47 protein-coding genes, 1 tRNA gene, 1 pseudogene and 1 riboswitch (1 of these 50 running past the window's edge) are annotated in these 57,671 nt (G+C 49.0%); of the genes and pseudogenes, 36 read left to right on the forward strand and 13 right to left on the reverse strand.

Annotated features, from left to right (window positions below; genetic code table 11):
* The first annotated feature begins 267 nt into the window (after positions 1-267).
* Complete coding sequence (locus tag DMN77_RS20435) at positions 268-885, forward strand: HD-GYP domain-containing protein (RefSeq protein WP_068779531.1); 618 nt, start codon at positions 268-270, stop codon at positions 883-885.
* Between the two features lie 41 nt (positions 886-926).
* The gene (locus DMN77_RS20440; RefSeq protein ID WP_148466544.1) at positions 927-1,277 is read left to right on the forward strand and encodes a hypothetical protein; all 351 of its coding nucleotides are present in this window, start codon (positions 927-929) and stop codon (positions 1,275-1,277) included.
* Positions 1,278-1,305: 28 nt separating this feature from the next.
* Here DMN77_RS20440 and DMN77_RS20445 read toward each other — a convergent pair whose 3' ends face one another.
* The 5 genes from DMN77_RS20445 to DMN77_RS20465 all read right to left on the reverse strand — a co-directional run bounded on the left by DMN77_RS20445 (position 1,306) and on the right by DMN77_RS20465 (position 5,646).
* Positions 1,306-2,121: an ABC transporter ATP-binding protein gene (locus DMN77_RS20445; RefSeq protein WP_229520933.1), complete on the reverse strand. Its 816-nt coding sequence runs from the start codon at positions 2,119-2,121 to the stop codon at positions 1,306-1,308.
* A 15-nt stretch (positions 2,122-2,136) separates the two neighbouring features.
* Positions 2,137-2,907, reverse strand: coding sequence for an ABC transporter permease (locus DMN77_RS20450; RefSeq protein WP_068779533.1), 771 nt, complete (start codon positions 2,905-2,907; stop codon positions 2,137-2,139).
* Positions 2,904-3,197 carry a thiamine-binding protein gene (locus tag DMN77_RS20455; RefSeq protein ID WP_068779534.1) on the reverse strand — a complete coding sequence of 98 codons (294 nt, stop codon included), beginning with the start codon at positions 3,195-3,197 and terminating at the stop codon, positions 2,904-2,906. Before DMN77_RS20455 ends, DMN77_RS20450 begins: the two co-directional genes overlap by 4 nt.
* Before the next feature lie 114 nt (positions 3,198-3,311).
* On the reverse strand, positions 3,312-4,346 hold the full coding sequence (locus tag DMN77_RS20460; RefSeq protein ID WP_179016168.1) for an ABC transporter substrate-binding protein: 1,035 nt from the start codon (positions 4,344-4,346) through the stop codon (positions 3,312-3,314).
* Positions 4,347-4,838: 492 nt separating this feature from the next.
* Positions 4,839-4,950, reverse strand: a riboswitch (TPP riboswitch).
* Positions 4,951-5,133: 183 nt separating this feature from the next.
* Positions 5,134-5,646 (reverse strand): CcdC family protein, encoded by a 513-nt coding sequence (locus DMN77_RS20465; RefSeq protein WP_068779536.1) that lies wholly within the window; start codon positions 5,644-5,646, stop codon positions 5,134-5,136.
* A gap of 204 nt (positions 5,647-5,850) precedes the next feature.
* Between DMN77_RS20465 and DMN77_RS20470 the strand changes: the two genes are divergently transcribed.
* The 5 genes from DMN77_RS20470 (at position 5,851) to DMN77_RS20490 (ending at position 10,708) form a co-directional block, all read left to right on the forward strand.
* On the forward strand, positions 5,851-6,906 hold the full coding sequence (locus DMN77_RS20470; protein WP_179016169.1) for a lactonase family protein: 1,056 nt from the start codon (positions 5,851-5,853) through the stop codon (positions 6,904-6,906).
* A gap of 534 nt (positions 6,907-7,440) precedes the next feature.
* On the forward strand, positions 7,441-8,508 hold the full coding sequence (locus DMN77_RS20475) for a sulfate ABC transporter substrate-binding protein (protein WP_068779538.1): 1,068 nt from the start codon (positions 7,441-7,443) through the stop codon (positions 8,506-8,508).
* A 118-nt stretch (positions 8,509-8,626) separates the two neighbouring features.
* Positions 8,627-9,469 (forward strand): sulfate ABC transporter permease subunit CysT, encoded by an 843-nt coding sequence (gene cysT, locus DMN77_RS20480; RefSeq protein WP_372776310.1) that lies wholly within the window; start codon positions 8,627-8,629, stop codon positions 9,467-9,469.
* 48 nt (positions 9,470-9,517) lie between these two features.
* Positions 9,518-10,381, forward strand: coding sequence for a sulfate ABC transporter permease subunit CysW (gene cysW, locus DMN77_RS20485; RefSeq protein ID WP_068779540.1), 864 nt, complete (start codon positions 9,518-9,520; stop codon positions 10,379-10,381).
* Between the two features lie 102 nt (positions 10,382-10,483).
* Positions 10,484-10,708 carry a YezD family protein gene (locus tag DMN77_RS20490; protein WP_068779541.1) on the forward strand — a complete coding sequence of 75 codons (225 nt, stop codon included), beginning with the start codon at positions 10,484-10,486 and terminating at the stop codon, positions 10,706-10,708.
* A 57-nt stretch (positions 10,709-10,765) separates the two neighbouring features.
* Here DMN77_RS20490 and DMN77_RS20495 read toward each other — a convergent pair whose 3' ends face one another.
* The gene (locus tag DMN77_RS20495) at positions 10,766-11,710 is read right to left on the reverse strand and encodes a hypothetical protein (protein ID WP_179016170.1); all 945 of its coding nucleotides are present in this window, start codon (positions 11,708-11,710) and stop codon (positions 10,766-10,768) included.
* Positions 11,711-13,523: 1,813 nt separating this feature from the next.
* On the opposite strand from DMN77_RS20495, the pseudogene DMN77_RS20500 reads away from it, so the two are divergent.
* Both DMN77_RS20500 and ssuE read left to right on the forward strand, forming a co-directional pair.
* Positions 13,524-15,076, forward strand: a pseudogene (locus DMN77_RS20500) (NAD(P)H-hydrate dehydratase).
* Between the two features lie 584 nt (positions 15,077-15,660).
* On the forward strand, positions 15,661-16,209 hold the full coding sequence (ssuE, locus tag DMN77_RS20505) for an NADPH-dependent FMN reductase (RefSeq protein WP_068779544.1): 549 nt from the start codon (positions 15,661-15,663) through the stop codon (positions 16,207-16,209).
* A gap of 126 nt (positions 16,210-16,335) precedes the next feature.
* Here ssuE and DMN77_RS20510 read toward each other — a convergent pair whose 3' ends face one another.
* Positions 16,336-18,165 (reverse strand): hypothetical protein, encoded by a 1,830-nt coding sequence (locus DMN77_RS20510; protein ID WP_179016171.1) that lies wholly within the window; start codon positions 18,163-18,165, stop codon positions 16,336-16,338.
* Positions 18,162-19,109, reverse strand: coding sequence for a hypothetical protein (locus DMN77_RS20515; RefSeq protein WP_069188317.1), 948 nt, complete (start codon positions 19,107-19,109; stop codon positions 18,162-18,164). Before DMN77_RS20515 ends, DMN77_RS20510 begins: the two co-directional genes overlap by 4 nt.
* Positions 19,110-19,611: 502 nt before the next feature.
* Between DMN77_RS20515 and DMN77_RS20520 the strand changes: the two genes are divergently transcribed.
* From DMN77_RS20520 to DMN77_RS20570, 11 genes are all read left to right on the forward strand, one after another.
* Positions 19,612-21,426, forward strand: coding sequence for a VWA domain-containing protein (locus DMN77_RS20520; protein WP_179016172.1), 1,815 nt, complete (start codon positions 19,612-19,614; stop codon positions 21,424-21,426).
* A 120-nt stretch (positions 21,427-21,546) separates the two neighbouring features.
* The gene (locus DMN77_RS20525) at positions 21,547-24,936 is read left to right on the forward strand and encodes a tubulin-like doman-containing protein (RefSeq protein ID WP_068779547.1); all 3,390 of its coding nucleotides are present in this window, start codon (positions 21,547-21,549) and stop codon (positions 24,934-24,936) included.
* Positions 24,936-27,308 (forward strand): transcription initiation factor TFIID, encoded by a 2,373-nt coding sequence (locus DMN77_RS20530; RefSeq protein ID WP_179016173.1) that lies wholly within the window; start codon positions 24,936-24,938, stop codon positions 27,306-27,308. Before DMN77_RS20525 ends, DMN77_RS20530 begins: the two co-directional genes overlap by 1 nt.
* Positions 27,309-27,466: 158 nt before the next feature.
* Positions 27,467-28,759 (forward strand): vWA domain-containing protein, encoded by a 1,293-nt coding sequence (locus DMN77_RS20535; protein WP_068779549.1) that lies wholly within the window; start codon positions 27,467-27,469, stop codon positions 28,757-28,759.
* Between the two features lie 20 nt (positions 28,760-28,779).
* Positions 28,780-29,433 carry a beta-mannanase gene (locus tag DMN77_RS20540; protein ID WP_179016174.1) on the forward strand — a complete coding sequence of 218 codons (654 nt, stop codon included), beginning with the start codon at positions 28,780-28,782 and terminating at the stop codon, positions 29,431-29,433.
* Between the two features lie 29 nt (positions 29,434-29,462).
* The gene (locus DMN77_RS20545; protein ID WP_068779551.1) at positions 29,463-30,719 is read left to right on the forward strand and encodes a hypothetical protein; all 1,257 of its coding nucleotides are present in this window, start codon (positions 29,463-29,465) and stop codon (positions 30,717-30,719) included.
* 2 nt (positions 30,720-30,721) lie between these two features.
* Positions 30,722-34,144, forward strand: a complete 3,423-nt coding sequence (locus DMN77_RS20550) for a GAP1-N2 domain-containing protein (protein ID WP_179016175.1) — start codon at positions 30,722-30,724, stop codon at positions 34,142-34,144.
* Between the two features lie 985 nt (positions 34,145-35,129).
* Positions 35,130-35,723 (forward strand): P-loop nucleotide/nucleoside kinase family protein, encoded by a 594-nt coding sequence (locus DMN77_RS20555; RefSeq protein ID WP_068779553.1) that lies wholly within the window; start codon positions 35,130-35,132, stop codon positions 35,721-35,723.
* Positions 35,724-36,033: 310 nt separating this feature from the next.
* On the forward strand, positions 36,034-37,770 hold the full coding sequence (locus DMN77_RS20560; protein ID WP_179016176.1) for an ABC transporter ATP-binding protein: 1,737 nt from the start codon (positions 36,034-36,036) through the stop codon (positions 37,768-37,770).
* Complete coding sequence (locus DMN77_RS20565) at positions 37,751-39,598, forward strand: ABC transporter ATP-binding protein (protein WP_068779556.1); 1,848 nt, start codon at positions 37,751-37,753, stop codon at positions 39,596-39,598. The genes DMN77_RS20560 and DMN77_RS20565 overlap by 20 nt, the downstream gene beginning before the upstream one ends.
* Positions 39,599-39,605: 7 nt before the next feature.
* Complete coding sequence (locus DMN77_RS20570) at positions 39,606-40,367, forward strand: AAA family ATPase (RefSeq protein WP_179016177.1); 762 nt, start codon at positions 39,606-39,608, stop codon at positions 40,365-40,367.
* A gap of 3 nt (positions 40,368-40,370) precedes the next feature.
* Here the strand turns inward: DMN77_RS20570 and DMN77_RS20575 are convergent, their stop codons facing one another.
* The gene (locus tag DMN77_RS20575; RefSeq protein WP_179016178.1) at positions 40,371-41,279 is read right to left on the reverse strand and encodes a LysR family transcriptional regulator; all 909 of its coding nucleotides are present in this window, start codon (positions 41,277-41,279) and stop codon (positions 40,371-40,373) included.
* 206 nt (positions 41,280-41,485) lie between these two features.
* On the opposite strand from DMN77_RS20575, the gene DMN77_RS20580 reads away from it, so the two are divergent.
* Together DMN77_RS20580 and DMN77_RS20585 are read left to right on the forward strand one after the other, a co-directional pair.
* Positions 41,486-42,526, forward strand: a complete 1,041-nt coding sequence (locus DMN77_RS20580; protein ID WP_179016179.1) for a YeiH family protein — start codon at positions 41,486-41,488, stop codon at positions 42,524-42,526.
* A 1,900-nt stretch (positions 42,527-44,426) separates the two neighbouring features.
* Positions 44,427-45,149 (forward strand): Dph6-related ATP pyrophosphatase, encoded by a 723-nt coding sequence (locus tag DMN77_RS20585; RefSeq protein ID WP_179016180.1) that lies wholly within the window; start codon positions 44,427-44,429, stop codon positions 45,147-45,149.
* A 17-nt stretch (positions 45,150-45,166) separates the two neighbouring features.
* On the opposite strand, the gene DMN77_RS20590 is transcribed toward DMN77_RS20585, so the two are convergent.
* From DMN77_RS20590 to DMN77_RS20605, 4 genes are all read right to left on the reverse strand, one after another.
* A tRNA-Arg gene (locus tag DMN77_RS20590) sits at positions 45,167-45,238 on the reverse strand.
* Between the two features lie 16 nt (positions 45,239-45,254).
* A complete protein-coding gene (locus DMN77_RS20595; RefSeq protein WP_179016181.1) occupies positions 45,255-46,460 on the reverse strand; it encodes a tyrosine-type recombinase/integrase in 1,206 nt (401 codons plus the stop codon).
* Positions 46,461-46,531: 71 nt separating this feature from the next.
* Complete coding sequence (locus DMN77_RS20600) at positions 46,532-46,942, reverse strand: ImmA/IrrE family metallo-endopeptidase (RefSeq protein ID WP_179016182.1); 411 nt, start codon at positions 46,940-46,942, stop codon at positions 46,532-46,534.
* Positions 46,943-46,952: 10 nt separating this feature from the next.
* Positions 46,953-47,354 carry a helix-turn-helix domain-containing protein gene (locus DMN77_RS20605; RefSeq protein WP_372776319.1) on the reverse strand — a complete coding sequence of 134 codons (402 nt, stop codon included), beginning with the start codon at positions 47,352-47,354 and terminating at the stop codon, positions 46,953-46,955.
* Positions 47,355-47,558: 204 nt separating this feature from the next.
* Between DMN77_RS20605 and DMN77_RS20610 the strand changes: the two genes are divergently transcribed.
* From DMN77_RS20610 to DMN77_RS20675, 14 genes are all read left to right on the forward strand, one after another.
* Positions 47,559-47,756 (forward strand): helix-turn-helix domain-containing protein, encoded by a 198-nt coding sequence (locus DMN77_RS20610; RefSeq protein WP_179016183.1) that lies wholly within the window; start codon positions 47,559-47,561, stop codon positions 47,754-47,756.
* 46 nt (positions 47,757-47,802) lie between these two features.
* Positions 47,803-48,111 carry a helix-turn-helix domain-containing protein gene (locus tag DMN77_RS20615; RefSeq protein WP_179016184.1) on the forward strand — a complete coding sequence of 103 codons (309 nt, stop codon included), beginning with the start codon at positions 47,803-47,805 and terminating at the stop codon, positions 48,109-48,111.
* A gap of 180 nt (positions 48,112-48,291) precedes the next feature.
* Positions 48,292-48,501 carry a hypothetical protein gene (locus tag DMN77_RS20620; RefSeq protein WP_179016185.1) on the forward strand — a complete coding sequence of 70 codons (210 nt, stop codon included), beginning with the start codon at positions 48,292-48,294 and terminating at the stop codon, positions 48,499-48,501.
* Positions 48,488-48,667 (forward strand): hypothetical protein, encoded by a 180-nt coding sequence (locus tag DMN77_RS20625; RefSeq protein ID WP_179016186.1) that lies wholly within the window; start codon positions 48,488-48,490, stop codon positions 48,665-48,667. The genes DMN77_RS20620 and DMN77_RS20625 overlap by 14 nt, the downstream gene beginning before the upstream one ends.
* On the forward strand, positions 48,655-48,870 hold the full coding sequence (locus tag DMN77_RS20630) for a hypothetical protein (RefSeq protein WP_179016187.1): 216 nt from the start codon (positions 48,655-48,657) through the stop codon (positions 48,868-48,870). Before DMN77_RS20625 ends, DMN77_RS20630 begins: the two co-directional genes overlap by 13 nt.
* Positions 48,871-49,232: 362 nt before the next feature.
* Positions 49,233-50,129 (forward strand): hypothetical protein, encoded by an 897-nt coding sequence (locus DMN77_RS20635; protein ID WP_179016188.1) that lies wholly within the window; start codon positions 49,233-49,235, stop codon positions 50,127-50,129.
* A gap of 278 nt (positions 50,130-50,407) precedes the next feature.
* The gene (locus DMN77_RS20640) at positions 50,408-50,650 is read left to right on the forward strand and encodes a hypothetical protein (RefSeq protein ID WP_179016189.1); all 243 of its coding nucleotides are present in this window, start codon (positions 50,408-50,410) and stop codon (positions 50,648-50,650) included.
* On the forward strand, positions 50,647-51,831 hold the full coding sequence (locus tag DMN77_RS20645) for a DUF2800 domain-containing protein (RefSeq protein WP_179016190.1): 1,185 nt from the start codon (positions 50,647-50,649) through the stop codon (positions 51,829-51,831). Before DMN77_RS20640 ends, DMN77_RS20645 begins: the two co-directional genes overlap by 4 nt.
* Positions 51,832-51,859: 28 nt before the next feature.
* Positions 51,860-52,654, forward strand: coding sequence for a DUF2815 family protein (locus DMN77_RS20650; protein ID WP_179016191.1), 795 nt, complete (start codon positions 51,860-51,862; stop codon positions 52,652-52,654).
* Between the two features lie 57 nt (positions 52,655-52,711).
* Complete coding sequence (locus tag DMN77_RS20655) at positions 52,712-54,682, forward strand: DNA polymerase (protein WP_179016222.1); 1,971 nt, start codon at positions 52,712-52,714, stop codon at positions 54,680-54,682.
* A 5-nt stretch (positions 54,683-54,687) separates the two neighbouring features.
* A complete protein-coding gene (locus tag DMN77_RS20660) occupies positions 54,688-55,623 on the forward strand; it encodes an AAA family ATPase (RefSeq protein ID WP_179016192.1) in 936 nt (311 codons plus the stop codon).
* Positions 55,624-55,766: 143 nt separating this feature from the next.
* Entirely contained in the window at positions 55,767-56,288 is a 522-nt protein-coding gene (locus DMN77_RS20665) for a hypothetical protein (protein WP_179016193.1), read from the forward strand.
* A gap of 11 nt (positions 56,289-56,299) precedes the next feature.
* Positions 56,300-56,563 carry a hypothetical protein gene (locus tag DMN77_RS20670; RefSeq protein ID WP_179016194.1) on the forward strand — a complete coding sequence of 88 codons (264 nt, stop codon included), beginning with the start codon at positions 56,300-56,302 and terminating at the stop codon, positions 56,561-56,563.
* A gap of 26 nt (positions 56,564-56,589) precedes the next feature.
* Positions 56,590-57,671, forward strand: partial view of a virulence-associated E family protein gene (locus DMN77_RS20675; RefSeq protein WP_179016195.1) — the 5' portion only. 1,315 nt of this gene lie beyond the right edge of the window; 1,082 of the gene's 2,397 nt are visible here — the first part of the coding sequence; it begins with the start codon at positions 56,590-56,592; its stop codon lies beyond the right edge, outside the window.

Consider the following 57,671-nt stretch of genomic DNA (forward strand, 5'->3'; position numbering starts at 1 on the left):
TTCTTTTGTCCTATAATGTTAAATAGTTACAATAACAAACCTTACCAATACTCGTTCTTTTTGCATACTCTACGTCGCATAATTAATATTGTACGACATCATTCCCGTGGTGATCATATTTTATTCATATCGGCTAAATTCCGGTATATTTCTACTTTTATAGGTTGGTAGTTTTTTGAAAATTAAAGAAGGGGCGGACCATAGGACAGGCGGGATTAATGTGGTGTAACCAGAGCTTCAGGCAGACTAAGTTTTAGGGGGATAAACGTGGTCGTTTCAGCTGATCTTATAGAACAACTGTATATAGATAAGCATTCAGATATGGCATCATGGATCAAGTTATTGTTGTACAAGCATCCCGAGATCTATCATCACTCTGTAAGAGTGGCTATGCTAGCCGAAAAAATAGCAAAGCCGCTGGAGCTGAGCATGGAAGATAAGGGGCAGCTCGTTCGTGGCTGTTTTCTGCATGATATAGGCAAGTCGATGATTCCCCGCGAGGTTGTGCTCCGGAAGGAATCGTTGTCGGAGAATCAGCTTGAGATTATCAAGCTATACCCTATCATAGGGGCCGAGATGATTGAGAGTAATCCGGGCTTTGGCTCGGATATTATTCACATCGTTAAGTATCATCAGGAGAGATGGGATGGAAGCGGATATCCGGAGGGGTTAAATGGGGAGGAGATTCCTTATACGGCCAGGATTTGCGCAGTAATTGACACCTTTGACCTGATGATGTCAAGCCGAAAGGATAACAAGAAATATAAGGTGGGAGATGCCAAGCGTGAGTTATTGAAGCTACGGGGGACCGAGTTTGATCCTGAGATTGTGGACGCTTTGGCCAAATTGCCGGACCAGGTTCTGAATATTTTTTCACTAGACTAGATTTAAGCTTAAATATTGGGCTGGAAATGGAGGATACATCATTGATGCAAGCAGATCTGCAAATTCTCGAGTACCCGGATGTAAGTGACAAGAAACTGAAAGAAGCCATGATGGCTGGTATGAGAGTGATTAATTTGCAAGTAGTATTATCTTTGGATTGTGAGCAGCCTTTACTGCGCATTTGCATGATCGATGCTAAGCTTGGAGCCGTTCATCAGGTGTTCGACAGCAATCCGAAGGTACCGATGTGGTTAGGAAAGGAAGCGAGCAGAGAGGTCTATCAGACGTCCTGGCTTATCGCTGTAGATACAGAGCCGGAATATATCCGGCAGTGGTTGCTGCTGATGCAGGATGTCGATCAAGTAAAGATCACAGAGTATACTTGCCAATAAAAAAAACAGCCGAAAGTGACGACAGTAGTCAATTCACCGCGGCTGTTTTTTTGTGCATTTGTTCGCGCATTTGAGCGGCGATCTCACGCTTAAGCTCCAGGAAGCGAGGATCATCAAGCAGTTGCTCCGAGCGAGGACGGGCAAAAGGGACATCGATCTTGTGCAATATGGACGCCGGTCTGCTGGAAAATAAATAGATCGTATCCGACAGCATAAGCGCTTCTTCAATGCTATGTGTAATCATAAGCACAGTGCGCTGATTCTCTTCCCATATATCGAGCAGCCAGCGCTGCATATCGCTTCGGGTTAAGGCATCAAGCGCGCTGAAGGGTTCGTCCAGGCAGAGAACTTCCTGCGGAGCAAGCAGGCCACGTAAGAAGGAAGCGCGCTGCTGCATACCGCCTGACAGCTTGTGGGGGTAAGCCTGTTCGAATTCAGCCAATCCGGCCTTGGTCAGCCAGGCTCTTGCTTCTTCACGTGCCGCTTTCATCGGCATGCCCGCAATTTCTCTGGCCAGAATAACATTGTCGAGCGTGCTGCGCCAAGGAAAAAGCGCTGGCTTTTGCGGAACATAGCTGATGTGGCCACGCTGCCCTGTGATGTCTGCGCCATGCAGCAGCACCTTGCCCGCGTCCGGCTTGACCAGGCCGCCGATGACGTGGAATAAAGTGCTCTTTCCGCAGCCGGACGGACCGATTATGGACACAAACTTCCCGGTTGGAACGGATAATGAGACATTATTCAGCACAGGCAAACTTTGTTTTCTCTCGCGAAATGCCAGACGGGCCATCTGGACTTCCAGAGCGAGAGGGAGCGGCGTGTGCTCATTCATCTTTGTATTCATGGCGTAAGCCCCTTTCTATTTATCATCATTGGACGGATGGTAGCGAATAAGCCATTTCTCAATGAATGAGATAAGCAGGAACATCGCCAGGCTAATCGTTACGATGATCGCAATAGCGACGAATATTTTATCGGTGCGAAAGGATGATTTCTGCAGCATCATATAATAACCGATGCCTTTGTCCGCGCCGATCCATTCTGCGATGATCGCCCCCATAACGCTGTAGGTAGCGGCAATCTTTGCCCCGGACATGATCGCGGGTAATGCATACGGCACTTCCAGCTTGGTGAAAATATTCCACTTTGAAGCTCCGGCCATCCGCATATAGTCCAGCATAACTCGATCTGTACGGCTTAACCCGTCCATAGCCGCCACTGCAATGGGAAAGAAGCAGACCAGGGTAATGACGATGATTTTAGGTAGAATCCCAAATCCAAACCAGATCATAAGCAAGGGGGCCAAGGCGATGATCGGAACATTCTGGCTGAGAATGATCAGCGGATAGAGCGCTTTTCTAAGAAAAGGGATATAGTGCAGTACAAAAGCGACCAGAAGCCCAACGAGGGTACCGATCGAGAACCCTAGCAGCATCAGCTTAAGCGTAGCCTGTGTATGCTCCCACAATCCGGCCACACCAGCCTTCGCTTCTTGCGCGATATCGACAGGGCTCGGCAGCATCCACTTATCGATATTAAATAAAGATGTGGCCGTTTGCCATAGAATGAGGAACAAGATGACCGCCACAAGGGGCGGCCATACACTGCTCCAGATACGTCGGAGTCTCATGGACGGTATTTCTCCGTCAGTTTATCCATGCTGGCACCTTCCGGATTGTAGTAGATTTTAATCTGGGAGATTACATTTTTGCTACCGAATTCAATGACAGCTTCGTTCATTTCTTTGACAATGTCCAGCAGTCGGCTGAGCTCGCCCTCCATTGTTGTCTCCAGCGGGCTCACCTGATACTTCACACCAGAAGCCTGAATGACTTCAATTGCACGATCGACGTAAGGAATCGAATCTTCCCCGCCCGGTGTCTTCGGAATAATCTGAATACTTACTAATGCATTAGCCATATATGGACATCCTCTCTGATCACAGAATTGTAGAACCGTCTTGGTGCTGCTAACGGGCCCCTTGAGTACATACTTATAGAAATTGAGGTTTACATTTATAGTGCAGGCATCTTGTTATTTGTTCTCCGGCAGAAAATTATTGGTGAAAGCAGCATCTGTATCCAGCGGTTTCTCAATCAGCTTCTTCTCATACATCCAATCGGAGTAATTCTGCCATACGGATTGCTTCTGCTCCCCCCAACGGGCAGCATCATCCTGGTATTTCGGGCTAAGCCATTTCTGACTGGCCATAACCAGGTCTTTATCGAGATCAGGAACAGCACTCAGCAGAATATCAGCTGCTTCCTCCGGATGCTGGATCGCATATTGATATCCTTTGGAAGTGGCACGCAGGAAGGCCTTGATTAATTCAGGATCGTCCTTGATCAGCTTCTCATTGGTTGTAATAACCGGAGTATAGTAGTCGAGCTTATCCGAATAGTCTTTTACGTAGAGCATATCGAGCGGTTCGCCGCGCAGCTCGGCTTCGATCCCCGTCCAGGCATAAAAAATCCAGGCGAAATCGATATCTCTTTTCACGGCGGTGAAGAAGTCGGCTTCGCCCATATTGATCATTTTTACCTTGCTAACATCCCCGCCATCGATGTCCATGATCGATTTCATGACGGCCTCTTCGACAGGTGAGCCCCAGCCGCCGTAGCTTTTTCCTTCAAAATCCTTAGGTGTCTTGATGTTCCGGTCCACAGGCGCGGCAAAGCCGGATGTATTATGCTGAATAACGGCCGCGATTGAGACGAGGGGCACGCCTTGGGTGCGGCCTTGTGTCACGCTCTCCTGATAGCTGATTCCGAAAGGCACCTCACCGGATGCCACCATTGCGTCCGCACCGCCAGAGCCCGGCAGCAGGATGTCCAGCTTCAGGCCCTCCTTTTCATAGAAGCCTTTGGCCTGTGCGACATAGAGGCCAGTATGGTTCGTATTCGGACTCCAATCCAGTACGAATTTAACATCGTGCAGTTCCTTCGTCTGTTCTCCCGTTGCCGCATTTCCATTATCGGCCGGGGTGTTGGCGTTATTCGCTTGGCCACAACCTGCGATGATAACAAGCAGGCAGGACAGGGCAAGCAGAATCCATTTTGATCGATGCAATGATATTCCCTCCTTCAAAATGTCTAATCCGTATTCACTTCCAGAAGCAGTTCCAAAAAGGCCAATTTGGATCAGAAAACCTTCGAGGCCGATTCAAGGAGGAGCGATCGCGATGCGCAAGGTAGTCTTTCCCGCGATATAAAATCTGATCAGTGCAGCTGCTAACCTATCAGTTCTATATCTAACATAAAGTAACACCAAGCGCTTATTCGACATCGAATCCTGAATTCAGCCGGGCTTTAAGCAGATGCTTACAAAGTCGTTCTCTAACGAAAACGTGCAGCTTCGCTCCTCAGGCCCCGGCCCCAGCTTGTTCCAGCCTTTGCTTCGCTGAAAACTGAACTTTTTGAACACGCACTTCCAGAGGAACTTACACTTCTAGTGTCCCTGATCACTTCCGAATGAAGCCGATAGTTAATAGGCTTAAATATACAGGATGCAAAAAAAGCGCCCCGGATCGGGACGCATAGGTGCACTTGAATATGAGCATAGCTTCATACCTGCATTTCTTCCTACGCTGGCATTACCCAGATCAGGTTAAAGGGTCAGTATCTTCGCGGGATACAATCTCAGCCGGCCTATTCCAGCTCCCCTGAACTATTGAACTACGGATTACAATTGCCATTATAGTTCGCTGTTGCAGATATGTCCAGTTAGAAAATGCAATATCATCGCTTCGCATCTCCGAAGAGATGGAGCCATTAACCGCGGAGGGGAAGGAGTCGCTGCCCTGATCTGCAGCCACTTGTTCTGGCTGCCAATCTTGTTTAAGATAGGGTTAATCGCTTCATGCTTCGGGATTTACTGGGTTCATCTCGGTCTGATTCGTAACGGCGCGATACTTCTTGAGCATATAGAGCCGCCAGCGTACAATCATACCGAAGGCGAGAATAAAGAAGAGCGAGCCGGTCTGAAGAATGGAGACATATTGCTCGATCACTTCATGCAGAGCCAGTCGAATCACAAGCAGACCGATCAGAATGAAGGCGAATCCGCTGGATCTTTTGGCAAAGACTTGTCCGTCCTTCATTTCAAAATGAGTAGTGCGAATGAGCGGATAGGAGAACAAAAGCCAGCCTGCAGCAAAAGCAATGACTCCATACAGGACGGGAATCCGCATCTGCGGCTCCACGAACATGGCGAAACCGGTAGCCATACCAAGCGGAGGAATAATAATCTTCTTGATCGTCACCGGACGGTTGCTGGCCTTAAGTCTGACGATGATGACTGATACGGCCATCAGGATCATAACAGCCGTTGCAATGATCCGCATATAAAAAGGGCTAATGGCGTCCACAATAACACCCCTTCTTTAATGTATTTGGTGGGTCAGTTACGCTAAAAATCAACGTTTTGAATTACCTCTTAGGCGAAATCATTATATCATAAATCCTCACCATGATAATAATCACATATGGATGTATGCATCAACCGGACCCGGGCTATAGATGCGGGAACGGTCAAAATATATAAAAAACAAATTATAATCGAGAGGATGAAGGATATGACGCAATTTGGTCTGAAGGATGAAATTCCATTTTATGTAGGTACATACGCAAAACCGGAGGAGCCGGGCATCTACTTATGCGGCTTGAATCAACAGACAGGAGCTTTGCGTATCGTAAGCCAATGCTCCGGAATATTGAATCCATCCTTTGTCATTGTAAATGGGGAAGCTTCAAGATTGTACGCGGTGAGCGAACAGTCTGAAGGCCGTCTTGTCAGCTATGGGATCGATATTGGCAGCGGAGCGCTAACGGAGCTGGACTCCGTGCCAACAGAGGGGGCGGACCCATGTCATCTGGCTTCGCTGCCTAACGGGGATGTAATCGTATCGAACTATTCCAGTGGGACTGTGAATCGTTTTGCCCTGGGTGAGCAAGGAGAAGCAAGCCGTATGGCGGCGAAAGTTCAGCAGGTCGGCACAGGTCCGGTGGCCGATCGCCAGGAGAAAGCCCATGCTCATAGCGCGGTGACCGATCTGGAGGGGAAATATGCCTTTGCATCGGATCTGGGGGCGGACCGGATCTTTATTTATAGCATGCACGATGGCGGTATGGCGCACCATAGCGAAGTGGCGTTGCCTCCGGGAGCTGGCCCAAGGCATTTCGTTCTTCATCCAAATGATCAGTACGCCTATGGAATTAATGAGCTGAACAATACGATTACTATCTATAGCTATAATAAGGCGGAAGGCAGATTAGACATTATTGACCATGTCGTTACGATTCCTGAGGACTTTACAGGAGAGAGCTATCCGGCGGATATTCATCTGTCTGAGGACGGCTGTTATTTATACGGCTCCAATCGTGGTCACGACAGCATTGTACGCTTTGAGGTCGACGCGGTAACAGGCAGACTGGTTGATCCGGAATGGACATCGACCGGAGGAAGCTGGCCGCGCAACTTCGCTGTTCTGAACGACTATGTGCTGGTCGCGAATCAATTCAGCGGCAATATCGTCTCTTTCAAACGCGATGCCGCTAGCGGCAAGCTGACCGCGACGGGGCAGGAGCTGGCCATAAGTCAAGCAGTCTGTGTTGAACCCGTATTAGAGTAACGGAGGCCGTTCCAAAAGTCCCCCACTGTTCATGTGGGATAGGATATTTTAAACAGGAACTAATTATGCACTTCTATAAATTCGGTAGACAGGAGAGCCAGAAGCTCATCTGCTCTGCCGTTTTTTTTGATTAAACACAGCTAACGTTGAAACTTATCATTTTCCAGAGAAAAAAACGTTTGACAAGAAAACCCAGTACATATAAAATAACACCATAACATACTAAACAGGTAGGAATAATTAAAGATGTTCTCACCGTACGGACGGAGGAACGCTCTACTTGCCTAGGCAGACACGGGTAGCGGCTCGGTTTGACCGTTGGGAGCAGGGCGTTTCTCCGTTTTTTGTTATAGATACAGAGCGAATCAGCGGAGCTGATGAGTTCTGAATTCTATTGCGAAGAAGACCAAACCTTAGGGGAACGGGTGTACAGCTGGCTATGACAGCCCCGTAGAAGGTTTCCTTATACGGTCGGAAAAGGTTCCTGCTTGCTTGGTAGGCAAGATACTATGGGAGAAGATGGGAAGTGATACGATGAGTAAAGTGGTGAAGCAGAGTATTCTGGTCAGTTTGGTGCTGGCTATGTCGGTGGCCCTGGTCGCCTGCGGCGGAGACAAAGCGAATGACAAAGCGAGCGCGACTGCTGGCGCGGATGGAGACAAAGGGAAGAGCGTCCAGTTACTGAACGTATCTTACGACCCTACTCGGGAATTGTACGAGAGCTACAATAAAGCATTTGCGACCTACTGGGAGAAGGAAAAAGGACAGAAAGTAACGATACAGCAATCACATGGGGGTTCGGGGAAGCAGGCCCGGGCAGTTATTGATGGGCTAGAGGCGGACGTTGTTACACTGGCTCTGGGATATGATATAGACTCCGTCCAGGAGAGCGGATTGATAAATGAAGGCTGGCAGCAAAAATATGAGCATAACAGCTCGCCATATACTTCAACGATCGTCTTCCTGGTGCGGAAGGGAAATCCAAAAGGGATCAAGGATTGGGATGATCTCATTAAGGACGGGGTAGAGGTCATCACTCCAAATCCGCAAACCTCGGGCGGGGCGCGCTGGAATTATCTCGCAGCCTGGAGTTATGCCCTGCATCATAACCATAATGACGAGGCAAAAGCGCAGGAATTTGTTAAACAGTTGTTTGAACATGTTCCGGTTCTGGATAGCGGTGCGCGCGGTGCGACTACGACGTTTGTAGAGCGCGGACTAGGCGATGTGCTTCTTGCCTGGGAGAATGAAGCCTGGCTAGCCGTTAAGGAGCTGGGTCCGGACAAATTCGATATCATCTATCCGTCGGAAAGTATCCTGGCGGAGCCGCCTGTCGCGGTCGTCGATAAAATCGTCGACAAGAAGGGGACTCGCGAGGTAGCAGAAGCTTATTTAAAATATTTATACACAGAAGAAGGGCAGACGATCGCAGCGGAGAACTATTACCGCCCGACCCTGGACAGCGTGAAGGAGAAGTTTAAGGATCAATTCCCGGACATCCAGCTATACACAATTGATGAAGTGTTTGGGGGATGGTCAGTAGCGCAGCCGAAGCATTTCAATGATGGTGGAATATTCAGTCAGATCTATGTTCCGAAATAATACGACCGCAACCAGCGGAGGAGCAAACCTGTGTAAGTGGCGAATCAGACCATATCAGTGCGAACTTAGGCTTCATTTCATTAGATGATCTGATTCGCTATATGCAGGTAGAGAAAGGATGACTTTCATGCCAAGCAGGACGGACACCAGACGCGGAGTGCTGCCTGGATTCGGGCTAACGATGGGGTACAGCATTTTATATTTAAGCTTGATCGTATTAATCCCGTTATCCGCGCTGTTGTTGAATTCTACGGGACTAACCTGGGAGAAGTTCTGGTCGATTGCAACCGATCCGCGAGTATTAGCCTCTTATCGAGTGAGCTTTCTGACCGCAGCGGCGGCCGGATTGGTTGATGCAGTACTGGGATTGCTGCTTGCATGGGTTCTCGTTAGATATGAATTTCCAGGAAAAAAAATATTCGACGCGATGATCGACCTCCCGTTTGCGTTGCCAACCGCAGTTGCCGGGGTGTCGTTGACCGCGCTCTATTCATCCAAAGGCTGGCTAGGCTCTTTGCTCGAACCGTTAGGCATCAAGACGGCGTTCTCGCCGCTGGGTATTACGCTCGCCCTGATGTTTATCGGCATTCCGTTTGTGGTACGCACCGTACAACCCGTACTGCAGGATCTGGATGCGGAGGTCGAAGAAGCTGCTGCAACGCTCGGAGCGAGCCGTCTTCGGACTTTCCGCTCCGTTATTTTACCGGAGCTTCTCCCTCCGTTGCTTACGGGTTTTGCCCTCGCATTTTCCCGAGGAATTGGAGAATACGGTTCCGTCGTGTTCATCTCCGGCAATATGCCGATGAAGACCGAGATTGCCCCGCTGCTCATTATGTCTAAGCTGGAGCAATTCGATTATGCTGGTGCGACGGCGGTCGCGCTAATGCTGCTCCTGATCTCTTTCGCACTTCTGCTGCTGATCAATTCATTGCAGAGCCGGGTGCGCAAGACGGCGCGTTGAGGAAGACCGGGATTCATCAAATATATAAAGCCAAGGGAGGGGCGTCTTGTGGCAGGTTCAGTGCCGTTAGCGACAGCAAGTAGAACTAATCCAGTTAGAAATCGCAGTACGAAGGAATCGGGCATCGTCAAATGGACCTTAATCAGCCTTGCCGTACTTGTTATTATGTGGCTGATCGGTCTGCCGTTGATAGTTGTTCTAACAGAGGCCCTGAAGAAGGGCTGGAACGTCTATGTACAGGCCATTTCCGATCCCGATGCATTATCGGCATTAAGATTGACGCTGCTAGTCGCAGCGATTACCGTACCGCTAAATACAATATTTGGCGTCGCGGCCGCCTGGTCGATTACGAAGTTCAAATTTCGGGGAAGACAGCTTCTAATCACTCTGATCGATCTGCCATTTGCTGTATCTCCGGTGATCGGCGGCTTGATCTATGTGCTCGTCTATGGGGCACATGGCTGGTTTGGGCCCTGGCTGCAGGATCATGATGTGAAGATTATTTTTGCCTTGCCAGGCATTATTCTGGCCACGCTGTTCGTTACTTTTCCGTTTGTGGCCCGCGAGTTGATTCCACTGATGGAGGATCAGGGGCAGTTGGAGGAGGAAGCAGCGGTTACATTGGGCGCCAAAGGCTTCCGTATATTTTGGAAGGTGACGTTGCCAAATATTAAGTGGGGTCTGCTGTACGGAATTATACTTTGTAATGCGCGGGCAATGGGGGAATTCGGCGCTGTATCGGTGGTATCCGGACATATTCGCGGATCAACCAATACACTTCCGCTGCATATTGAAATTTTGTATAACGAGTATCAATTTTCAGCTTCATTTGCGGTTGCTTCCTTACTGTTGCTGCTGGCGCTGATCACCTTGCTGCTTAAGAGCTGGTTCACTCGCAAGAGCAGTCATTAATGGGGTTAACTGAATAGCGTAGAGTGATCTCGTAAGGGAGAACATCATCTGAGCAAGCTGAGGACAGCTTCTAAATATTATCGGGCAAGGGGGCTTCCACGAATGACCAAACCGCTAAAGGTAGACAATGTGTGGCTGGAGCGGATCGCGGAGATGTTGAATGAGATGGAATTCGGGTCGCTGAACATCGTGGTTCACGAGGGGCAGATCGTCCAGCTGGAACGTACGGAACGGAAACGTTATGAGGTTGGTGGAGGGGCGGCAAAGGCATCCGGCTCGTCCCGCAATGTGGTGAAACCGCTGCGCAAGTCGTCAGAATCTCGATAGACATAGGATGAAAAAGGAATTAGGATGAGAAAAGACCGTTACAGGGCAAAATGTCCTCTAACGGTCTTTGTCGTTGCCGATGTTGCTGTCTGTATTTTCGGCCGGGGATGTTGCGCTGCTCTCCTCTGTCATTGGCAAGGCGCTGATCGTAGGATCAGACGGAAGATTAGTCTGGTAGTGTCCAACAAAAGGACGTGCCTTGCGCGGCTTGCTTCTCGTAAATAGGAATCCACCCAGAAATAACAGAACTTGAGCTGCCGCAATATATGGCGCGATAACGGGACTGATGAAGTGGAGTAAATACATAGCAGCAATGAAGATGGCCCATAATCGCAGCAGTATAGATCCTTCTCCGGGCCGAAATCCGCCCATCAGTGCAGGGTACAAGAGCAGCAGAGCGAATAGAGCGGAGCCGAAGCGTGAATAGAAATAGACGGTGTCCAAGGAATTTGAGCCCAGGAAGCTGATTCCAGCACCGCTCCAGCGCAGCAGCAGTTGATATACTAATATGAACAAGGCCGCGGCGAACAAGAAAGGGAAGGCAGGCTGTAGCCCCAACCAGAAACGAATTCCCCAGCTCGGCTGTTCCAGCCATTTCAGCAGCTTGTCCCGCTCTTCAAGGAAGCGTTCGCCCTCCCGTTCCAGCGTTCTGAGCAGCAGCGGCAATCTCGCATGATCATGATCCTCTTTGTAAGCCCCGATCTGTCCGAGCAGATCCGGGCTGGCATAAGGGGCGGCTTGGCATGCGAGCAGACGATCAATCAGTTCATTCTCCTGCTCCGGCATCAACGTTCCGTATGTATTATTATTTAACAGCGGCGCAGAAGCGGCTGCATATAATTTCAGACTTTTCTCCAGATGCTCCAGCCGGGAGCGTAGTCCAGTTCGCGTCCTCCAGCTGGTTACCCCATAAAGGGCCAGAAATGTAACCAGGACAAGGACGGCGGTCAAGGATAGCGCAGCGTGCTGCTGCAGCCAGTTCATCCATTCCGATAGTGACATCGAAATCACCCTTTCGATATTCCTCTCTTCACTATTGCATATGCATTTATCGTTTTCAAGTTCTATGTAAACCAATCTTTGGTTAAGTTGTCTAATCTTAAACGACTTCATAGAGGTTGTCCTTGGAAAGCTTGTTCTATAAAAGCTTGCAATTCTAGTAACAGCAAGCAATTCTAGTGACCGCAAGGTGCACTTTATAGAATTGGCACACTCAGTAGTGTCTCCCGGTTATGTGCTACCCTGTAGTTTTTTTTAGGGACGGCAGTGGTACAGCCCGATAGGCCAACAAAGCTTTGTTATGTACGTGGAACCTTAGAATAACAGATCGCACTCGAAGCGCGCAAATGCGCAAAGAATCAGGACTAGAGGGGGGGAGGCAGTCGGTGCACATTACATCCCGCAACAGAATCTGACGGGTAACAGAACCCGATATCGATATTTGTGGCTAAAGCTCTGTAGATTCGTTACCGATAGGATGGGATCTGCTCTTGTTGACTGCCCTTTGGATGGGGCTCATCGAGGAGAAGCTTCTTGGGCAAATAACGATCTGTATCGTTGGGCTAGGGTGAGAGTTGAACGCTCTGCTGGCCACTCCTGTGATCACCCTTTGGATTGATCATTCAGGAGTCTCTTGGTGCAAATAGTGATCTGTAGTTTCGTTAGAGCTGAGGTATGAGGGTGACCACTCTTGAAGGCGCTCACCGGATGGGTCGATCATCCAGAGGGAGCTTCAAGAACGGTAATAAGTGAGGCTTGGTACGGGGCACGATGAAGGGGAGGTGCAGGTCAGATAGTATCTGGAAGTTGTAACGAAACAGGGTGACGTTAATTTGGGCAAAAGGGTGCTAAAAGCAAAAAGGGTGCTAAAAATTGTAATGAAACAGAGTATCGTTAGCTGGGCGAAAAGGGCCGCTAAAAATCTAACGAAACAAGATAACGTTATTTGAGCAAAAAGAAGGTGCAAAAAAATGTAACGAAACGGGATAACGTTATTTAGGCCATTTTTGGGGGTTAGAGTGAAATTTACCTCGAATAGCGATATGGTGTTTCGTTAGATTTTATTTGCAGCTGTTTTGGTGCAAATAGCGATCTGTAGTTTCGTTAGAGCTGAGGTGGGAGGGTGACCACTCTTGAAGGCGCTCACCGGATGGGTCGATCATCCAGAGGGAGCTTCAAGAACGGTAATAAGTGAGGCTTGGTACGGGGCTCGATGTAGGGGAAGGTGCAGGGCAGATAGTAAGTATCTGGAAGTTGTAACGAAACAGGATGATGTTAATTTGGGCAAAAGGGTGCTAAAAGCAAAAAGGGTGCTAAAAATTGTAATGAAACAGAGTATCGTTAGCTGGGCGAAAAGGGCCGCTAAAAATCTAACGAAACAAGGTAACGTTATTTGAGCAAAAAGAGGGTGCAAAAAAATGTAACGAAACGGGATAACGTTATTTAGGCCATTTTGGGGCTTTAGAGTGAAATTTACCTCGAATAGCGATATGGTGTTTCGTTAGATTTTATTTACTGCTGTTTTGGTGCAAATAACGATCTGTAGTTTCGTTAGAGCTGAGGTGGGAGGATGACCACTCTTGAAGGCGCTCACCGGATGGGTCGATCATCCAGAGGGAGCTTCAAGATCGGTAGTAAGTGAGGCTTAGTGCAGAGCTCCATGTGAAGGAGGATGCAGGGCAGCGAATAGCCGTAATAGTTCCGTCGAAGCTTGGTTTGCTGCTGAAGGTGGATTTGAGAATGGAGTAGAGATATGAAGCCGAAAGTGTATATTATGAAGGAGAGTATAGGCGGAATGTTCAAAGGAGGAAGCAGCATGGAGTTTGTAACGGCGGAGCAGATGCGAGAGGTTGACCGGTATACGATCAAGCAGATCGGCATTCCAGCTGTTGTGCTGATGGAGAACGCGGGGAGAGCAATTGCTGAAGAAGTGATCGGGCTGGTGATGCGGCGAAAAGATACGCTGGCAGACGAGCGCTGGCTTGTGCTCATAGGTAAAGGAAATAATGGCGGCGATGGGCTGGTCTGTGCCCGGCACCTGGCCGATGCCGGGATTCCGGTGACGCTGGTGTACGCGGTGGCGCCGGACCAGCTTGGCGGGGAGGCGGCGGTGCAGCAACGAATCGTTGAGGCGCTGGATTTGCCGCGAATCGTATATCGCGATGAAGCGGATGGGGTCCCGGATATGCGTAGCTATACGGGAATTGTGGATGCGCTCCTTGGGACAGGGACCAAGGGAGCGCCGCGCGGGGCGTACGCTTCGCTCATTGCGGAAGCGAACGCCAGCGGTCTGCCGATCGTGGCGGCAGACATTCCGAGCGGCCTGGACGCCGATACAGGCGCGATATACGACCCCTGCATCCAGGCGGAGCTCACGGTGTGCCTGGCCTTCCTGAAAGCCGGACTGACGCAATATCCGGGAGCGAAGGCGGCAGGGAAGGTGGTCGTGCGCTATATCGGCATTCCGCCGCGGCTCCCGGCTGGGCTGGCGGGAGCCGGGGTTGTTCTGACCGAGGAGTCGCTGCAGAACGAGCTCGGTCTTGATGCAGGGCGGCGCCGCGAACCGGACGGGCGTAAGGGCACGTACGGGCATATGCTGCTGGCGGCAGGCAGCTTGCCGATGAGCGGCGGCGGCCTGCTGGCCGCCAGGGCGGCCCTGCGCGCCGGGTGCGGCCTTGCGACGTGGGCGCTGCCGGCGTCGCTGCTGCCGCATATGCTCGGGGCTGTGCCCGAGCTAATGCTGGCGCCGGTCGCCGATGGCGGGACCGGCGCATGGGACAGTGCCGCAGCCGAAGAAGTGCTGCGGCTGCTCGCGGCGCGCGACGTGCTCGCCGTCGGCCCGGGGCTGGGTCGCTTCCCGGGCGAGGCGGAGTTCCTGCGCGCCTTGTGGGAGGGCACCCCGCGTCCCCTCGTCGTGGACGCGGATGCCCTGGGCATCCTGGCCGCGGCCGGAGGCCTGACGGCCTGGAAGCGCCGGGATGCCGCGACGATCCTGACGCCGCATCCCGGCGAGATGGCCCGGCTGGCCGATCTGACGACGGCCGGGGTGCAGCGGGACCGCATCGGCCTCGCGCGCCGCGTTGCCACCGGGCACGGCGTAACGCTCGTGCTCAAGGGGGCGCGCTCGGTCATCGCGGCCCCGGACGGCCGGGTCTACGTGAACGTGACCGGCCATCCCGGCATGGCGACCGGGGGCTCGGTGATGTACTCACCGGAATCATCGCCGCCATGCTCGCCCAAGGTCTGGACGCCGTGCAGGCAGCGGCGTTCGGCACCTACTTGCACGGCCTGGCCGGCGAACACGCCGCGGCCGCACGGAGCGGCAACCCGGCTTCGCTGCTAGCCGGGGATATCATCGAAGCGTTGTAAGCCTCGATCTGTGACTGGCTTGAATGTGAGGCCAGCGTTCATAAATGAGGATTTGATGTAGGTTTCCATTTTTGGCCTGACGTAAATTGACTTTCCATTTTATAATTGATAGCATCGAAGTGAATTATAGCAATTCAGTGGGGATTGGCTATAAGAGGTTGTTCAAAAGGTTCGTTTTTGATAAATAATCAATCGATGTCATTCAAGGGTGAGCGAGAAACGACGCCAAAACAGTTTCTTGCAATATAGAATTTCATCAGCCCTGCTGATCACTTATCAATTCTATATCCAACACCAATTAACACCGAGTGCACCGAGTACTTATTCGGCATCCGGCTTGAATTCAGCCGGGGTTATGTGCTATGTAGACCCTATAAAGCTGTTTTCTTCGAAAACGTGCAGCTCTGCTCCTCAGACTCTAGCTTTATCCAACTGAGGCGTTTCAAAGAAACGCGCATCGCGAGCATGAGATTTAGTGCTAAAAACCGACCTTTTTGAACATGTACTCTAAGTTCTTGTCCGAAAAGTCAGGTGATTTTTTGAACAAGCTTGTCCATTTATAGAGAATAAGGAGAGGATCCAGCATGGCTTTGGTAACCATAATTAACGGAACGCCTACACCAGGTTCCCGTCTGACCGCGATCATTGCATTAGCAGAGGAACTGCTGGCGAAGGAAGGCTTCGAAGTGAAGCATGTGAATGTCGGCGAGCTTCCGCCGGATGATCTGATTCATACGAAATTCGAGAGCGAGCATATTGTGAAAGCAAACGGGCTTGTGGCCGAAGCGGACGCGATTATTGTGGCTAGTCCGGTTTACAAGGCTTCCTATACAGGGGTGTTGAAGACGTTCCTTGATTTAATTCCGGAGAGAGGTCTGACCGGCAAGGTGATCTTGCCTTTGTTCATGGGCGGAACGATTGCCCATCTGCTTGCGATCGACTACGCTCTCAAACCGGTATTGTCGGTGCTTGGGGCGCGTCATATTCTGGCTGGCGTATTCGCCGCGGATGCGAATGTATCTCGTACCGAGCAAGGCGGCTTCACGATTAGCGACGAACTTATTGCAAGGCTGGAAGACAACATCAAGGAACTGGCGGCAGAGACCAGACGGCGGATTAAGTACCAAGCGTAAAAGCCTTTTTGAATAAAATAACCCGTTTAACATAATAAGCTCTGAGTCGTTCCGTAAGGATCGACTCAGAGCTTTATTTATTGAACGGATTATGGCCATGATGACATTCTTGGATCATGACACTTGCTATGATTGGATCGTATCAACCTCGACAACTGGAATGATGATTTGAATGAGGTCAGAAAGCCTTGAAATCAGCCCATTTATCGATCCTTCAGCTTGGTCTTTCAGTGCCTCCTCAACCAGTTCAATGAATTGCTGATCAATATTGAGCGCAGCGTTCTGCTTGAAGCGTCCGGTTATCGTTACCTTTGCTCCGGCGGGGAGAGAGAAATCGCCTTTTAGAAGTACTAAGCTGTTGTCGCCTGTGACAAGCGTCTCTCCTGAAACGGAATAAATCACGGTACTGGTGAAGCGGACAAGCGCATCAGGATACTGACTGACCATGTCGGCGGAAATATCCAGAATATCCTGCTTAATCCCTGCAAACTGGTACTGATCATCCGCACGAACGAAGACCGCGGTTTGTCCTTCGCCCTCACCCACCGGATTCACCGCATAAATGGTTTTGTCCGGTTGGATTGTCAGACTATCCGCTTTGATCGAGTATAGGAGAGCGATATGATCTTCACGCACCTCAAAAGCCTCATAACGTGCTTTTCTTGCCTCTGACGCGGCCTCAATAATAATTACAGGATTATTCCCCGCGCTAAGGAGCGGATCGACAGATAAAGTACGAATTTGATCCTGCGCGACCAGATCCTGATATGTTAAAATCTGAACACTTTCCTCCGCATTCATTCGACCCCAAAACAGCTGATTGTTCTGGTCGATTGCCACCACGTATGCCTTAGAGCCGAATCGATCCCGCCCATCTACAATATGAGTATAGCTGCTTCCATCCGTTAGAGCTGGAAGCAGTCTTACGGGTTCTGCGATGGTCCAGGCCAGCTCTGTAGCGTGGATTTCCGACTTTGTATCCTGATAATGGCCAATGGCCGTGTACAGATCGATCGCTTCCTGGTAATTGCCGCCTGCTGCACTTTTCTTGGCATTACGCATTAACTCCTCCATTTTATCCTTAGCATAGGTAAGCAATCCGGATTCCGACTGAACGGAGCTTGCAAAGGATACATACTGCCGCGAATGGATGGCGAACGCGGTGTAGTCGCTGCTGTCCCAGTCGCTTTTTAAGAGCGTCTCCATTAAGCTATCTACTTTGAACCTCACCCAGGGGGCATCAAGCATAATAGCCTTATACTCGGCAAGCATGGAGGAAGCATTATCAAGCATAGGCTCGATAAGACCTTGAGCAACCATCCGGCTCAGCTTGGTTTCGTCATATTTTTGGAAGGCAGCATTTAACTCATCAAGCCATTCCTGCTCTGTGCCGAATAGATGGGCCGGGATCCTAAGCAGGTTCCTTTTAAAGGATTCGTCAGTATAACTCGAACCGGTCAGGTTTTGCTCCATTTGCTCCAAGAACAACGTTCTGAAATTTTTGAAATAGCCGGTAAAGGTTTGTGAAATGTTGAAACGGCTGGACATCTGTCGGTAATAGTCATTGTAAGGCTGCTCTGGAGCCAAATAATGACTTTGCACCTGCTGAAGTTTTGCATAGGTATCCATAAGGAGATCGAAATCCTGTTCACGATCTGCCCTGGAAGCTTGGTCAGCAAGGTTCTCCAGATCTCTTTTCATGGCAGTGATGGGGGCCAGTTCCTCCAGTCGGGAGGCAATCAGCTCTTCTTTGTAACGAATCGTCCGATTGCTTTGAGCTTTTTGATACCAGTCTACGGCTTCTACGTAGAGCTTCTCATGGAATAAGCGTTCAGCCGTTTGCAAAGCGTTAAGTTTGTGGGATATTCCAACCCCCTTGTAGACTAACAGAGGAATCGTCATAATACATAAAAAAATGAGCAGATGATGCAGGGTTAACCATTTTTTTAACGTCATATTATAGTAGACCTCGGCTTAATTTGTTGGAAATCAGCGTCCCATTGATACTTTTCCTCGTAGATTCGGGCTGTCTCGGCCGAGAGATTTCCCCAGTCAAGATTGGGGGACTCAGCGAGCATTCGGTATAATCTGAGAAACCGATCCTTGGGAAGCTTGCGGGCATACCGGGCGATGAAGTCGGAATAGGCTAGAACGTAACGTTTCAACCTGACAGCGGCTCCAGCAACTCCCGCCAGTATTTCTTCCCCTCGATCCAAAGCGAGAAATTGCGGTTCATACCTTATAACATATTGGAAAGTTTTATCTTTAATGAGTTCTCTCTTGATTTTAGCGAGCTCGCCAATATACTCAGCAAGATCCGAGTCGAAGTCTTTTAGCAGAAGAGGCGCAAGCGCAAGCTCCATATCTTTCCGAAGTACGAAGGACTGTAAAAGTATAAGTTGCAGCTTACGGATATGATCGTTATGAATGAGGGTCGCAATGTCCCGCATCATTTCGTAGGAGCGGCCTTCTTCTCCATGGGAGGCGGCGGTCTCAAGATTCCGCACCAGCCCTGCAGTGATTTTGTCACGATCCACCTCGATCAGCTTGCTCATTTCAATCGAGATGCGGCTTTCAAGAGCAGTGTGTTGCACGAAATAGAGCAGTCCAAACAGGATAATGCCTGCTGCAAGAGAAATGGCCATCAGCTGAAAGGTCTGGCTGAACAGAATGGCTAACAGCGTGAGAAATGACACTAGCAATAGGTCATTATACCGAGCCCGCTTGGCGGCATGACGCGCTCTTTCGAGAATCGGACGTAGACCCGCTTTGCCGCAAACGGTGCAATTTTCCTCCTGAAGCGCGGTATAATTCTGGCAATATTTACAGCACCTTAACCTTTCAAAGGCATATTTCGTTTTTAATGGAGGGTGTAAAATAACTGTTTTTTTCTTGTTCATAACTCTCTCTCTTCATGGTTAATTAGTGTTAGCAGTTTACTGTCGAGCTCTGCCGGAGCAATGATTTGCTTTCTGCGAGAGTAATATATAAAGGACTTAATAACGACAAATAGAAACATTAGAATAAGACATGCGTATGTAACCATATGCAGCTTCCTTTCGTAATTAATGTTGAGTGTAAGGATTTTATTTTGGAAATACCCCGAAAATAGATGCGTATTTTGGTAGATAATGGCGGTGCAGTCTTGTTTTATCTTAACGTTTTCTTAAGTATTATCTATTATCATAGTATAGTATATATTTGGAACTACTTCTATTTTCATATGTTATCTATTGAAGCAGGTCACGAAGCGGATTCGACATCGAAGCTTGAATTCAGCAGGCCTTCCGGTGCTCACGCAGGTTTTGTCTATGCTCCGTTTCCCAGTTTCTGCTTCATCCAGCCATCTTGGTGCTGAAGACCTGACCTTGTATTCTATTTCAAATTAAAGGAGCAATATTTATGCAGCATTGTTATAGACAATCTATACGTATATTGACGGTTCTGATGGCCTTTTGGTTACTGATAGGCTCTGTTGGAACCCCTATTTATGGAGTCGCGGCGGCCGCGAAGGGGAGCCAGGCTCAGCAGACATCATTCATCGATGCTGTGCTCGTTGTCGATGTGAGCAACTCGATGAAGACAAGCGACGCGAATAAAGTCGGAAATGAAGCGATGAAGATGTTCATCGACATGCTGTCCGCTCAAGGCGACAAGGTAGGGATAGTCGCATATACGGACAAAGTACAGCGGGAGAAGGCGCTGCTGAAGATTCAGTCTCCAGCGGATAAGCAGGATTTAAAGGACTTCATCGATGGGCTGGATCGAGGGCCCTATACAGATATTGCGGTAGGCGTTCGCGAGGCGGTTAAGGTGCTGCAAAACGGATCCGACCCGGGGCATGAGCCGATGATCGTTCTGCTGGCTGACGGCAACAATGATTTCAACAAGAGCTCGGGACGAACGCAAAGCGAGTCTGACAAGGAGCTTGGCGAGGCCGTTGCTGAAGCCAAGGCCGCAGGGATTCCGATCTATACGATCGGTTTGAATGCAGACGGCAAGTTAAATAAGACTCCGCTTGAGGATCTGGCCAAGCAGACGGATGCTAAGTCGTTCTCAACCAGCTCGGCGAAAGACCTTCCGCAAATACTTAGTGAAATATTCGCCAGCCACCTGAAGCTGAAAATCGTACCTATACAAAGCATGACGGGCAACGGAAACTTTCAGGAGGTGACGGTTAACGTCCCGAATGCGAACGTGCTTGAAGCCAATATTTCGATTATGTCAGCTAATCCTGTCACGGCGGAGCTGGTTAACCCCTCCGGTGATAAAGTGGCTATACCTTCGGATAAGGTTATTTTGTCCAAATCGAAAAGCTATTCTCTGATTAAGCTGCTAACACCAGCCGAGGGGGACTGGAAGCTGAGGGTTAAAGGGGCAGCGAAGGACAAGATCGATATTAATCTTGTATTTAACTACGATCTTGAGCTGGAGATGGACCCCATTGCAGCGAAAAGCTATAAGCCCGGTGATGATGTGAAAATCGGAGCCTATCTTACAAGCAATGGGCAGAAGCTGCCAAATGATGAGCTGTATAAAAATATGAGCGCGGTTCTCATCGCTACGGATATCGACAGCGGTAAGACCGAGGAAATCAAGCTTAACAATACGGGGGACAAATTCGAAGGAACATTCAGTTTTTCCGAAGCCCATGAATATGAACTGAAGGTGCGGGCAGAGGAAAAAAGCTTCTACAGGGAATCCGCTCCTGTAACACTGAGCGCCAAAGGCAAAGCAGGGGCTACAGCACCAGCCCAGCCTACTCCAACAACAGTGGAAGAAGAGAAGCCGTTCCCTTGGCTCATCGTTGTTATATCGGCGATAGGGTTGGCTGTAGTTGCAGCAGCAGTATATTTTGTTGCATCGGCCCTAAAAAAAGCGAATCGCGGATTTGTAGGCCAGATTGTCATCGAGATTCGCGATGAGAATACGAACGAGAAATCCTTCCCGCAATATAAGAAGCTGACCTCGTTCAAAGGCAAATTCAATCTCCATCAATTGCTGCAGCTGGCACCCGAGCTGAAGGAAACGGAGAAAATCGTGTTCACTCCGGCTAAGGGAGATCGCATCATGCTGCGCAATGGTTCAGCTGCATCGATCGAGAAATCGGGTCGGGCTGTCGATGCCTCCGCAGGACTTGAACTGAAGAGCGGGGATCGGGTGACATTGCCATTACAACATATCGATAAGACTATTTTCATAGAGTACCTGGTGTGATTGCAGCCGTTTTTGACCTCAAAATGTATAAGGCAGTAACCCGGCATCGAAGCTTGAACGCAACCGGGATTTCCGGTGCTCACGTAACCGATTCTTTATCCAATGAATGGAGGAAATTAAATGAAGCCGATCGTTAGAGAACATATTCAGCAATTGGATGTATCGCTTGGCGGAGGTATCGTCAGCGACAAAATTCGGGTGGATACGATTGATAATCCCATCCTTATTATTGGTCTAGGCGGGACGGGAATCGACGCCTTGCTTCGTCTGAAATATCAAATTAACCGCAGGTTCAAGCTGCCTGAGGATCCATTGTCCAAGAAGAAACGCGATAAGCCGGACAATGTGGAATTCCTTGCTTTTGAGACCAATGAGCAGGATCGCAGCAAAAGATACAAAGGGATCGGGCTCGATCCGATTAATGAATTCGTGCTACTGTCCAACCCGGAGATTGGCGGTCTGCTGCAAAACCGCAGTATTCTGGAGCCGTACATTACGGACTGGTTATCGCCCGAACTGAGCATTACCGACGGGATGAACGGTGCAGCAGGTGTCCGGCAGGCAGGACGGCTGCTTCTATTCACAAAGATCAATCAAGTGGTGCAGGCCATCGATAAGAAAATCAAAACCTTGTCAGTAGGCACGAACAAAAAGCTGATGGTGTTCCTGCTTACCGGCTTGTCCGGGGGCACAGGCAGCGGCTGCTTCCTGGACATCGCCTACATCGTGCGCGGAATTATCGAACGTGATCACGGTTCAGCAGGCATTGATCGCGTGAATACGCTTGGCTATTTGTTCACCCCGGATATTAACCTGGCCAACAAAAGCTTAAGCGAGCATACGCGTGAGTACATTAAGAAAAATGGTTATGCCGCGCTGAAAGAGCTTGATTACTGGATGAATGTAGACAATCGCGGCGAGAGATTTAATCAGCAATACGGCAACATTTTGACAGTGAACTCTCCATTGCCTCCATTTAATCTATGCCATTTGATATCGGCAACGAATACGGAGGGCAAGCTGCTGGAGAACGCTTATGATTATTGCATGAACGTTACTGCGGAGAACATTACAAACTTCATGGCGAATGAAGAGAAGCAATCCGGCGAGGAATTTGCTATCCACGATTATATAAGCAACATCCGTACGAATATTGCTCAGATGAACAAGGCCTACCCGGCTAACTATGAATACAACATTATCGGGGCGTCATCCGCTGTGCTGCCGATCGAGGAAATGACAACCTACCTGGCTTATCGCCTGTTCGATAAAATGGAGAAAATGTTCCAGCAATCTCCGACTCAGGAGGAAGTGGAGAAGTTTGCCCGCAAGATGGGTGTCGATCTCGATAGCATTGTTAAGACGTTTGAAGCCCGTGTGCCTGACCCGCTTCCGGGCTACGAGAATAGCGAGCGGTTGAGCTACGCCAATGTAGTGAAGTCTCAGGTAGTGAATATGGATACCGAGCTGGAGCAAACCTTCCTCGCCCGGGCCAGAGAGGAATACATCAAAGCGAAGAAACAGCTCCCAGGCGAATTTCTGGAGAAGTTCAGCGACCAGATTCGCCGTCTGTTTTTGCATCCGGAGCAGGGGCCGTTTTATGTATCCCGACTGCTCTTTACAGAAAAGGGCTTCTGCTTGCTGAAGATGCTGCTCTCCTATATCGAGGCGCTGCGTGAGAACCTGCTGCGCATCCCGCGCGACATTGAGGCTGCTCAGGATCAGGCTGAGGAGAAGCTGGGCGACGCCAAGAGTGCATTTGTGTCCAAGGAGAAGAAGAAGAACGCCTATATCGAAGCGAAAATTAATGAATACTGGCTCCATGCAGATGTGGAGCGGACTGAGCAAATGATCGAATTTTATGAGGACTTATATGATTTGCTTAATCGGGAAAACAACCGCATTTATAGCGTGTTTACCGAAATCTTGAATGCACTTAGCTCGATCTTCTCCAAGAACGGCGACATTCTGACAAGCGGGGAAGAGCAGGTCGATCATAAGGGCAACAAAACTTACTACTGGAACATTGTTAGCGTGCCTGATATTTCCAAGGTCGTCAGCGGCATTATGGATCAGAAGGATGTCGATGACCTTATCCGCGATTTCGCTACGGAATTGCTGGATCACTCCGACCAATGGGTGAAAGAGCAGGAGATTGATATTGTGAGCTCCATTTCCAACTTCCTCTCGGATAAGTTTGGTGATCTCATTACGAAATCGATGGAAGATTTCTTAATTATTAAATATGGCCAAGATGAACCGATTGAGAAATTTGTTGAGCGTCATATCGCCAGCAAGCTGGATGAAGAGGCTGTTCCGGTATTCCATTTGTCGAACAGCACCGGCAATCTGCATTTCCCTTCCTGGGGCTTTGTATCTGTTCCGTTGCAGGCGCCAAGCATCCTGAAGGGGATTCGCAATTATCAGAACAATGCGGTTGGGAAGTCTCATTTTACGGTCAAAGAGAGCGAAGTCAGAAACCGTATTTTCTGGCTGAATACGCGCAATGGGGTGCCGTTGTTTGTATACACGCCGCTGAAGGTTTATGAGGAGAGCTACGAACGGACGATTCTGGATAAGGAAGGGATCGGTCGCCACCTCGTACAGACAGAGAAGAATAACTGGACCTATCTGCCTTCACCAATCCCAGAGAAATCCTGGGGGGAAACTTACGTCAACCCGCGGGTGCAAAGCTATAATGCTCGCGTGCGCGAGGAGTTTGCCAAAGCGCTTCTATTAAAGGTGATCGTGGAGAAGGATGCGGATCAGAATACGAGCAGCCGCTATTCCGTAAGGTTGACGAAGCCGTTCTCCTTGCAGGATAAGCTGGCCACGTACGATATGCGTCTACAGGCTCCTAAGCCGAATTTGGGCGAGGTAAAACGCTGTGTAGTCGAACTGAAGCAGCTGCTTAACGAGGGACTTGCGCAGGAAGGCGTTAAAGATATTTTCGGAAGCATTCATGAAGATCTGGCTAAAGAGAATTTGATTCGCTCGCCAAAACTGATTGCCCGTGTGCGGCAGGAGATTGCGAAGTATGAGGAAATCGCGGCGATGGCAGCGAAGCTGGATGCAGTGCTGGCGCAGCATCAGGATGAGGAGAAATGGCTTGATCAGTTCATCGAGGCGATGTATACGATGACGATTACGAAGAAGGGCGCGCTGTATGTTTACGATCGCGATCCGGAAGAAGAAGCCTGGGAGCCATTTGCCAACCTGATGAAGAGCCAAAATTATGTGGAGTACGAAGTATTTACCCATTTCAGAGGTCTGGATGAAAAGAGCCACAGCGTATTGATGCGCAAAGCATCACGAAGGGCCTCGGAGCTAACGGCCTCGGAGGATATCGAGCCGTTGCTGCAGACGATGGCTGAGCTGGCAGAACGATTCCGTGAGGGGCGGGACTCGCTGGAATACGAGAAGGTTGAATTGGCAAACGGTGAGGATATGTATCAGTTCTACAAGCAGATAGCAACTAAGCTGAACGATATCCGCAGAAGGTTGAAATAATGGTCAGACAGAAGCTGGAGCAATTCGCTGCAGAATACGACCGGTCGGAAGAACGCCTTACCGGCAGAGGCGATGACCAGAGCAGCATTCATTACCCCGCTGTGTTTCTGTTTATCGGTGACAAGAGCCGAGAGGCGATTGAACCGATCAGGCAAATGAATGAGAAGAGATGGGAGAATAGCGAAGGATTGATTTATCTCCACGCAGGCTCGAGGGAGGAGTCTGCTGCTGCTCGGGTGCTGGAGTACCGCATTCCGGTTACGGTGCAAGAGGGCTCGAGTTCGCCTACCTCCCGCCGTGATATGTATCGGCAGTTCTATGAAGAAGAGCATGGATTGCCGGAGCTTAACCGAATTCTGAGAAAGGCTAGCGGAGCTCTGGCGGAGTACGGGAGATTGTATCCGTCCTTTGACCGGGTGCGCCTCTCTATCATTACGCGGGTCGATGACCCGCTTAATGTGTTTGTTCCGGAGATATCGCTTCTGGCGGAAGCGATATTCCGTCAGTCGTTCAAGGCAGTGCAGATGGATTTGTATGCATTGATTAGCGAACGGGAGGGGGCGGAGGCTTTCGGTTACAATAGCTCGCTTGGCGTTGCGTTTTTGCGTGAGTTGAGCCTGATGCAGCAATCGGACTTTGCCTTCGGCGCCCCCCTTCATGTTACCGAGGATGGGCTTGCGATCCCGGTTACACATCCGCCTTCCCCGTTATTTGATCTTGTCTACATTATGTCCGATCGGGATGAGCGGGGATTCGCTTCACTGGGCGGCTTGCAAACCTGCTACGAGGCGATTTCTCATATTAGTTTGCTCAAGAACAGACAGCAGAAGGAACCGTTGTTCCATGCGAACAATGCGGCTTATAACAATACATCATTCAAAAATAATATTATGACGGAATCCGGACGACAAGGCTTTGTATCTGCCGGATTGTCCAAAGTTAAGCGTCCGAATCAGTCGATTGCGCTTGCTGTACTGTATCACTTCTACAGAGGCTTATTGACACGGATGAAACGGGAGCCTGATTTATCGGCTACAGAGAAGCTGGCCTTTTTTGGAGTGGATGGAACGGCTCTGGATCGGGCTGCAGGAGAGATCATTCCCAACGAGGAGCGTCTGGGTGAAATGCACGGCTTGATGACGAATGACATTAGCTATGCTGCCGTTCGCAAGCTGTCCTTAAAAGAAGCTGAGGAAGCTTTATTTGGCGGTGGGGGAGAGGCCTTTTTCCGCGGTAATTTCCAGGATGAGACGGCGCGTCTCCTTAAGGAGTTCAGGGCTGGCGAGTGGATCGATAGGGCGATCCAGCGCTCGCTAACCGATTATCCTGATGTTGAAATATATTGTCTGGCCAGCTGGACAGCGGATGAGGGGCTGAATGGCTCCGTGGGCGTTATGGCTCAGCTTCGCAACGCTCGCAGGGAAGCGGAAATGCGGCTGGCTTCGGCGAAGGCCGAGCTGGATCAATTTCGTCAGGGGCGAGTGGAAGAGCAGTCGTTCCCACGTATGCCGCTCTTGGATCGGCATAATTTACGAAGCTTGATCCGCTACCTGTTCGACGAGGTTTATTCGCGAAGAAGACAGATATTGCAGCTGGAGACGAGACTGAAGCTGGTTATGAAGTTTGAAGAAGCCATCCAGCAATTGAATGGCCGGTATCTCGCGGTGATCGATCAGCTTGAGACGATGGAGCGATTGCTGCATGATACGGCGCTGAGCAGTATCGAGACAGCAGATGATTATATCGGACAGAACATTATGGAGTATTATGAGCGCATTACCGCTGACATTATGGAGCAGTGGGAGAGTAAACGGGGACATCATGCGTTTTTTGCAGAGAGTACAATGGGGGATTCGAGATCTCTGCTGGAGAAAGGTGTAGAGGGGTTGACGGAGAAGCTCATCGAGGTTTCCCGCAAGACCATTTTAACGTCGCCGATGTTCTCCCGTACGTTCGAGGAAGAATTGCTGCAGCGGGCCAATGTAGTCGTTGAATACGGTAATAAAACCGTACTTACCAAGGAGGAGCTGTTCAAGAAGCTCTATCGTATTCTTGAGGATAATGCCGCGATCCAGCTTCGGCTGTACGATTACACCCAGGAGCATCGCTATGAGGAAAAGTATGTGTTTGGCGATTACACGAGCGAGTTCGTACAGCATATTTTCCGGGCGGACGAAACCTCAAGAATATATAAGCTGGGTTGTGTCCATGAGAAACGCAGCAGCGGTGTGGAAAAGCTGAATCTTATGGGCGGCTTCCATCCGGAAGACCTGATGTATTACGTAAACGGGAAAGTTTATTACGAAGCTTATCTACAAAACGGGTATGAATTCCATGGGATCGAGAAGTCAAGGCTGCCTGAGCTTAGTTGACGTTTAGAGACAGCTGGCTCAAAAAAGTTCGCTGTTAATAAGAAAACCGATCGAGTCCTGGCTTCATCCAGCCTTTCGGTGCTGAGAACTGAACTTTTTGAGCACGCAATTTTATGACCTGTAATGTACAAAAAAAGATGTAGGGAGGAAGTGCACGAATGCAGCGTAAAATAAACTGGCTTCTGGTGCTGTTCAGTCTTATTGGCGGAGCGGTTGGGGCTGTAATCGGAGAACTGCTGCTTAACCAGCTGGAAGGCAGGCTGCCCTGGATCGTTATCATTGGACTTTACTTCGGCATACTTGCCCTATCCGTAGGTTTATTCTGCTTAATCGCGGAAATGGTCTCCCCTAGGCTTAACGGGACGTCGTGGAGACAACGTTATGTCGGTACTTCATGGAAGCTGCTCGTACCGGCGACGCTAGTCATGCTTCTGCTTGCAGGTACCGCTTTGGAGTTTTTGTATGAGTTGAATGTAGGCCGGGCGAAATCGGTAGATGATATCGTCTTGATGATTGATAATTCAGGAAGCATGCTGGAGACCGATCCCGATGATCGTCGTTATGAAGCGGCCAAAGCGTTGATCGGGCAAATGGATAGCAATAAACAGGTTGCCGTCATTGTATTCAATAACGAATCTGAGCTTATTCAGCCTTTTGTCCAGGTCCGTGATCAGGATGTGAAGAATCAAGTATATGCCGCAATTGATGCGCTTGAGCCGACCAATGCAGGCACAGATATCGGCGATGCGCTGTCCTCATCAATGAAGCAGATTCAAGGGCAACCGAGTTCCAGAGGGGCTATGGCGATACTATTATCGGATGGGGTAAGCGAAGTCGATACGGCAAGAGTACTGGCTGACTACCGGGATCGAGGCGTATCCGTTAATACCATCGGCCTTGGCCTTAGCTCAGCTAACGGCAATATTGAGGGTGTGGAACTGCTTAAGGAAATCGCCGCAAAGACAGGCGGGAAGTATTATGATGTGGCGGATGCGTCCAATCTTTCTTTTGTTTTCCAGACCATATATGACAATAACCTGAATGAACGTACGCTGGTTACGGAACGTACCGGACCGATGAAAGACAGCGCTTATTATATGATTCTAAGAATCCTATTTGTACTTGGGCTAGGCGCGCTGCTTGGTTTGTCGCTCGGAATGATGTTTGATAATCGCCATTTGGCTAAAAGCTTTACGATCGGCGGTTCTGTATCCGGGCTGCTTGCTGGGTTGCTGTTGGAATTCGGCTTAAATGGAGGTGCATTCGCTGATGCGATGATCCGTCTGTTGGCTTGCCTTGTTCTGGCTTCGGTCATGACGATATTTACGCTTGCCGTTCCCATGCCGGCGAATGGTGCCAGAACGGTCATGCGTCGCAGAGGGGCAACGCTTCAGGACGGAAAGACAGGATTCCAAGAGCCCGTCAGAGATCGGCGCAATAGAGGATTTTAGAGGTGTAAGGGGGCATCGCAATGCGGTTTATTGAGGCAGAGGAAGGCTTGCCGCTCATCACACAGCTTAGTTACAAGATCGATGAGGATCGCTGCAAGCTATTGTGGCAATGGCCTGATGGAATACAAGCGGTGTACATCTATAAAGGGGCATCAGATAAGGAGCAGCAGGGGGAAGGTGGCTATGGCTCTCCTCCCTCTGTTGCAGGGCTAAAGCTTTATACTCGTGAAGAGTATAAAGCGGCCGGCGGTTATATCGACCGGATAGATACGATTGGTTTGGCAGCTTACACGGTTTATGCCTGCCTGATGGATGACGGGGACAAACGCTTGGTCTACCAGCCTGACGGGCAGAATACCGTCCAATTTAGTACGGGCCGGGCCAAAATCCGCTATTCTATCACTCATAAGAGCAATTTGCTCCGCAAATACAAGACAGTGCAGATCTCGGTGCTAGCCGAGGTAGAGATTCCGAAAGAAGCGCTATGTTATGTGAAGAAGCAAGGTAATTATCCGCTAAGTATAGATGACGGAACCGTATATCCTTTTCTGAGAGATTTCCCTTCAGGCCGGAGTGCGCTGCCCGCGATTGAGGTTGGAAAGAACGATTATGTCAGGCTGTTTTTTACGGATGGCCCTAAGTATGGCAGGTTGTACGAGTTAATTCCAGAGTAAACATACTGTGAAAAGAGGAGGAATGGGAGATGGGACTGTTCGATTTATTTAAAAGGAAACCCCAGGCCGAAGAGCGGCCTTTATTTTATGATATTGTATGCCCCTACTGCTTCAGTAAATTTGAACCGGACGAAGTGGTGTTCAGGGCGACGCACTATCGTGAGGATGATGAGGATTATGCCCTTGGCGAGGACGAGGTTCTGAACAAATACAGGGAGAGGTTTGGCCTCGATACGGTCTATGATATGGAAGCTATTTTGCGTCCCCTGGACGTTCCGGAAGAGCATCTGATTTATTCGGATCATGTTCTGATCGGATTGAATGACCGTTATGGGGAAGTGACAAGGCACAGATTGTGTCCATATTGTCATAATGAGCTGCCGGTAACGGCGGGGAAAGTGCCCAGCAATATCATTTCGATTATCGGGGCTTCCCAGGTGGGGAAATCCGTCTATATGACGTCCTTGATTCACACCTTGCAGAATACGACGGCGGATCATTTCGATGCGGCTTGCATGCCGCTTAACGCTGAAATCAGCCGTAAATTCCGGACTTTATACGAAGAACCGCTGTTTGAGCGTGGCGATTTGCTAGCTTCGACCCAGAAGGAAAAAATGCAGGAGCCGTTTATTTTCCAATTTGTATTTAAGGATGAATCGAAGCCGCCGCTAACACTTGTTTTCTTTGATGTTGCAGGCGAGGGCATGGTTGATCAGGACTATCTTGGATTACAGGGTCAGCATATTAAGAATTCCTCTGGACTGCTGTTCATGGTGGACCCCCTGCAAATTCGCTCGATCCGCGAGAAAATACGCATTAATGTTGGAGATACTCCAGGTGAATGGGTATCGCAATATGACGAGCCACGCGATGTGGTGCTGACGATGTTTGGCGACTTTATCGCATATGAGGATAAAGGGAAGACGGATATACCCACTGCGGTAGTGCTAACGAAAAGCGATATGCTTCATTCCTTGAAGGATGAAGAGGGCGAGTATATCAAGTCCAATAGCAATATTTTTAATAATGCAGTGCATCGCAAACATTTTAATCTTACTGAATTCGAGAATATCGATGGTGAAATACGCCGTTTTATCGAAAAGGTGGATCGGCCGTTTAAAGGTACGATGGACGTCTATTTCAAGGATACAGGGTATTTTGCGGTTTCTGCGCTCGGCAGCAATCCTATTGATCAGAAGCTGCAAAATGTCGTGCAGCCCATTCGTGTGGATGAACCATTTATTTGGCTGCTCTATAAATTGAATTATATTGAGGGGAGAGAGTGACCGTGAGGCAAGCTTCCCCCAAAATGATTCAGCAGCAATTGTATACCAGAGAGCGGAGCGGTATATTTCGCGGAACGGAAGGTTTCGATACGGTGGCGGTATCGGATGGATTGGATGCCGTTTTCATTAAGAAGCAGCTCCATCCGTTTTGTGGCTATGATGCTCCAGCAGAGCTGGCCTCCCGAGGAGAGAAGGAGGTAAGCAGTTATCCGCCGGCGATTCATCTGTTTCACACCGAGGGTGGAGAGACGGTGCTGGGGCGGAGTATCTATCAACCCGTAGATTTTACCGGTCTGCGCAGTGCGTTCCTGACGCATAACTACGTAATTCCATCAGTACGGCTGGATGAGGTCGTGACCCGTTACGGCCATTATCTTAATGCCGACTATGCAGAGAAATATTACACGGAAATCGGTCGTGAGCTCCCGGAACTGGATAATATACCGCAGAAATCGCAGAACCAGCAACATGGGCAGAACAGCCCGATCGGTCTGACAGCTGCGAAGCTTCTCCAGGAGATCAAGCTGGACGAGAGAAGCTTTAAACAGCTGTTATTCGCGGTCATGACCGCAGTTGGAGAAGGCAGAAAAAAGGTATATGTCGCGCTTGATGTTCCCGCAGAGCAGATTTCGCAATATTCTATAGCCTTGCTTCACGTGTTGTTCGCCTGTCTGCCGTTCGAACTGCGTCGCCGCTTCGGATTCATCACTTATGCCAAGGAGCCGCAAAGCCGAAAGTTTATTCATCTGCAATTTGTGGAACGCGGCAGTCTACGTTCCAATGACCGGGAAATTGAGAAGGAGTATGTATTCGATCTCGCTTCAGGCCGATTACCGCAAGATGAGGTAGATGAAGGCAAACAGCCTTATCTTGATTTTGTCTGGCATGCGCTCGGTGAGCTTGAGACTTTGGAGGATTTTCATCGCTTTGCGGATGAGATGCTGTCGGGGATGGAACCTCAGCGCCGGGCCTTATTATCCAGCTATCATGAGCTGTGTGTGTTCTATCAGATTGAATCGGAACGTTGGGATTTGTATGAAAAACATAAGATAACCGTGCTGCGGGGGTTGCTAGGTTATTTGGAACCCCACGGTGCCCTGGATTCCAAAATTCGGCTGAATGATATATTTCTAGCTGCGTTCGACCGGGAATTTGATAGCATCAAGCAAGGAAGTATTGTAGAACTGGCGATCGTGGAGTGCTTCAGGGATTATTATCGACTGGAAAGCCGAAGTTATGGCCCTAAGCTCGTTAATTATTTGATTCATGCAATTAATAATTCATTAGCTGAAGGCAGGACCGAGCTTGCCTACTCGTTGTACGCGGTGGTAGAGAGTCAGTCGGAGCTGAGCAAAGCCTTTTTTGGTACGGTCTTGAAGCTTGGCGAGCTGTCTAACCGGCTGTTCGATCCCTACATTCAGATCAAGCTTGCGGAGACGCAGGGTTCAAAGGAAGTCCTGAACGTGGTGCATAGCTGGGCGATCGCTCATCCGAGCTTGCTGCAGAGCGCTTCCTTCAGGGAAATAGCTGTTGCAGGTCTGACGGACAAGCTAAGCAGGGAACAGCGCTTGCTGTCTTCTGTTCATATGACGGTGGATAGCATTCGCAAATGGGCAAGAACGCCGTTTCCTGATGACGGAATGACTGTGGCGGATTCGGAACTGGCCGAGCTTCTCACACTTTCCGCCAAGCGTCTGCTGCTTGATGAACTGGAACTGGACAAGCTGACCCAGGATCAGGTAATTACCGCAGCGTTTTTGGGTGAAGCGGATGCTTTTGCTGGCTTGCAGCTTGATCGCAAGCAGCGCAGTCATGCTGAGATGCTGCGAACGTTATACGAATGGTTTGTGCAGCGTGAGCCAACAGAGGATATCTTCCGCCTGTTGTCTTCGGAGGAACGGGATCAGATCCAGAAGCTGGGGCGTAAATGGCTGCAATCCGGCATTGAAATAGACCAGTTTGGAAAGATCGTACTGGCCTTCTGCCAAGATGCGGCGGTTGGGGTTATTGATTACAGTCAGGTGATGGATTATTTACAGCGGTATGCCAAGGACAAGGAGAAAATTTATGAATTTATGCTCTGGTCGCAGGGCAGTTCTTACTTTGTTCATGCACGGGGGCTTGCTCCCGGGTATTCCGCAGCAATCCTGGCATACTTTAATAAGCATGATAAGGATGCGTTTAAGAGCAGGGACTATCGGACCCGTTACTTCGATAAGGCGGGAGCACCGCTTGCGAAGGTATTCGCCGATGCACGTCTCACGCTGTCTTCACCGCTCAAGCGATTTCTTGTTCAGAAAGGGAAGAAGGTAAGAATGACCACCCTTATTGTGGCTTTGGGTCTTGTTGTAGCGGTTGGCGTACTCTTCATCCTGCAGCAGCAGGGCGTGCTCGGCAGTAAGGCATCCGTTGAAGCCACTCCGCCACCGGCGCAGGGAGAGGATTCCGGGTTACTTGTATATGCCGAGAATGTGAAAGGCAGCGACGGAACCGAGACAACTTCGCTTGTTTTTCTGTTCAAGGATGAGGAGCAATGCAAGGTGTTTGACCCCTCCAACCTGATGATAGAGACGCAGGGACAGGCTGCTCAGCAGTTCAAAAATTTGAAATATGACTCTAATTGTCTGGCAGCGAACGCTGGAACGGAAGATTCGGAGACGGCAGATCCAAGCGGCGAAGCGGGTGGAACAAAGGATACAGAAGGTATTGATGGGGTAAAGGGGGCTGGTATAGGCGAAAATGGAGCGGCAAGTGGGACGGAAACAGGGACAGAAACAGGGACGGAAACAGGAAAAAAAGACAATCCGCAATCCGGTTCCCCAGATACGAAAACGAGTGGAGCCGATGGGACTGATGCTGCCAACTCGACAAATGGAACTGGCGGAAACAGCGCGACTAAGGGAAACAATAGGACCGATGGAACCGGCGGAGATAGCGGGACGAGTGGCACCAATGGAACCAAGGGAACTGGCGGAGATATTGGAACTAATGAGGCCAGTGGAACCAAAGGAACTAACGGTAACAGTGGCACTGGCAGAAACAGCGGGATTAGCTCGGGTGGCGATCATAACTCGACTAACGGAACCGATGCGACCAAGGGAACTAATGGAAAGGGGACATCCGGAACTAATGCCACTAACGAAACCATTGGAAGCAACTCGCCGAATGCGGGCAAGTCTAATGTAACTGATCCCACGGATACGTCTAATCCTAACGGACCTGACGATACATCTAAGCCCGGCGAGACTGCCGGTAAGGATGACGGCGGGACGAAGAATTCAGCTGCATATACATTTCGGATTGTAGTTTCATTGGGCATGAAGCTGGATATACCGGCAGGGAGCGTAATTAAGCTGGGGGAACAACAATATACGTTGATAACTCGCGAAGAGGCAGAATTGGGTAACCATTTAGTTACCCCTTAGGGATTATCCGAAACGATGTTGATCTTTGGCGCCGTCCCGCTCTAACGAAACTACAGATCGCTATTTGCCCGAAAATAGCAGTCAAAAAAATCTAACGAAACCCCATATCGTTATTCGGGGTAAATTCCACCCTGAAGCCACAAAAGGGCACAAATAACGCTACCCAGTTTCGTTACAATTTTAAGCGCCCCTTTTTGAGCCCAATAGCGATACCACGTTTCGTTAGAGTCTCAAAATCGATCTGCCTAGTATCTAGCTCAGTATTATTGGTTTTGGAGATGCTTACTTAGGATGATGAAGCCATTCGAAGAGTGGTCTTCAAGAGTGCCCAGCGCTCAACCTCAGCTCTAACGAAACTACAGATCGCTATTTGCTCGAAAATAGCAGTCAAAAAAATCTAACGGAACCCCATATCGTTATTCGGGGTAAATTCCGTCTTAAAACCGCAAAAAGGCACAAATAACGCTACCCAGTTTCGTTACAATTTTAAGCGCCCCTTTTTGAGCCCAATAGCGATACCACGTTTCGTTAGAGTCTCAAAATCGATCTGCCTAGTATCTAGCTCAGTATTATTGGTTTTGGAGATGCTTACTTAGGATGATGAAGCCATTCGAAGAGTGGTCTTCAAGAGTGCCCAGCGCTCAACCTCAGCTCTAACGAAACTGCAGATCGCTATTTGCCCGAAAATAGCAGTCAAAAAAATCTAACGAAACCCCATATCGTTATTCGGGGTAAATTCCGTCTTAAAACCGCAAAAAGGCACAAATAACGCTACCCAGTTTCGTTACAATTTTAAGCGCCTCTTTTTGAGCCCAATAGCGATACCACGTTTCGTTAGAGTTTGCTCTTGGTTTGCTAGGATCGCTTCCGCGCAACAATTAACCCGGAAAATAGGCGTCTGCCGCCCATCTCGCCCAGTATTTGATTGTGTTCCATCCTAGAGCAATGATACACTGATCCTAACTTACAAATAGGGGGATTTAGGGTGAAGCAGAAATTAGTGTTTTTTGTAGGGGTCGCCGGGACCGGCAAGACGACAGTCGCTAGAAAATTGGCGAAGCGTATTCAGGCTGCTTTTCTGGATCGCGATACGGTCGGCGGACGTTTTGTAGAAAAAATGCTAGAGATGAACGGTCTGGACGTGAACGACCGCGACTCTGAATTCTATAAGAAGCATCTTCGCGACTTGGAATATGACACAACGAAGGATATTTGCATTGAGAATCTCGCCGCCGGGCAGAACGTGTTTATGATCTCTCCTTTCACCGCGGAACTGAAAAATAAAGCCTGGATTGAAGAGGTTCTGGCCGCAGCCGGATTAAGCAAGCAAGAGGTAGACGTCAAAGTAATCGCCGTTACCTTGGGCGACATGGAGACGCAGAGAAAACGCATCGAGCAACGGCAAACCGAACGCGACAACTGGAAGCTGGAGCATTGGGACGATTTCAAACAACGTGTGCAATTTGTTCCTGAAGTAGATTGGGACATCCCTGCTTCATCGATCCTCGTCTTTGATAATAGCGGAGACCTAACTAATGAAAAGGTTGAGCGTGTATATCAATTTGTGATGAACGAATAGGCATATAGATGGAGAAGAAAGAAGGGCGTGAGGGCCCTTCTTTTTTGTGTATACGGATAGTTGATAAGCAGAAAGGTAAGATTATCGCGGCTGTTCCTCTGCTTTGCCACGTTAAAGGGCTTACCGTTCACTTTTATCTGTTCTATAATAAAAAAGCATGGTTCATCCGTTTTACAGGACAATTGGGGAGTTGTCCGATTCTTAGACAAGGGCCCGAAATCAGAAGCGAAAGAACTTTTCCCCAGGACAATGATGCAAATATCAATGAAAGACGGGTTGTCCCGGGCCCTGTGACGGGAGGCTCAGCGTAATGGTCTTTTCTTTTATGAAAAAGTATTGGATAGCTGCGACAGCGGCCTTCTGTATGATGCTGCTTGAGCTCTCGGTAGAGCTGGTGCAGCCGCTTATCATCTCCAAGATTATCGATGATGGCATTGCACAGCGGCAGCTATCGGTTGCCTGGACATGGGGCGCCGTTCTTGTGGGTAGCGCGTTTATGGCATTTGCGGGTGGGATTGCAAGCTCCTTTTTTGCATCGCATGCCAGTCAGGGCTTCGGCTATGACCTGCGGGATAAACTGTATGAGAAGGTAGAGGGCTTCTCCTACTCTGTATTCAACCGCTTCGCGACATCCTCACTGATCACGCGGTTGACCGGCGATATTACACAACTGCAGGATATGCTGTTCATGAGCCTGCGGTTTGCCAGCCGGGTGCCGCTCGTCGTATTTGGCAGCATGGTCATGGCGCTTATCGTTCATGCCCGATTAGGTCTCCTCCTGACGGTTCTGATCCCCGTTCTTATCGTATTTGTATACTGGATGATTAAGCGAATCTCGGTTCAATTCCGAGCGGTACAACAGCGGCTCGATGGATTAAACGGAGTTATTCAGGAGAATCTGCTGGGGATGCGCTTGATTCGCGTATTTGTACGCCGTAATCATGAGATCAACCGGTTTGACCAGCGCAGCAAAGAACTGATGGATGGAACGGTTCGCGCACTTCGATTGGCCGAGACGACAATGCCTTTTATTCTGTTCGTGATGAATCTGGGGATTCTTGCTGTACTGTGGTTCGGCAGAATCGATATAGCCGCGGGCAGCGCCTCTGTAGGGCAGGTTGTGGCTGTCGTCAATTATTCATTGCGGACGATTGGTGCGCTTTCTGCATTATCATGGATCATGACTTCATACTCGCGAGCGGCAGCGTCGGCACAGCGGGTAAATGAAGTGCTATTGACAGAGGATGATTCAGAGGAGCCGCATGCGGGTCAGGCGAGCAAGCCTAATTTGACGGGAAAAGTTGAATTTAGCTCAGTCAGCTTCCGCTATCCGGATAGCGAGATGAATGCACTGGAGAATATATCGTTCCAGATCGAACCGGGTCAGCGCGTCGCTATTATGGGGGCAACAGGTTCAGGGAAATCCTCGCTCGTTCAGTTAATTCCGCGTCTATATGAACCTTCCGAGGGGAGCATCAAGATCGATGGGATCGATATTGCCGATATCGACAGTTCACGCTTGCGTGGATCTATTGGTTATGTCCCTCAGGAGATCATGCTGTTCTCTGGATCGGTAAGGGAAAATATCGCTTGGGGGTGGGAGGACGCCTTATTGGAGGAGATTGAGGAAGCGGCGAAGCAAGCGCAAATTCACGATACGGTCGTGTCCCTGGCTCAGGGGTATGAAACCATGATCGGTCAGCGCGGGGTTAATCTGTCCGGTGGACAGAAGCAGCGATTATCGATTGCCCGGGCTCTCGTACGCAGACCGTCGATCCTTATTCTTGATGATAGCACCAGCGCTTTGGATATGCGGACGGAAGCCGCTTTGATGCAGGCGCTGAACAGCTTCTCCTGCACGATATTTTTGATTACGCAAAAGATCAGTTCGACCGTATCTGCAGACTTGATTCTGCTGTTAGATGAAGGCAGGCTGATCGCCAGTGGAACGCATGATCAACTGATGACCGAGTCGTCACTTTATCGAAGAATTGTGGAGTCCCAGCATAGAGAGGGGGAAGAAATGCATGTTCAAAGAACTCGTTGAGCCTTTTCGGCATCCGTACCCCAAATCGGTCATTCAGCAGCAGGGCGGCTCTGGCCGCAAAAAGAAAGCCAAAGCTAAGGATTGGTCCGGTACGCTTGGCCGACTCTGGAGCTACCTGGCACAGAGAAAAGCGAAGCTGACCTTGGTGCTGGTGATGGTCGTATTCAGCTCGGCACTTGCCTTATTGGGGCCGTATCTCCTTGGGACCGCAATCGATAATTACCTGCAGGGAAGTGGGGGCAAGCCATGGGCCTGGTTCCTGCTGGGGCTCGGACTCGTCTATGCCGGTTCTTCCTTAACCTCGTGGCTGCAGAACATCTGGATGATCGAGGTGGCGCAGGAGACCGTATATCGAATGAGGTCGGATTTGTTCACCAAGCTGCATGCACTGCCGATTTCTTTCTACAGCAAAAGACAGCAGGGCGAAATTATGAGCCGCGTGACGAATGATATCGAAAATGTAAGCTCCACTTTGAACAGTTCAGCGATTCAAATCTTCTCCAGCGTATTGACGCTGACCGGAACAATCGTAGTGATGCTGTATTTAAGTCCAATCCTGACTTTGCTGACTTTTATTGTTGTTCCTTTGATGCTGTTTGGTATGAGGTGGATCACCAGACGGACGGGACCGCTCTACAAGCAGCGCCAGAAGGATCTGGGTAATCTGAACGGATATATTGAGGAGACATTGTCCGGGCAGCGAATGATCAAGGCCTTCTCCCAAGAGGAGAGGGTGCTGCGGGATTTCCGGGAGCGCAATGCTGCGATCCGCAGATCCGGCTTCTGGGCTCAGACGATCTCCGGCTTCATCCCGAAGCTGATGAACTTTCTTAATAACTTCAGCTTCGCTCTAGTCGCTGGAATTGGCGGTGTATTGGCCATTTACGGACAGGTAACGGTGGGGGTCATTATCGTCTTTGTGGAGTATGCCAGACAATTTACACGTCCGCTTAACGATCTGGCCAACCAGTGGAACACGCTGCTGTCGGCGATCGCCGGGGCGGAGCGAGTGTTTGAAGTGATGGACGAAGATGAGGAAGCCTCGGATGAGAGTGGAGTCCAGCCAATTGATCAGATCACCGGCAAGGTTTCCTTCTCGCATGTCTATTTCTCATATGAAAGTAATGGAGATACCTTGGAGGATATCAGCTTCACAGCAGAACCCGGGGAGATGATCGCTCTAGTCGGGCCAACCGGGGCCGGGAAGACGACGCTGATCCAGCTTCTGTCCCGCTTTTATGAGCATGATCGGGGAACGATTACAATTGATGATCGGGATATTACAGCGATTCGGCGTGACAGCCTGCGTTCCTATATGGCGTTTGTCCTGCAGGATTCGTTCCTGTTCCAGGGCACGATCCGCGATAATATTGCATTCGGACGTCTTGATGCCGGCGATGCGGAGATTGAAGAGGCTGCGAGATTGGCTAATGCCCATTCATTTATTATGCGTCTGCCGCATGGTTATGATCAGATACTTGGTCTCGGCGGGGATGGGATCAGCCAGGGCCAGAAGCAGCTGCTTGCTATCGCGCGGGCGATGCTGGCAAATCCGGCGATACTCGTATTGGATGAAGCAACCAGCAGCATTGACACCGTAACTGAGTTGAAGATCCAAGAAGGTCTGCAGCGGTTAATGAAGGGGAGAACAAGCTTTGTGATCGCCCATCGCCTGAATACGATTCGTCAGGCCGATAAAATTCTCGTCCTGAAAGAAGGTCGCTTGATTGAGCAGGGGAATCATACGACTTTGCTGGAACAGGGCGGTTTTTACAGCGAACTGTATTATGGTCGCCTTCAAGAGCAGGATGAAGAGAGCGGAGGTTAAATGGCAAATGAGTATCTATGATAGAGGGGCCTATTTACGCAGTATGACACTGCTCCGGGAAGAGGTGCCGTCCTTTGGGCGGTACCCTTTTCACTTGCCTGCGGTGGCAGCTATGGATCGGCTCGATTTCCATCCGAAGGTAACCTACATCATTGGTGAGAACGGGATGGGAAAATCGACGCTGCTGGAGGCGGTGGCGGTAGCGCTTGGCTTCAATGCCGAGGGAGGCACGCTTAATTTCAACTTCTCGACAGCAGAGACGCACTCGGAGCTGTACCGATACTTGCGCCCCGTGCGCGGACCACAGCGGGCAAGGGACGGATTTTTCTTTCGGGCAGAGAGCTATTATAATCTGGCGACGCAGATCGATGCGCTTGATCGTGAGAAAAGCTTCGCCCCTCCAATTATTAATTCCTATGGAGGTAAATCGCTGCATATGATGTCGCATGGCGAGTCCTTTTTTGCCACATTTATGAACCGGTTTGGCGGCAGGGGACTTTATATTTTGGACGAGCCGGAGGCGGCGTTGTCCCCTTACCGACAGATGGCGATGCTGTCGCGAATCCATGAGCTGGTGAAGCAGCATTCCCAGTTCATTATTTCCACGCATTCTCCGATTCTGATGGCTTATCCGGACAGCAAAATTTATCAATTAACAGCTGAAGGCATGCGGGAGGTCGCGCTTGAAGCAACCGACCATTATGTCATCATGAAGGAGTTCCTGAACAACCGTGAACGGATGCTGGGTGAATTGTTCAGTCCGGAGTAGGGACTAGCCGAGACCATTTGCTTTTAATCGCTTGGCATCCTCCATAAGCTGCTGTACAAATCGCTCGATGGCCATTGAGGGGGCGTGATCCTTCGTCTGGATGACGGAGAAATCCCGTGCGAACTTGATCCCTTTCAAAGGGATGCTTCGCAGGGCTCCCGATTCAAGCTCCTTGCGGACAACCCAGCGCGACAGAATCGCGATGCCAAGTCCAGCAGCGACGGCCTCCTTAACGCCCTGACTGCTGTTAAATACATATGTACGCTGAACCTCGAGCTTATGCTCTTGCAGAAAAAGGTCGCTGAACGCCCTTGTGCCCGACCCGCTTTCACGTAAAATCCAGTTCATATGCTGGAGCTTGCCGACATCGGCCTGCCGCGTGGCGCAAAGCGGATTGTCAGGTGCAGCTACCAGCAGCATCTCATCCTTCATATAGGGGGTAATCACCAGATCCTCTCCAGTTACATTACCCTCGACCAATCCCAGATTAATCTCTTTCTTACGAACCTTTTGAACAATTTCCCAGGTGTTTCCGATCGTCACCTGCAGTTCAACCTGCGGGTATTGGGCGACGAATTCGGCAAGGAGACGTGGTAGAAGATACTCGCCGATCGTGAAGCTGGCACCGACATGAATCGCCCCGGTTACCGTATCCTGCAGCAGTTGAATATCCCGCCTTGCTTCATCGTACAGGTCCAGAATTTTTTTAGCCTTCTCGTATAAAATATATCCCGCCTCAGTCAGCTTCACCTGCTTTGGGGAACGGTGCATCAGCTTGGCGCCAAGCTCGTTCTCCAGATTGCGGATATGCAGACTAACGCCAGGTTGAGACAAATTCAAAAGCTCGGCGGCACGCGAGAAATTTTTCTGTTCAGACACAGTTACGAAAACCTTCAAATTCTCAACTATCATTCGTTAGTCTCTCCTTTGCTAGCTACTCTCATTGTACCCTGCTCCTGAATCGCTCAACAACCTGTTTTCCATCACAGGACGGACCAATCATAAGTATTTCTCATGATCAAGATAGCAGATCTTTATTTCCGCTTTGCCGCAGACCGCCGTATAGTTGTAACCGTAACTGCAGACAGATTTTTTTACAACGGTGGGGAAGTGAGAAGATGGGGCAAAATTATATTCATTTATGGAGACAAAATAAAAAATTCGGCTTTGCCGAAGGGATCATCATTACGCTAATGCTGGCCGTTCTCGCTAAGTTTATAGCGGGTTTTCCGTTTTTAAGCATTATGGGTCAGCTAGTCATCGCCATATTACTAGGCATAGCCTGGCGGGCGATATTGGGTGTGCCGTCAGAAGCGGCGCCCGGGATTAACTTCTCAAGCAAGAAGCTGCTGCGCTTTGGCATTATTCTGCTCGGGATGAGGCTTAATCTGCTTGATATTATTCACGCCGGACCGAAGGTGCTGGCTATTGCAGTGATTAATATTGTATTTGCCATATTCGTGGTATATGGACTGACCAAATTATTCAAGGTGGATCAACGGCTTGGCATTCTGACGGCTTGTGGCACCGCTATTTGCGGAGCGGCTGCTGTAGTGGCGATCGCCCCGCAAATCAAAGCGAGCGATGATGAGACGGCGGTGGGTGCTGCCACGATTGCTATTCTAGGTACTGTGTTCACCTTAGCGTATACGCTATTGTATCCTGTGCTAGGCTTGACAGCAGCCGGATACGGTATTTTCTCGGGAGCTACGCTCCATGAAATCGCCCACGTTATCGCTGCGGCAGCGCCAGGCGGCAAAGAAGCGGTTGATCTGGCCGTTATCATTAAGCTGACACGTGTGGCCTTGCTTGTACCTGTCGCGATTGTTATTGGTGTCTGGGTAGGTCGAGCTGAACGCAGAAATAACACGAATACGGCAAAAACAAGCTGGCGCGACATTCCGATTCCATGGTTTATTCTTGGCTTCCTGCTGATGAGCGGTGTCAATACGCTGGGCATCATTCCTGCGGTAGTGACGGACCAGCTGATCGTCGCAGCTTATTTGCTGATTGCCATGGCTATGGCAGCGCTAGGCTTGAACGTCGATATTGCCACCTTCCGCAGAATGGGGCTAAAATCTTTTGCCGCCGGATTTATCGGCTCGGTATTACTGTCGGGCCTCGGCTTCGGCCTGGTACATTGGTTCGGCCTGGCCTAAGAGGTTGGGAGTTACTCGGGGTTAGCAGAAAGAAAACCAGTAACCCCCGGTTGGTTCTAATGGGGATCTGGTAGAAGCTTGGTAGATGGCATTAGAACCGGTAAAAGCTCAGTAGAAGTTCAGTAGAGTATGGCAGAAACAATGGAAGCCCAGTAAAATCCCGTGGCACCCAGTGGAAGTCAGCAGTAACTCAGTGGAAGCCTAGCAGGAGTCGGCAAAGGCCGAGAACCTGGTAAAACTCAGCATAAGAACTCAGTAGAACTGAATAGTACTCTGTAGAAGGTTAGTAGAACTCAATGGTAGCTCAGTAGAAGTCAATAGAAGACTAGTAGTAACTCAATAGAACTGAATAGCGCTCAACAGTACCCTGTAGAAGTCAGTAGTGACCCAGTAGAACCCAGTAGTACTCAACAGGACTTTGTAGAAGTCAGTAGTAACTCAGTGGAACTGAATAGTACTCAGTAGAAGGCCAGCAGAATTCAATAGTAACTTTGTAGAACACAGTAGTAGTCAGTGGAAGGCAGTGGAACCCAGAAGAACTCAACAGAAGGCCTCTCAGTAGTAATCCAGCAGAGCTCAATAGAGCTCAATAGTGCTCAGCAAAGCTTAGTAGAACCCAGCAATAACTCAGTAGAATCCAATAGGCACTCTGTAGAAACCCAGTAAAACTCAAATAGCACCCCCCTGGACGCCCCCTTTGGAACTCTAACGAAACTACAGAACGTTATTTGCACGAAAACAGCAGCAAATAAAATCTAACGAAACTGTGAATCGTTATTGAAGGGAAAAATAGGCTGTAAGCGACAATTTTGATCGAATAGCGTTACCCAGTTTCGTTACGATTTCCGGCGGCTCTTTTTGAGCGAAATAACGATATCCAGTTTCGTTAGAGGGTCCTAGCAAAAATAAGCACCCCCCTGGACGCCCCCTTTGGAACTCTAACGAAACTACAGAACGTTATTTGCACGTAAACAGCAGCCAAAAAAATCTAACGAAACTGTGAATCGTTATTGAAGGGAAAAATAGGCTGTAAGCGACAATTTTGATCGAATAGCGTTACCCAGTTTCGTTACGATTTCCGGCGGCTCTTTTTGAGCGAAATAACGATATCCAGTTTCGTTAGAGGGTCCTAGCAAAAATAAGCACCCCCCTAGCACCCCCCTGGACGCCCCCTTTGGAACTCTAACGAAACTACAGAACGCTATTTGCACATAAACAGCAGCCAAAAAAATCTAACGAAACTGTGAATCGTTATTGAAGGGAAAAATAGGCTGTAAGCGACAATTTTGACCGAATAGCGTAACCCAGTTTCGTTACGATTTCCGGCGGCTCTTTTTGAGCGAAATAACGATATCCAGTTTCGTTAGAGGGTCCTAGCAAAAATAAGCACCCCCCTAGCACCCCCCTGGACGCCCCCTTTGGAACTCTAACGAAACTACAGAACGCTATTTGCACATAAACAGCAGCCAAAAAAATTTAACGAAACTGTGGATCGTTATTGAAGAAAAAATAGGCTGAAAGCGACAATTTTGGCCGAATAGCGTTACCCAGTTTCGTTACAATTTCCGGTGGCTCTTATTAGCTGGAATAACGATATCCAGTTTCGTTAGAGACTCGCGTGTGAGAATCCAAGTTTTCTGATAACCTGCAAATTTGCAGGCTTTTTTTATTTATAGAATCAAAATCGTTATTCAAGCACCACTGCATTCCAGCGGAACTCCCTAAAGGGGGGGACGATTCCGCTCAACAACCGGATACAGCGAACTCACCATTCGCGCGGCTATAAAACTTGACCATTTATCAAATGAAAACTTGTATAATATGTAGTAGCAGCTAGGTCGGGGTACGTTTGGAGATACACGAGACTTGCGAGTGGATTTAACGTAGGGGAGATGCAAGGATGAGTGAGGCAATCAACTGGAAGCATGGAGCCGTGGGACATAAATTTGTAGCCTCCTATAGCGGCGGCAAGGACAGCACCTTGGCTTTATATAAAGCGATGCAAGCGGGGGAAGCGGTGGGATTGATTATGATGCTGGAGGAGGAAGGTAAACGATCCAGATCTCACGGCATGCCTCCTGAAATAATTCAGGCGCAAGCCGAATCCATCGCTCTGCCGATCTTTACAGCGGCTACAAGCTGGGAAGACTACGAGCATAACTTCATGCGGCTATTGTCGGAAGCTAAGCATCAAGGAGCCGAGGTGTTGGTAACCGGAGATCTGGATGTGCCTGTCGAAGACTGCTGGCATGATCGCGTTACGAGAAATGCGGGATTAGGACTTGGCATGCCGTTATGGGAGATGGATCACCGCGACGCCGTCGAGGAGTTCATCAATCTGGGCTTTGTAACAATGCTGGTTACTGTAAACCTGGAGCTAGGCATGAGTGAAGATGACCTGGGGCGTATTCTGACACAGGAGTATGTGGACGAATTGGTGGCCAGGGGCATTGACCCCTGCGGCGAAGGCGGCGAGTTTCACACCACAGTCATAGACGGCCCGCTCTTCAAGCATCCGCTTCCCATTCGGAAATGTGGGATTTTGAGGGACGGCAAGTATGCCTTTTTGCCATTGGAGCTTGAACAAGGGCCTCAAGATAACAACAAAAAAACCTTGCGATAACAAGGTTTCAATGATAGTGGCGCGCCACGGCGGGATTCGAACCCGCGACGCACAGTTTAGGAAACTGACTTTATAAAAAATACACGTCCGAAAAGCTCTTTATTATCAAGGGTTTGTAACTTGTTCATGATCGGAATTATCATCATTGGGGACAAATTGGGGACGGCCAAATTTTTCAAGCTTCCCAACAGCCTCATCAGATAACCTTTTAGTAACATGCGAATAAATATTAACCGTTGTTCTGTAATCCGCATGACCATGCCTTTCTTGGATAACTTTCAAATTAACGTTGTCTTCAATCAATAACGTTGCTGCTGTATGACGCAAGTCATGTAATCTAATATGTGGTATTTTGTGTTTCCTCGTGAATTTGATCCACCTCTGCGTTGGTGTGTTTTTGTAGAGCGGTATGCCATTATCGCGACAAAAAAGGTAATCGTTATCTTTGTCAATCCACCTATCAAGATGTGCTTCTTTTAATCCATCCCAAACCACTTCGTACTCCCTTAATTCATCCATAACCCAAACGGGCATGTTCACAACGCGTTTTGAAGTTTTTGATTTTGGAACTCCGATTGCTTGCCCTTTTTTCAGGGCCTTACTAATTCTTATTGTACTCTCATCAAAGTTTATGTCTCGCCAACATAATGCAGACAACTCACCAGACCTAAAACCACCGATAATGCTAAGGGTAAAATATATCCGCCATCGAATTGGTTCAGTAATCAAGAGATCAAGTACCATTGAGACTTGATCGGCATCATAATAGAGTTCAGAACTATTACCAGGTGGCGGTTTCTTAACTCCTTTTAGTGGACTTGTTTTTATGACCTTCCATTCGATCGCCTGCCTGAATATGCTTGCCAGAACCGTGTAATGATACCTTTGGAAGTTGTTGGAATAGTTTTTATCCTTAAGGCTCTTCATGTAGTCTAGACAGTGGAGTGTCTTAATCGATTCCATATTCATAGCTCCGAAATAGGGAATAAAGTATGTTTCGATGATTTGTAAATACTCTACTTGAGTATTTTCTGATAGGCCGCTTAAATACATCGTTACGTATTTTTGTTTAACAAAATCGCGAAACGTATACTGTCCTGGTTGAATATAGTTGCCAGTTTCAATCTCTTTTTTAAAGAGCACGAGTTGTTCATCTAGGTAGTCCTTGAGTTTCTTCTTTGTCTTTAATAAGGCTAGGTCATCAATAGTAATTGGCTTGCTTGGTCGGTTGCGTGTACCTTCGGCGTGGTAACCTAAGTCAATCCGTAACCGCCAACTTCGTTCTCCTCTCTTCTCGATACTTCCTTTCAATTCCATCACCCCAAACATATGTTCTATTAATGGGTATATTTAAACAGCCTAACGGCTGGAAAGCGCGAAGGTTATAAATAAAATTTGCTTAATTCAGGCGGAATGTTATTTCTTCTTAAAAACTCTTCAATAGATTCCCCTTGTTCTATGTATTGTCCATCCGTCAACAGTTTTAGCGAAAATTGATTAGCTTGTCGCTCCAATTTACCTGCCGAAAAAAAAGAATGCTCGTCCAGAAAGAAGCGACTAACTCCTGGGTGAAGTCTATCATGTCCTAACTCGTGGGCGCATACAAATAGTTTCCAAAAATCGTCGAGATCTTCATGAATAGCAATGTATCTTCGCCTTAATTTACGGTAATAAAGGCCTCTAGTATTTTCACCGAGATCGCAAAAGCAAACATCGATATTTAGTCGGTCGCAAATCTCGAAAGGGTCATTTGTTTTGAATTTACGAATAAGCTGCTCAATCACATCGTCCATGCTTGTCTCCCTATTCGTCAATATTCTTTTTACGTCCATAGGTTTTTTTATTGCGTTCCTTGGCATCCCAAAACATAGCCTCGATGACGCGTTTTATTTTTTCCTTGTCTTCATCGTTTATCGGAACGCCATCAAACATTACTGGTTCATCCTCTTCGAGCATTTTCTTAAAATCTCGTTTATCTTTGGCCGTCGCCCACTCAGGCACGGTCTTTTCATCATCGGTGAAATAATCTACCTGTTTTCCGAAATAATCAGCTATTAGTTTTAAAGAATCAATTTGTGGATGTTTCGTTGCGCCATTAAGAATTTTAGTGAGCCCAGTATAAGAAACTCCAGTGTCTTTTGCTAGTCTGTAAGCAGTTACCCCTTTTTCGTCCATCAATCTTTGTACTTTTTCTGCTATATCCACTAGCGAAATCCTCCAATCATTTTTATAACCTAAAAGAGTTATAACCCAATAAAGAAATACTAACTCTAAATAGGGAGATATGTCAAGCGTAAACGAGAAAGTAGAAGAAAACACTCGATTATATAACTATTTAGAGTTATATTTGGATTTGAATATAACTCTAAATAGTTATACTATTATTCCCAGAAGGAGGCGAAATAAAACATGGGGATGGCAATCAAAGGTAATATCCAAAAGTTAATTGATGCTAAAGGTTGGACCATCTACCGACTGAGCAAAGAAAGTGGCGTTTCACTAACCGTTTTGTACAGTCTGGAAAAGAAAGAGCTTGGTCCAACTGCCGACACATTGGTAAAACTGGCCGATGCATTAGATGTAACTATAGACAAGTTAGTCCGGTAACTAGCTGTTTTCTAAGAATATTAAATGAAAGGGAGAGTGAGTGTCCATGACAGCCCTTGAAAAAGCCATTGCTGACATTGTAGCCCTACACGTGGCTGAGGCTGAGAAGCGAATTATGGAACGTATGTCAACGGCTTCTGACCGGACGCTTACATTTACAGAAGCACTGGATTATCTGCGCATGTCGGAGTATACGCTAAGGCACTTGTGTAAAGCAAAGCGAATTCCGCATCGCACCGTCGGTGCAGAAGGAAGTAAGAGCCCGCGCTACTTGTTTAGCACTGTCAGCCTTGATAAGTGGAAGCGAGAAGAAGAAGCGAGAAACTACCTGCCCGAGGAGGTGTCATCCCAATGAGCAAAGTTCTTGATTTGCAGTCGGACGAAGTCATAGAAATCTGTGCTAATTCGGAATGCAATTCAGAAATCTACTTCGGCCAGCCTGTGTTTAAGATTGGTCATGATCTAGTATGTAGCGGTAAATGTCTAATGAAACAACTAGGGGCAAAGACAGTTATAGCAGGGAAGGAGGATACAGATGGCGGCAGAGTTCGCGATCTATAAGGGTGAGGAAATGCTGGCTATAGGTACGGCAAAAGAATGTGCTGAAAAGCTAGGAGTTTCTAAAGAGTATATTTACTGGCTTACAATGCCGACCGCGAAAAGAAGGCTCGACAAAAGGAAGCATCCAGAAAGATGCACAGTTGGGGTTCGATTAGATAAGGAGGATGAAGATGAAGGTATCTGAACTGATTTTAGAATTACAGGATTTTATGGCTGCTTATGGTGATCGAGAAGTTTTATTTGCTGAGTATGGTTCTTATGACGGTACTAATCTAAATGGCCACAACATTAATGACATCACACCTGAAGAGGACACTGGAAAGCCGGTAATTGTTCTATGGGACAAATAATCATCCGTTCAGGCAGCAGTTACACCTTCTGTTACTGCGGATCGGCCCCAGTCACCTGGATAGTTGACGTTATCAACGCTGAGTCAGACCAGATATACCTGCATCAAGTCGGTAACGGCAAGACGCTTCAGATGAGCTTGGAACACTTTCGGGAGCTCTATGATCAGCACGGAGTGAGGGAGGTTCCTAATGGCGATTCCTGATGAACTCTTAAATTACTTAGCCGATCGGTATGATCGAGCCTGCATCGATTCGACTCGATTACCATTTTTGACCTGGGCATTAATCCAAGTTGAGAGAATGGGTTGGGTGATCGAGTAATCTAGTTAGCCTTGAAGGGAGGTGAGGGACTTGAATCGTAAGCAACGTTTGAGAGTTTGCTGTAATCTGCTGCAGTTAGCCAGCACAGCACAGTCGGAGCAACTGCGGAAATGTTTTGGGGATCAGTATTCAAATACAAAATCGCGCTTAAATGAAAAACAGCCTGTCACGGCTCCTACCCCGTAATAAGCTGCACAAGTAACACATCTTAGCGCCAGTTTAGCACTGGCAGAAAGGATTTGCAATGAAAATCTGTTATCGGGAAATCAATTTCCGGCCTGATAGCCTTCGCTTAATTGAACAGGTCAACGGCATTATTTCTGAATATCAGCAAATGGGTTATTCTCTTACATTACGTCAGGTTTACTATCAGCTTGTTGCTCGGGATGTTATTCCAAATAGTGAACGGAGCTATAAGAATCTTGGGAACTTGATCTCTGATGGTCGTATGGCTGGGATGATTGACTGGTCAGCTATTGAGGATCGCACCCGTAACCTTAGGAAGAACAGTCATTGGGATTCCCCGGGAGATATCATCCATTCTGCAGCTTATAGCTATGCGATTGATAAATGGGCCGATCAAGACAACTATGTTGAGGTTTGGGTAGAGAAAGACGCCTTAGTCGGTATTGTCGGCCAGGTATGTGATGAATTGGATGTACCTTACTTCTCATGCCGAGGCTATGTCAGTCAGTCTGAAATGTGGTCAGCAGCAGAGCGGTTGCAAGACTTTGCGGGGTATAAGGATATTCACATTATTCATCTTGGCGACCATGACCCGAGTGGCAAGGACATGAGCCGTGACATCGTAGATCGTTTAGAGTTGTTCGGGACAACCATTAATTTTCAACGTATCGCGCTGAATTATGACCAAATTGAAGAATTTAGCCCGCCACCGAATCCAACAAAGCTATCTGATAGTCGAGCATCAGGATACATTGCCGAATACGGATATGAGTGCTGGGAATTGGATGCCTTACGGCCAGATGTAATTGATTCACTTATTCGAGAAGCAGTAACCGATCTCTGTGACTTGGAGCTGATGGAAGAGGCTCGGATCCGAGAAGGTGAGTCTAGGAGTACGTTGAAAACTGTAGCCCGTAACTGGTCGACAATCGAATCTGAGTACCGAGAAGGTTAATCCATATTTTTCTTCTTCAGTGCAAACAGCAATAATTCATTTTCATATATTAGGAGGACTTATACATGCCAGTACAAATTACGATTAACGGCGAAAACGCCAATCAAGCAATCGAGGAGTTCGCAACTCTGTCCGCTGCGTTTGCTGGACAAGCTCCGGTAACAGCTACAGTTGAACCACCACAGCAACCTCAAGCGCAACAGTATGCTCCACCAGCTCCACCATCATACCCACAGCAACCTGCACAACAGCCGCAACAAGGCTATGGAGCGCCATCTGTGCCTGTAGCACCTACGCCACCAGCACCACCAGCACAACAGACCGGAACGGTTCCGACCAGCGCACCTACTTACGACCTGACCCAGCTAGGGGTCGCCGCGCAGCCGATCATGGATGCTGGACGTCAGAACGAGATTATCGCTTGGCTAAATCAACATGGTGTTCAAACCTTGATGCAGCTTAGTCCTAGCCTTTATGGTGAGTTCGCCACCTTCTTACGTAGCCTGGGGGCGAGGATATGACCCAGATTGCACATGCCGAACGGGATCACGCCCTGCTATCAGCTAGCGGGGCACACCGTTGGCTGCATTGTACGCCTAGCGCCCGGCTTGAAGATACGCTGCCGGACACAGAGAGCGAAGCAGCCAAGCGCGGAACGCTAGCCCATGAAATCGCAGAACTGAAGCTTCAGAGGATTTTCTCAGGGCTGCCAACTAGGAAGTTTAATGCTGAGCTCAAGAAGTTTAAGGCCCATGAGCTGTACGAACCGGTCATTGACGATCATACGAATGCTTATGTTGAGTTCATTCAATCGATTGTACACACATTCCCGACGCCTCCATTTGTGGCGATTGAACGGAAAGTTGATCTGACAGATTACGTTCCGGAGAGCTTTGGGACATCTGACTGCATCATCATAGGTGCTGGAAAGCTCTATGTCATCGATTATAAAAATGGTCAAGGCGTACCTGTGCCGGCAGAGAACAACCCGCAGATGAAGCTGTACGCGCTTGGAGCTTTCAAGGCTTTTTCTCTGCTTTTCCCGATCGAGGAGGTTCACCTGGCAATCGTTCAGCCGAAAGTATGGGATCAGCCTTCGGAATGGTCAATCTCGGTAACTGACCTGCTGGCCTGGGGTGAATCGATCAAGCCGATCGCACAGGCAGCCTATAAAGGCGAAGGGGAGTATGTAATCGGAGAGCATTGCGGCTTCTGCCGGGCAAAGGCTACTTGCCGAGCCCGTACAGAGCATATGCTGAAAGCCGGAAGCAAGGCCCCGCTTAAGCCGCCTCTTATTGGCTGGGATGAAGTGGGCGAAGTTCTTCGGCAGGCGGAGGGGGTTGACAAGTGGTACAAAGCTTTGAAGGAGGCAGCTCTTTCAGAAGTGCTCAAAGGCGGACAAGTTCCTGGTTGGAAAGCCGTTGAGGGTAGAGGTGGTAGGGATTACGCCGATATAGACACTGCTTTCACCCACTTAAAGGAAAAGGGCATCGAGGAAGCGGTGTTGTATGAGCGAAAGCCGCTGACACCGCCACAGCTCGAAGAGGCCCTTACAAAAAAGGTTTATAAAGAACTGCTAGAAGAACCGGGGCATGTTATCAGGCGGTCTGGAACGCCGACACTCGCACCTGAGGGTGACAAACGCCCCGCGATCTCCAACCAAGTTAAGCCGGAAGACGCATTTAGCGCTCCTATTGAATAAATTCAAACGAGAAAAGGGGAAACGACAAATGACTAATGAATCGACTAACGTAACGACTGGACAAGTAAGACTGAGTTTTGTACATCTTTTTCAACCGCACGCTAATCAACCAGGGCAAGAGCCTAAATACAGCACCACAATTCTGATTCCCAAAACGGATGTTGCCACGATGCAGCGGATTAATGCAGCTATTGAAGCAGCAGCTCAAAAAGGGGTCGCTGGGATCTGGAACGGTGCCCGTCCTCCGCAACTTAAAACGCCGATTTGGGATGGTGATGGCGTTCGTCAGAACGGAGAACCGTTTGGCCCTGAGTGTAAGGGTCACTGGGTTTTGACAGCAAGCAGCAAACAGCAACAGTCAGTCGTTGATGTGAATCTTAATCCAATCATCAATCAAACTGAAGTCTACAGTGGCGCGTACGCCCGCGTGAATATTAACTTCTTCCCCTTCTCGAATAGCGGGAATCGAGGCATCGGTGCTGGACTCGGTCCAGTTCAGAAGTTATCTGAAGGTGAACCACTTGGCGGCCGTGTCAGCGCAGAACAAGCTTTCGGCGGTAACGGTGGCGGTGTAGGATTTACGCCTGCGCCAGCTCCACAGGGATGGGAGCAAGCAGCTCCACCACAGCAACAATATGGCCAGCAGCCACCTGCAGCTCCGCCAGCGTATCCTGGGCAGCTGGCTCCACAGCAGTACGGGCAACAGGGTTATGGTCAGGCACCGCAGCAAGGCTATCAGCCCCCAGCACAATCACAACAGCCACAACAACAGATGGACCCGATCACGGGTAAACCTCTTAACGGTGGAGTTTGGGGCATCTAAGTAGCGACAAAGGGGTTCTTCTATAGAGCCCCTTTCTTATTTCCAAGGAGGGCTATGATGTGGCATTTATCAATAGATATTGAGACTTATTCAAGCGTGGATATCAAGAAAGCGGGTCTATATAAATACGTTCAAAGTCCGGACTTTGAAATCCTGTTATTCGCTTATTCGTGGGATGGCGGCCCTGTGGAGATCGTGGATCTTAAACAAGGCGAGTCGTTACCGATGGAGGTTATACACGCCCTGTACGATCCTAATGTTATCAAGCACGCATACAATGCCGCCTTTGAATGGTACTGCATAAACAGCGTGATGGAATCGCCAATCGAGCAATGGCGTTGTACGCAGATTCACGGCCTATACTGCGGCTATCCCGCAGGCCTAGGCAAAGTGGGTGAAGCGATTGGGCTCCCTCAGGATAAAAAGAAGATGGGTGTCGGAACCTCATTAATCAGAACATTCTGTGTACCTATCAAGAAGCCCGCAAAGTCAAACGGATATCGCACCAGGACATTACCGCACCATGAACCTGAGAAGTGGGAGCTCTTCAAACAATATTGCATCAATGACGTAGTTGCCGAAAAGGAGATCCTTCGCCGTTTGTCTGTTTTCCCGGTTCCTGAACAGGAATGGCAGTTATGGCAGCTCGACCAACGAATCAATGCCCGTGGCATTGCCTGCGATCTTGAACTAGTTGTTGGTGCCTTGGCCGTAGATCAACAGGTTACTCGTGAGCTGATGGCCGAAGCCGTGCAGCTTTCCGGACTAGATAACCCGAAATCAGTTCAGCAGCTCAAGAAGTGGTTGTCCGAGGAGATCGGCGAGGAAGTCGATAATCTCCGCAAGGATACAGTTTCCGAATTAATTGAGGGCGTAGAAGAAGGCCGGGCAAAGCGGGTGCTGGAGATCCGGCAAGAGCTTAGTAAAACATCTGTTAAGAAGTATCAGTCCATGCAGACCGTTGCTTGTGGCGATGCTAGAGTTCGCGGCTTGCTTCAATTCTACGGGGCCAACCGAACCGGTCGCTGGGCTGGCAGATTGGTGCAAGTACACAACCTGACCAAGAACAAAATGGATCTTAAGCTACTGAAATATGCGCGGCAGCTTGTCCGGGAACAACGAATAGACATGCTCAAGCTGATTTTCGGTAATGTGCCTGATACCCTATCGCAGCTGATCCGGACGGCCTTCGTAGCTTCTCCGGGTAAGGTCTTGAACGTTGCAGACTTCAATGCGATTGAGGCCCGGGTAATTGCCTGGCTAGCCGGAGAGCAGTGGCGGCTTGATGTATTTGCTTCTCACGGGAAAATTTATGAAGCATCAGCTTCTCAGATGTTCGGTGTGCCTATCGAATCTATCGGCAAGGACAGTGACCTGCGGCAAAAGGGTAAAGTATCAGAACTTGCCCTAGGTTATCAGGGAGCTGCTGGCGCGCTGATCAGCATGGGCGCTTTGGACATGGGGCTGACTGAGGGAGAGCTTCCGGAGATTGTAACTCGCTGGCGCAACGCGAACCGACGAATTGTTGATCTGTGGTATAGCTTCGAGCGGGCAGCCATTGAGGTCATGGAATCAGGGCAGCCGGTCGGCGTAAAAGGCATCATCTTTGCTAGGGAAAGTCACTACGATAACAGGCTGGACTTCTTCACGGCCCAGCTTCCAAGCGGTCGCAAGCTCTATTATGTAGAGCCAACGCTGGCACAAAACGACTTCGGCAAGCAGGCCCTTCACTACATGGGGCCTGACCAAAAGACAGGCAAATGGACGAAGATCTCCACCTATGGAGGCAAGCTTGTAGAGAACGTGGTACAAGCGATAGCCCGGGACTGTCTGGCCGTTTCATTAATAAAAGCAGAACAGGCCGGATTCGAAACCGTGCTGCATGTCCATGACGAAATAGGGATCGAGTCTGAACGGCCCGAGGATCTGGAGAAAGTATTGGAGTTGATGGCTCAGCCAATAGACTGGGCGCCAGGATTACCGCTTAAGGCGGCTGGATTTACAACTGAATTTTATATGAAGGATTGATATCGATGGACGTAGTTATAAATGAAAAAGCGCGAGAGGCGTTGAATCGGCTGGCCGCTATGCCTGGCATGGCTCAGGTCAAAGATCAGATCGAACAAATGGTTCAGTTCCGTCGAATCGCTGAGCTTCGCAAACAAAATCGTTTGAAGACCAGACCGCAGACTAATCACATGGTTTTCACAGGGAACCCCGGAACGGGTAAGACTACAGCAGCGCGTTTGATTGGAGAAGCTTTCGCCGAGTTAGGTCTATTAAAACGTCAGGGGGAGCGGTTGCCTTTCGTAGAAATCAGCAACTCTAATATCGCACATCCACACGTTGGGGAATCTGAGCAGATTATAGGTAAAAAATTTAAAGAGGCGAGAGGCGGCGTTCTGTTCATTGATGAAGCTTACTCCCTCATTGGGCACGGAGCTCACAAGTCAGATATGAAGGTTGTTGCTGCAATAGTTCAATATATTGAAGATCTACGCGACGAGGTTATGGTCATTGCGGCAGGCTACCCCAAAAATATGGCGGAGTTTCTTTCGTTCAATCCTGGACTTGCTTCCCGGTTCCCAACTACAGTCCATTTTCCTGATTATAACGTACCGGATCTTGTCCGAATTGCGCAGCAGATGATACTAGATCAGGAATATCAAGCCGCTCCGGATTACTTGGACGCGCTGGCTAGTGTTATGTGGATCGAGAAAAGTAAGCCTAGTTTTGGGAACGCGCGATCGGTACGAAACCATGTCGAACGTTCCATACGGAAACAATCGATACGTGTTTCGCAATTACAGCAGCCTTCTCGTAAAGACCTTGCGACTTTGATCGCCGCAGATCTTGTGTATTCTCCTAATGATTTGCAAGCAACGGAACGGGAAGCTTTGAATCAAATCATCTTAGAAGCACAAGCGCGGCTGCTTCAGCTAGATTTGCTTTCTATATTAAAAGCTTGATCGGAGGTAGCTCTAATGTTTCCTGAAAGTACTGATCTTTATGACACGGAGATACCTTGGGACATTATCACGGATGATAGCGGTCAGGTGATTGGAGAAGTCTATTTCCTTTTGCCTGATTCGCAAAGGAGGGGGCTGGGCGCATGGGACACTGGTTTTACATTACACCGGAGGAATACGCAGAAGCTGCGAAACACGGCATTCAGCCAAGGACGCTCGACCGCCGCGTACGGGAACAGGGCTGGAATAAAGAGCAGGCGATGACCACACCGCCAAGAAAGCAGAAGCCCCGGGGTTACTATGAACCCTGGGCAGCCGTGGCCGAGAAAAATGGCGTGAAGTACGGCGCTTTTATGTCCCGAATACGTAGTGGTATGAGCCCTGAAACTGCGGCAACGAAACCGTTACAGACTATAGAGGAGCTCCGCCAGAGTGCTCTGGATGCGGCAGAACATACCAGAGTCTATCCAGAATCGTACCTTCGAATGGCAGAGGAGAACGGGATTCCATATGCTACGTTTCAATACCGTGTGAAGTACTGCAAATGGGACTATGAACGTGCCGCAACAGAACCGCTATGGAGCCGTCAACAGATGGGGCAATTAGGGGCACAGCGATTAAGAGAGCGTGAGGGAGACTGGGCCGCGCAGATATTTGGAAAGTGAGGTAACTAGATATGGATATTAGATTTTGTTTTCGTTTGACTGCTGAAGCAGGGATGGCCCGCGATACTCAGACGGGTGAGCCTGTGGAGTGTTTTACTCAAGTGCGATTAGGTGGTGCGAAAAATGCCCCAGCCGATTATGACGCAATGCATGAATCTCTTAGAGGTTCAGTGGCTGCTCAAATAGGCGTTAATCCAGAATTTGTTATTCCTATTAGCCAAACGGAATATGACGAAAATGTTGATTCAGATGAGGATAGTATTTCTGAGGAATAATCTATTAAACGCAGGAGGCAGGCGTCATGCAATACGATAGACAACTAACAATCTCATCCGCCGGCAGCCGGAACAGCACAAACTGGCAGCCACAAGTGATCTACTGGTCTGAGCTGGTGGAGCGCCTGCGGACAGCTACCAGAGGCACAGAGACGCTGGCTGAGTATTTACGGCTGCCAAAGACTCAGCAAGACGATCTGAAGGACGTCGGGGGCTTCGTTGCAGGAGCCCTCTCCGGTGGCCGCCGCAAGGCTGGAGCTGTGACCGGGCGTGATGTAATCACGCTAGACTTGGACAACATTCCTGCAGGAGCTACGGCAGACGTTCTACGTCGCCTTGATGGCCTGGGCTGCTCTTATGCTGTTTACTCTACCCGGAAACATGAGGAAGCGAAGCCGCGGCTTCGGGTTCTGGCTCCGCTGAATCGAACGGTTACTGCAGATGAATATGAGCCGTTAGCGCGTAAGCTGGCGGCCATCATCGGGATAGAACTGTGTGACCCGACCACGTTTCAGGTGACACGGCTGATGTACTGGCCGAGCTGTAGCGCAGATAGTCAGTACGTATTCACTTACGGGGATAAGCCTTTCTTATCTGCAGATGGATTACTTGCTACGTATGCGGACTGGCGCAATTGGCAGGAGTGGCCGCAGGTACCAGGAACACAACAGGCACATGTACGGATGGCCGCAAAGCAAGGGGACCCAACAACAAAGCCTGGCATCGTCGGGGCGTTCTGCCGAATTTACAATGTGGCGGCAGCCATTGAGACGTTTTTGCCTGGGATCTATACAACCGTAGACGATGGCAGTGGCCGCTTAACCTTCATCGGCGGATCCACTACAGGTGGCGCGATCATTTATGATGACGGCCAATTCCTTTATTCGCATCATGCTACTGACCCGTGCAGCGGCCGCCTGGTCAACGCCTTTGATCTGGTCCGTCTGCATAAGTTTGGCGATCAGGACGACGATGCGAAGCCAGGAACGCCTACGAACAAGCTCCCGAGCTATACGGCCATGACTTCCTTTGCAATGCAGCAGGAGGCGGTAGCGGGGCTGCTGATGCAGGAACGTTACGAGAGAGCCGTGGAGAGCTTTAGCGATAC

The sequence above is a fragment of the Paenibacillus sp. 79R4 genome, from assembly GCF_013393165.1.
Taxonomy (GTDB): domain Bacteria; phylum Bacillota; class Bacilli; order Paenibacillales; family Paenibacillaceae; genus Fontibacillus.

Bases quoted from the DNA above. Each gene is read 5' to 3' on its own strand.
- DMN77_RS20575 (WP_179016178.1), bottom strand. From the start codon at position 41,279: ATGATAGTTGAGAATTTGAAGGTTTTCGTAACTGTGTCTGAACAGAAA.
- DMN77_RS20570 (WP_179016177.1), top strand. From the start codon at position 39,606: ATGAGTATCTATGATAGAGGGGCCTATTTACGCAGTATGACACTGCTC.
- DMN77_RS20645 (WP_179016190.1), top strand. From the start codon at position 50,647: ATGACCCAGATTGCACATGCCGAACGGGATCACGCCCTGCTATCAGCT.
- DMN77_RS20515 (WP_069188317.1), bottom strand. From the start codon at position 19,109: ATGAACAAGAAAAAAACAGTTATTTTACACCCTCCATTAAAAACGAAA.
- DMN77_RS20560 (WP_179016176.1), top strand. From the start codon at position 36,034: ATGGTCTTTTCTTTTATGAAAAAGTATTGGATAGCTGCGACAGCGGCC.
- DMN77_RS20535 (WP_068779549.1), top strand. From the start codon at position 27,467: ATGCAGCGTAAAATAAACTGGCTTCTGGTGCTGTTCAGTCTTATTGGC.
- DMN77_RS20585 (WP_179016180.1), top strand. From the start codon at position 44,427: ATGAGTGAGGCAATCAACTGGAAGCATGGAGCCGTGGGACATAAATTT.
- DMN77_RS20490 (WP_068779541.1), top strand. From the start codon at position 10,484: ATGACCAAACCGCTAAAGGTAGACAATGTGTGGCTGGAGCGGATCGCG.
- ssuE (WP_068779544.1), top strand. From the start codon at position 15,661: ATGGCTTTGGTAACCATAATTAACGGAACGCCTACACCAGGTTCCCGT.
- DMN77_RS20525 (WP_068779547.1), top strand. From the start codon at position 21,547: ATGAAGCCGATCGTTAGAGAACATATTCAGCAATTGGATGTATCGCTT.
- DMN77_RS20620 (WP_179016185.1), top strand. From the start codon at position 48,292: ATGGCGGCAGAGTTCGCGATCTATAAGGGTGAGGAAATGCTGGCTATA.
- DMN77_RS20625 (WP_179016186.1), top strand. From the start codon at position 48,488: ATGAAGGTATCTGAACTGATTTTAGAATTACAGGATTTTATGGCTGCT.
- cysT (WP_372776310.1), top strand. From the start codon at position 8,627: ATGACTTTCATGCCAAGCAGGACGGACACCAGACGCGGAGTGCTGCCT.
- DMN77_RS20565 (WP_068779556.1), top strand. From the start codon at position 37,751: ATGTTCAAAGAACTCGTTGAGCCTTTTCGGCATCCGTACCCCAAATCG.
- DMN77_RS20470 (WP_179016169.1), top strand. From the start codon at position 5,851: ATGACGCAATTTGGTCTGAAGGATGAAATTCCATTTTATGTAGGTACA.
- DMN77_RS20540 (WP_179016174.1), top strand. From the start codon at position 28,780: ATGCGGTTTATTGAGGCAGAGGAAGGCTTGCCGCTCATCACACAGCTT.
- DMN77_RS20450 (WP_068779533.1), bottom strand. From the start codon at position 2,907: ATGAGACTCCGACGTATCTGGAGCAGTGTATGGCCGCCCCTTGTGGCG.
- DMN77_RS20545 (WP_068779551.1), top strand. From the start codon at position 29,463: ATGGGACTGTTCGATTTATTTAAAAGGAAACCCCAGGCCGAAGAGCGG.
- DMN77_RS20475 (WP_068779538.1), top strand. From the start codon at position 7,441: ATGAGTAAAGTGGTGAAGCAGAGTATTCTGGTCAGTTTGGTGCTGGCT.
- DMN77_RS20650 (WP_179016191.1), top strand. From the start codon at position 51,860: ATGACTAATGAATCGACTAACGTAACGACTGGACAAGTAAGACTGAGT.
- DMN77_RS20630 (WP_179016187.1), top strand. From the start codon at position 48,655: ATGGGACAAATAATCATCCGTTCAGGCAGCAGTTACACCTTCTGTTAC.
- DMN77_RS20530 (WP_179016173.1), top strand. From the start codon at position 24,936: ATGGTCAGACAGAAGCTGGAGCAATTCGCTGCAGAATACGACCGGTCG.
- DMN77_RS20455 (WP_068779534.1), bottom strand. From the start codon at position 3,197: ATGGCTAATGCATTAGTAAGTATTCAGATTATTCCGAAGACACCGGGC.
- DMN77_RS20635 (WP_179016188.1), top strand. From the start codon at position 49,233: ATGAAAATCTGTTATCGGGAAATCAATTTCCGGCCTGATAGCCTTCGC.
- DMN77_RS20615 (WP_179016184.1), top strand. From the start codon at position 47,803: ATGACAGCCCTTGAAAAAGCCATTGCTGACATTGTAGCCCTACACGTG.
- DMN77_RS20495 (WP_179016170.1), bottom strand. From the start codon at position 11,710: ATGTCACTATCGGAATGGATGAACTGGCTGCAGCAGCACGCTGCGCTA.
- DMN77_RS20520 (WP_179016172.1), top strand. From the start codon at position 19,612: ATGCAGCATTGTTATAGACAATCTATACGTATATTGACGGTTCTGATG.
- DMN77_RS20510 (WP_179016171.1), bottom strand. From the start codon at position 18,165: ATGACGTTAAAAAAATGGTTAACCCTGCATCATCTGCTCATTTTTTTA.
- DMN77_RS20580 (WP_179016179.1), top strand. From the start codon at position 41,486: ATGGGGCAAAATTATATTCATTTATGGAGACAAAATAAAAAATTCGGC.
- DMN77_RS20670 (WP_179016194.1), top strand. From the start codon at position 56,300: ATGGATATTAGATTTTGTTTTCGTTTGACTGCTGAAGCAGGGATGGCC.
- DMN77_RS20600 (WP_179016182.1), bottom strand. From the start codon at position 46,942: ATGGACGATGTGATTGAGCAGCTTATTCGTAAATTCAAAACAAATGAC.
- DMN77_RS20445 (WP_229520933.1), bottom strand. From the start codon at position 2,121: ATGAATACAAAGATGAATGAGCACACGCCGCTCCCTCTCGCTCTGGAA.
- DMN77_RS20655 (WP_179016222.1), top strand. From the start codon at position 52,712: ATGTGGCATTTATCAATAGATATTGAGACTTATTCAAGCGTGGATATC.
- DMN77_RS20610 (WP_179016183.1), top strand. From the start codon at position 47,559: ATGGGGATGGCAATCAAAGGTAATATCCAAAAGTTAATTGATGCTAAA.
- DMN77_RS20665 (WP_179016193.1), top strand. From the start codon at position 55,767: ATGGGACACTGGTTTTACATTACACCGGAGGAATACGCAGAAGCTGCG.
- DMN77_RS20660 (WP_179016192.1), top strand. From the start codon at position 54,688: ATGGACGTAGTTATAAATGAAAAAGCGCGAGAGGCGTTGAATCGGCTG.